Source organism: Allobrachymonas denitrificans DSM 15123 (assembly GCF_900110225.1).
Taxonomy (GTDB): domain Bacteria; phylum Pseudomonadota; class Gammaproteobacteria; order Burkholderiales; family Burkholderiaceae_C; genus Brachymonas; species Brachymonas denitrificans.
The window spans coordinates 55,459-111,033 of record NZ_FOCW01000006.1 but is presented as its reverse complement, the minus strand read 5'-3'; the positions used below and the strand labels follow the sequence as shown (position 1 = coordinate 111,033).

The following is a 55,575-nucleotide window of genomic DNA, read 5'->3' as shown; positions in this document are numbered from 1 at the left end:
TACAGTCCCTTGAGGTGGCCGGCGATGGAATGCCAGTCCAGCAACTCGTGCAGCTTCATGCTGGGACTGTCCTGCACCAGCGGCTTGGCACCCATCAAGAAGAAACTGTCCATCGCGATCATCCTCCTGCTGTCATTGGAACATGGTTTGTTGGGCTTCCGGGGGGTTATGCAACGGTCTTGTCATTGGAACATGGTTTGTTGGGCTTCCGGGGGGTTATGCAACGGTCTTGATATGAAACATTGACGGGGTGGAAGTCGCCGGCAGCAGGTGGACCGGGCACGGCTCAACTCGACCTATCACAGCGCCTGGCCGACCGACACGCCCGGCAGCAGATCAGTCATGAACTTGGGCACGAGCGGGTGAAGGTGACAGCGGTCTATCTGGGAAGCTAAGTCGCACGCTGCGCAAGTACCTGGGGCGATACAGCCAAGGCACGCTGCCACCACCAGACTCATCCAAGACGCGTGGGGCTACTTCTGCAGTAAGTCCTCCAGAAATTCCGACTCAGGTTTCACTGCTGACACATGCAGTTGGTCGCGGGCACGGGTGCAAGCCACGTACAGCAACTGGCGTTCGGTGTTATAGATTTCGGTCAGTTCGGCCTCGTCAGCAGCAGTGTCGATGCGCACCTGTGAAGGGATGATTTCATCATCGCAGGCCATGACCGCAACCACGCGGAATTCCATGCCCTTGGCCAAGTGCATGGTGGTGATACTGACGAAGCCCTCTTCCGTTGCCATGTCCTTGCCGAGCACGCGCCCCTGCAAACCTGCGGCCTTGACTGCCGTCTGCGCGCGTGACAATTCGCTGTCGGATCGGACGAAGACCCCGATTTCCTGCGGCAGCACACCGCTGGTATTGCATTGCTGCAACCATACGCCGACGGCCTGGCTTTCCGCCTCGGCATCGGCATAGCTACAGATGGTCGGCTCTGGCCCATTGAATACAGAAATCGTGCCTTTGCGGCTTTCGACATTTCCGTCCACATCGGAGACCTCGGGACCGAGAAGCCGGTCGGCCTGCGAGCGAATCTGGTGCGAGGTGCGATAGTTGATATTGAGCGTGCGCGAACGGCCACGCACATCCACACCAAGAGATTTCCACGAGAACGGCGTCTGGAAGATGCGCTGGCCCAGATCGCCGGCAAAGAACAGGGCATTGGCGCGGTTGCCGGCAATCGCCGCCAGGAAGCGCAATTGCTGCACGCCGATGTCCTGCGCCTCGTCCACCACGATGTAATCGAATACTGGATGCTTGCGCTTGGGCATGGCCTCAGCCAGCTTGGCGAACATCTCTGCCGCAGTGATCTTGCCGGCCTGCTTCAATTGCGCCTTCACCTTGGCGAACACCTGCCAATACAAGGCGCGCTGCGCCTCCGACAGACGTGTCTTGCGACCCAGCCGCTTGGCATCGCGGTAAGCCTCCCAGCTTTCCACTTGCCAAGTGTCCACCACATCTTCCCATTCGGACAGCAAAAATGCAGCGCTGGCCTTCAGGCCATCGACCTGCGTGGCGGCAGCCTTCAGTAGTGTGGAAATTTCATCACGGCTGGCGAATACCGGTTTACCGAATTCCGCCGCATACAAGCGGATGCCAAGAGCATCCATGGCGGCCACGTCGATACGTTCGCCGAGCCTAGGCGTGTTCCAGATCAACCGATACAGATTGCCGCGCAAGGCATTGGCCAGCGTGTCCGAAAACGTGGAAAGCAAAACGCGCGCATCTTCGTCCTGGTGCGCCAGATGCACGGCCCGGTGCAAGGCAACCACAGTCTTGCCAGTGCCCGCCGAGCCAGACACACGCGCCGCACCGTTGTAATGGCGCTCGACCAGTTGACGCTGTGCCGGATGGAGGAACACCGTCCACTTGTCCCACGGGTATTCCAGGGCGCGGGCCAACTCGTCCATATCGGACATGACGCGGAAGCGGCGTTGCGCGTCCGGGTGCAGGAATGGGTCCGCCCCCTTGCCTGCCACTTCCGGCAACGTCGGCGTGCCGCCGGTCGCCAGTTCGAGCAAGGCTTCGGCCGCCTCACCGGGCAGGTGGTCGGCCAGTTCCAGCAGAGAATCCTCATCGGCAGCCTTCACGTCGGCCAGCCAATCCTGCGGCACGCCATAGGCCAGCAGTTGGGCGTCGGCATACTTTGCGAACAGTTTCGGCTTCTGTTGCGTCGCCGGCCTGCTGTCCTCGACATACTTCGGAACGAGGATCTCCTCGACACGCTCGCGAACCTCGACAAGCTGCGCTGCGCCGGTGGTCGGGTGCACTTCCAGCTTGCGCCGCTCGGCCCATTGATAGGCCTTGTCGTGGTGATCGACGTAGCACAGCAGCAGGCTGCCGGCAGTCTTGTGGACGATCAGGCGAATGTCGCGGCTGACGCGCACCGACCAGAAGTTCGGATCCTTGGCGCGGTCGAGCTTGTGGAAGCTCATGCCCTTGCCGGCTGGGTCCATCTGCAAGTCGAAGGCGGTGGTCTTGGCGGCCTTTTGCTCATCGCCGGTCAGGCGGGCCAGGCTGGTGGTAAACGTGTCGGCGATGCGGAATTCCATCAGTTCCTCTCAACGATGGCAATTACGCTGCGCGATACTGACTACCGCGATCCACCGCGAACTTCTTCAGCTTCTTCGCCAACTTCCGGCATTCCTTTTCGGTGAACGCGCCGAAATTAATGATCGCGTGCGCTGGGTTCCCGGGGACGGGATCGGGCTGGTGCGTCAAACCAACCGATACGGTCTCCGCGCCACTGACAGCCCACACACCAACGGATTCCAAACCGAGCTCCACTGTGTAGTGCTGATGCGATGCCTCCGCAGTAGTCTGATCGCCATCGTAAACGGACAGTTTTCCGTCATCCTTCGGGAAAGGAAAGAAAGCTTGGCTGGAAACCTCGCCATCGGGAAAGAAATTCGGATGTACCTGGCGCAGCAGCAAAATCTGATCGTTCATGCCTGTTGCACCTTGATATTTTCATTCAAGAACGCGAACAGAGACTGCCAGCCAGCAGCATCAAGGTTGAAGTCTCTCTCCACGTCCTCCTCATCGGCTCCAAACGCATGGTAACTGGCTTGCAAATTGGTCAAATCAATGTCAAGCGATGGGTCGCCTTCGACTTTCCATTCGAGCAAAAGATTGCCATCTTGCTTAGAAACAATCAGGGGTATGGGTAATTTTTCCGGGTAATCAGCGATCAATTTCTCAGAGACAGGAGACAGCCTGTCGGCATTGGGCGCCAGCCCACCACCCTCGAACCATCCATTTTCGAGCTGGGAGATTTCGTCCAACCGCGCCGAGATGGCGTAGTTTTTGGTGACTTCCAGCGACTCGATGGATATTACTTTTTGCAGGCGTTCGTAAGAGTCATAGGCACCTACGCCCACCACGCTAATCTGATGGCGCTGGCGACCGCCATAGGCGCGAGCCATGTTGTGAAACGAATCTGGCATGGGAATAACAACGGCTGGACTATTGTCTGCCGGTTTCAGACGAAATGAGGATTTGGCGAAATCTACCTCTTCGATGTAGCCGTTAAGCGAAATTTCTCGCTCATAGACCTGGTCAGCGGCCAACACCAGTTGCTTGCGCTTTTCTTGTGTCAGCCGGGCCGGATTCCCATCCCCTTGAACCGGTAACTCCAAAGCCTCATCGGCACGCAAGGAACGACCGAACTGATTGAAGTGGCCCAACAACTCCTTCGGAAACGCTTCCGGCAATGCCACAATCGGCGCGGCGATGCACTCTGCCACCAAGTCACGGGCACGCTCGAAGTAATCCTTTTCGCCACCTTGCAGGGCTAGCGCGCCGGCCATGACTAGCGCTAGCATCGGCTTGGCGCTACCCGCATCAATGCGTTCGATGTCCAAACGGAAACCAGCCTCAAATCCCTTGGGCACTCGCTGCCTTTCCGGGTGCTCTAATAGATATAGGTGCTTGGCTAGCTCGACAATCAAGCGTTCATAAGCAGCAAGGTCACGGGCCACATCGACGGGCAGGGTGTGCTCGTCAAAACGTGCGCCAGTAAATCTGGGTTGGGAGAAGTCGATCTTCATATGTCCTCGCTCCCCTAGCTTACCCTGAAAACCTTCATCACCTCATCCCCGAGGTGATTGATGACCTTCACCGCAAACCGGCCGTTGCTCGGTTTCGGGAAAGGGCGGGAGGTATCGGAATTGAGTGTCGCCCAAGCGTCGGGGTCAACCTCAGATTTGAGGGTTGTCTTCAACGCCTTGTACGGATCGTTCGCGCCGAGGAAGTAGGCATGGCGGACGAAGAAGGATTCTTCGTTGTAGTCGGTGTCCAGGAACCAGCAGGCAATGCCGTCTGCGCCGTCGCTACGCACTTCGCCGGTGCTGGGGTGGAACACGTCCACGCCGTTGATCCTGACCACCAGTTGCCCGTCGGCAGGCACGTCGATGATGTCGCGCTTGCCGTCGTAGCGGCGGATGCTGCGGCCCTGGGTGTCCAGCACGTCCACATCCGGCTCGCCGAAGATCACGAACAGGTTGCCCTTGCCGGTGTTCTTCAGGTCTTCGGCCATGTGCAGGTCAGCGTTCATGCGAGCCTTGAGCACGTGGATGCGGCCGAGCTTGCTAAATTCGCTGGCCGGCGCGTCGTAGTTGAAGGCGCAGGCGATCAGCACGTCGAAGTTGGCATCGCCGGCTTCACGGGCGGCATCGACCAAATCAGCGCGGGTGACGGTGCCGAATTCCGGCCCAACCAAGATGCCGGCACGCTTCACCTGTCCGTTTTCCAGATAGCGACCTTCGGCGCAGACCAGTTCGCCCGGCCACGGTTCCAGTGAGGTGAATTCGATCTTGTCGGCTTTGTGCGCCTGCTGCACACCGGCGGTGCGCAGGTTGGCCAGGATCAGGCTGGCGAAGTCCTGGCCGTATTCGGCCTGGGTTTCGGCCACCTGGTCGATCAGCTCGTCTTCCTCGTCCACGCCCAGCACTCGGTGCGGGCTGAGCGATTCCACGGTGAAGGGGCCGGCTACGCGCACTTTCTTCTTGTCTTCGTAGGGTTTGTCGTAGAGGTACTCGAACTCGGCCTTGGCGGCGATGGAGGCGTCAATTTCCTTTTGGCGGGTGATGCGTTGCTGCCACCAGTCCGCATGCAGTTTTTTCGCGGCATCGTCCCACTTGGCTTCCGCTTCACGCGGAATCTCCCATTCCTGCCACTGTTTGCCGAGTGCCTTGTTCAGCGCTTCGCGCAGCGGCTCCAGCACGGTCTGGAATTTGTCCCAGATGACGTCGATTTCGGAGTTGTTGGCAATGGATTTGAGGGTGATATGTGGCACGCGCTCATAGACGAAGCCGTGGGCGATGTTGCCCCAGGTGGACTGGCTGGACGGCGCACTGCGGGTGATCTCGGCTTCCTTCAACTGGCCTTCGCGGGAATCGGCCAGCAGGTAGTACGGGTAGCGCGCGCCCATGATGCGGGCGCGGGCCAGCGCCAGCGCGACGCGGCTGGTGTCGACGGTGATCCAGCGGCGGCCCCATTGCTCGGCGACGTAGGCGGTGGTGCCGGAGCCGCAGGTGGGGTCGAGGACGAGGTCGCCAGGGTCGGTGGCCATCAAGATGCAGCGTTCGATGACCTTCGGATTCGTTTGCACGACGTACAACTTATCCGAAGCGAAACCCGCCGTTACCGTGTCGTCCCAAGAGTTGTTCAAGGGATAAACCGGAAAGTCGTCAACATAGCGAACGTAACGCAGAGTTTGACCTGCAAGCTCAAGGCGTTGGGACTGCCTCAACCTTGTCATTCCTGTCACGGTTGTTTTCCAGCCGCTTTTGCCAACGGGAATAACTCTTCCCCGGAACGGAACGTCAAAAAACTGCGGCCCGCCTGAGCTTTGGCTCGTCAAGTTATCTACGCAGTAAAGTCGCGCATCAGCCGGAATGCGCCCCCGTTCTTCTTCTGTTGCTGACCTGCGGTCTGCTTTGTCGAAGAAATCGAGTTTGTTATATGCAGCAGCGCCACCGCCCAAATCTCGTTTGGAGCGATACGGCTGCCGATACTTGATTGCAGCACCATTCTTCGCATACCAAAGAATGAAATTGTTTACTGACGCGAGCGTTTCGGTTCCGCCAGTCGGTGAACCCGCACCGCCCGTTGTCTTGAAATTGATTTGGCTGACGAAGTTCGCATCGCCAAAAACTTCATCCAATACGGTCCGGACGCGATGGACGTTTTCCTCGCCAATCTGCACGAAGAGCGACCCGGATTCGGTCAACAAATCCCGCGCCACCATCAGCCGGTCGCGCAGATAGGTCAGGTACGAATGAATTCCGTCGCGCCAGGTATCGCGGAACGCCTTCACCTGCTCCGGCTCTCGGGTGATGTGCTCGGCACTGCCGTCCTTCACGTCACGGCTGGTGGTGGACCACTGGAAGTTGCTGTTGAATCTGATGCCGTAGGGCGGATCGAAATAGATGCACTGCACCTTGCCGCGCAGCCCTTCGCGCTCGGCCAGGCTGGCCATCACCTGCAAGGAATCGCCCAGGATGAAGCGGTTCTGCCAGTGGCCTTCGTGCTGGTAGAACTCGGTGCGATCGGCGCCCTCGGGCAGGCCGTTGAAGTCGCTGAACAGGTCCAGCGTATCCTGCTGTGGAGCGACGGCCTCGCGGCGCTCCTCGGTCTGGCGGCGCAGGTCGTCGATCAGCGCCTTGGGCTTGACCTTTTCCTGGATGTAGAGCGGCGGCGCATTGACCACCAGATCGCTCCAATCCTGCTGGTCCTTGCCCCGCCAGATCAGTTGCGGGTCTAGGTCGCGGTTGAGCCGCTGCTGGAACTCCGAGGATGCCTTGCCCGTGTCATGCAGAGCGCACAGTTCCTCCAGCCATTGCCGGTTGGCGCGCGGGTAGGCCACCTTCACTGGCGCCTGCTCATGCTGCTGCATCACTGACTGGTGCTCGACGGTCGGGATGTTCTTGCGTTTGGCCTCGGTATGGGTGATCTGCTCGATGCTCTTGCCGGGCGTCTGGTTTTTCTTGGTTGCCATTTCAGTGTTCCTTGTTTCCCGGCGCGGGCACAGCCGCTTCAATCATTTGGTTGAACTTCGCCTCGACCTCTTTAGCGAAGTCATCCTGCATTTCGTACACGTCACCAAACTCGACGAAGGCCCAGCGGCCATGCGTGCCGAGGTGATTCACGCCGGGAATCCAGTAGGTGTCCATGGTGGACTTTTTCTCCTTGGCGTCTTCGCGCCGGTAGCCCTTGATCTCGACGATCAGGTTCAACGGATCGTCCTTGCCGCCACCGTCGTCCACTTGCACGATGAAGTCCGGGATGTAGATGCGGTTGGCCGAGCCGAAGCGGTAGGGCACTTCCAGGCCGAGGTTATGGTTCTTGGTATAGGCCAGCACCTTAGGGTGCGACTCGGCGACGCGGCAGAATTCGCCTTCCCAACCGCTGTCCAAGATGACCCAGTTGACGTGGTTCTTTGGCTGGTTGTCCACGCCGCGGGTTTCCCAGCGTTCGCTGCCCGGGCGAGAGGTGTTGAAGCGCACGTGCGCGGTGCTTCCGGTCGGGTTGAATGGGTCGAGGATGGCCTTGACCTGCCGGCCTTTCTCCAGTTCCTTCGCGGTAATGCCCTTGGTGATGCGCTGGCAGGCCATGTCCGCCAGTTCGCGGTACATCAACTGCGCCGGGTAGGTACCGCCCTTGCATTCCAGGCATTCGTCCAGCCACTGGCGCACGATGCGTTTGAGCTGACCGAACAAGGCAATCGGTGCATCCTGGCCTTGATCGCGCCAATGCTGGAACAGCAGGTGCTTGGTCAGCTCCATCAGCAGGGTGGACTGGCGCACGTCTCCCAAATGCTTGATGTCCAGCTCCACCGCCTCGCCGATGATGCCGGCGTTGTGGGTCTTGGTCGCACCGACCATATCAGGCGTCAGGCTGAGGTGGTGATCGTCATTGAATCCGGCTTCGAGTTGTTCTTCTGGCAACTCGACACGATAGCCCTGCACGCGCGGAAACCGGATTTCCAGATGGTCGCGCTCCGGGCGGAGTGCCTTGACTGTGACTGTTTCGCGGGGCTTGGGCGGCGTGACAACGACAGGCTTGGCTGTGAAGTCAAAGGGAATGCCGAATACGTCAGCGTACTCAACGTCGAACAGGCCCTGCTCGTTCAACTCATAGGATTGGCGACGCAGGGCTCGACCAATCACCTGTTCGCACAGCAGTTGGGTGCCGAACGCACGCACGCCGAGGATGTGGGTGACGGTGTTGGTATCCCAGCCTTCGGTGAGCATGGACACCGACACGACGCAACGGATTTGCTCACCCAGGCGGCCCTGCTTGCCAACGGTGTTCATCACTTCGCGCAGAAGTTCGCTGTCACTCAGGTTCTCAGCCTGGCGGCGGTCGCCGGTGCGCTCGATGATCTCGCGCTTGAAGCGTTCGATCTCGTCGGCAGCCATGCCTCGGAAATTGTCGTCCAGCGCCTCGCCGGATTCGAGCTGCTCGCTGTCGATCAACAAAGTGTTCGGGCGCGCCAGGGGCTCACCATGCTCATCGAAGTTGCGGAACAGTTCCAGCCGCCCCGGCACGCGCGTGATGGAGTCGTCGTCGTTGGTGCGCTCGAAACCTGAGATGTAATCGAACACCAGTTTGGAAGTAGCGGTGTTGTTGCACACTACGATGAAGCACGGAGGCACGTTGATGCCGGCCTGTTTCCAAGCCTCGTAGGTTTTGCGATAGTGGCCGTACAGGGCTTCCAACGCGGTCTGCAATTCCACCGGGATAGCCAGCGGATCGAGCTGGGCGTTCTTGCCCCGCCCCTTCTTCGGCATCTTTTTGCCGATGTGCTTCCAGAGCTCGCGGTAGATGGGCATTTCCGCGCCAGGGATGTTGTCGGCCACCGGCACGCGCGGCAATTTGACGATGCCGCACTCGATGGCGTCCATCAGCGAGAAGTCGCTCATCGTCCAGGGGAACAGCGTACCTTCCACATAGCCGGATCCGGCCAGGAAGAATGGCGTGGCCGACAGGTCGATCACCTGTTGCAAGCCCAGTTTGCGGTTGACGGCCTCCAAACCGGAAATCCACAGGCGCGCGGCTTCGTTCTCGTCCTTGCCGTGTTCCTTGGCCGCCTTGAGGTCATCGCCGGTCAGGGGGTTACCCTTGTCGTCGATGAAGTCGTCGTCGGAAGCGGGCTTCTCTCGATAGCAATGGTGCGCCTCGTCGTTGATGGCGAGAATGTTCTTCAGCCCCATCAATTCCGGCATGACTCGCTGGAGCATCTGGCCCTCAGTTTCCAGCGTGTCCAGCTCGCTGCCGATACGGCCTTGCAGCAAGCGACGGCCTCCCTTGGACAACTCCATGCGCTCGCGCAGTTTGAAGGCGTGGTAGTTGGTGATGACGATCTTGGCCTTGTCCAGATCCGCCAACATGTCGCGAGGCACGATCTCTCGGCTGGCGTAGTAGCTGTCCGCATCATTGGGCAGCAGCACGCGCAGACGATCCTTGATGGTCAGACCAGGGGCGACCAGCAGAAAGCCTCGGGTGAATTTCTTGCTCTGCGGATGGCGCACGGCATTGACCGTCTGCCATGCGATGAGCATGGCCATGACCGTGGTCTTGCCTGCCCCGGTGGCCAGCTTCAGCGCCAAACGCAGCAGGCCAGGATTGGCATCGTTGCTAGCCTTATCCAAGTGATCGAGGAAGCGCTCGCCGTTCTTGCCAAGCTGCGGGGCGACCTCGGTCAACCAGATGGCAGTCTCGGCCGCTTCGACCTGGCAGAAGAACGGACGCACACCAGCGAACTTGTGGTTGCGCCAATGTTCCAGTAGACGGGCTGTTTCGGGGGTGACGCGCCACTGCGACGGGGGCAGATTACGCCAGGCGTCCACTTCCTGCCGGACCGCATTGATGATGGCGGTGTGGTCATAAGCCTGCTTAGCAGTGGACAGGCCCTTACCTTCATCAAACAATAGACCCGCCTGCTCGTATTCACCTTTCTTCTTGCGCGGTTTGGGAATCGGTGTGATGAAGTCGGCGCGGCGACGGCTGGAGACGATTTTCTGGGTCGGTTGACCGCTGGCGTCCAGTTCCCAATGCCTGGCCGGATAATCATACGGCGAATTCAGAATGGGTTGGGCGAAGAACTGGTCACTCACTTTTTAAGTCCCTTATTGATGTTTTTTCGAGGCGATTCAAAGCACGCAGCCGCGATCTTTAGCCGTGTCCATGGCTGGATGATTTGCTGGAGGTTGCCCAGCAAGCGGATGATGTTGTCGATCAGCTCCATCACCACTCCCTTAACCTTTTTTCATCCATTTCGCCCCTCGTCCTTTGCCTGTTGACTCTATCAATCCCTCTGACTTCATCGCCCGCAGCACCAACCGCACCATATCCCGGCTCACGCCTGGGCAGGCTTCTTCAACCTCGGAAATCGAAAACGGCAGACTGCGACCCAAGACGTCTGCGCGTACCCGGTCGCCCTTGCTGCCACGGCCTCGCTCGATAGTTCCGACACGCTCCTCGAACTCGCGGTAGGCCCGTAGCAAGGCACCCCAGAAGTAGTCGAGCCAGGGTTTGACGTCGTGCTGCCCCTGGTGCCATCCCTGCGAGCTGGCTTCCAGCGTTTCGTAATAGCCTTCCTTGGTGTCCTCGAAGATGCGTTCCAGGCTGATGTAGCGGCCCACGGCATAGTCGAAGTGGTAGAGCAGCAGCAAGGTCAGCAAGCGGGACATGCGGCCGTTGCCGTCCGGGAAGGGGTGAATGCACAGGAAGTCGAGCATCGCCAGCGGCACCAGTACGAGGGGGTCGGCCAGGTGCTGATCCAGCGCGGTGGCGTAGCGCCCTGTCAGATCGGCCATGGCCATCGGCGTTAGATGCGAAGCCACCGGCTGGAAACGCAGCCGTGACGAGCCGTCCGGATGGCGTTCGATGATGTCGTTGTTGGTGGCTTTCCAGCGTCCGCCGGCCTGCGGCATGTAGCGATACAGCAGGGTATGTAATTGCAGCACAACACCCTCGCTGAAAGGCATGTGTGCGGCAGACTCGTGGATCAGTGCCAGGGCGTCACGGTAGCCGGCGATCTCCTGTTCGGAACGGCTCTTTGGCGTTGCGTTGCGGATGACCAGGGACTTCAGCCGCGAAGGCGCGACGACAACACCTTCCAGCCGGTTGGACGACTCGGTGGACTCCACCACCGCGATCTGGCGCAGGCCCTTGAGGGCTTCGGGCGACTGTGCAGCGTAGAGCTGCTGCTTGCCCTGATACTCGCCCAGTGTGCGCAACGTGGCGGCCTGGGTGCCATCGAAGCGAAGCGCGGCAAGGTACTCGAGTGTGAGCGAGTGCATGAAAATGTAAGCCCAGGCTATCTAAATGGGGTAATCATAGCCTTTAAATGGGGCAATGTCTCTAAAAATGCCTCATTTCTGATGTTTGACTACCCCATTTCCTGAGTTGGACCGGTCGTGAGGGACTGGCATGGCCGTCCAGTAAGGAAATCAGTGAGATGAGTTTCAAAAAAAGGGATCAATGTCAAAATTACCCTATTTAATTCATTGTTTACCCCATTCCTGGCGCCCAGCCTTGGGGCAAAGGCAAATGGCAAGGGAACGGCTCTCAAGGGACAACGGCCCTATCCAGAAAAGGAAAAGGCCACCCCTGTCCACTCCTTCTGCGACACCCAGCCAACTATTCCCTATACCGTGCCGCTGCCCTCCGCAGCGCTCAGATAGTCCGCCCAGTCCTGCAACAGCGTCCTTCTCTGATCCAGCAACAGCGCCTTGTTGTACGTCGCCCGAACCTTGTTGCTTTCCACATGGGCAAGCTGCCGCTCAATCGCATCGGGCCGGTATCCGTTCTCATTGGCCCAGGTCGAAAAGGTCGTCCGCCAGCAATGCGGCGTCGTACCTCGGCCCAGGTTCATGTCGCGCATGGCGTAGGTGAGCCGATTGGGCGTGGTGAAGCCTTTTCCGCTCCTGTGCGGGAACAGATAGCGTCCGCCACTCGTGATGTGCTGCAAATCTTTCAGCACCGCTATGGCCTGCGTTGACAACGGGCTGACATGGTCGCGCCGCGCTTTCATCTTCGCCGCAGGCCGACGCCACAGCGCATCCTCAAAGTCGAACTCATCCCACTCGGCATCCGCCGCTTCCCCTGGACGGCAGGCGGTCAGCGCAATCAGCCGCAGGCACAGCGAAGTTTCCGGATAGCCCCGGTAGCCACGCAACTTCTGATAGAACTTCTGGATTTGCTCTCGCGTCATCGCCGCCTTGCTCTCGCTGAACGGCACGCGCAGCAGCCCGCGCAGACTGGGGATCGGATTGGCCTCGACCAAACCCCGCACCACCGCGAACTCGAAGATGGCCGAAAGATCGCCTTTGACGTGAATCGCCGCCCACGCGCCATGAGCTTTGCACTCCTCCAGCAGTGGGCGAATCTGCTTCACGCCAATGTCGCTCATCGGCATTCCATCGAACTTGGGCGACAGGTACTTCCTGATGCGGGACTCTTTCGTGCGGTAGGAACTGAGCGCAAAGACAGGCTTGATCTCGGCCAGGTACGCCTGCGCCACCTTGGCAAACGAGCTTTCACGAGCGCGCTTACGTTCTTCCAGCGCTTCGAGGTTGCGCTGCTTGACCTGCTGCCGCTCATGGGCAGGATGGATGCCTTGCTTGACCAAGGCGCGAGCCTTCTCACGGGCAGCACGCGCCTCCGCAAGGCTTACTTGAGGAAAGCCGCCAATGGCAAAGAGGTTCTCCTTGCCTTGCAGGCGGTACTTTCACCGCCAGAGCTTGCCGCCGGTAGGCTTGACCAGCAGGAACAAGCCCCCGCCGTCTGAAAGTTTCCAGTCTCGATCAGTCGATTTGGCCGACCTGACCTTGAGGTCGGTGAGTAGGTTTTCGGGCATCGTTGGACTCCACTGCGGGGAGATGTACCCCCACGGTTGAACACGAGTACCCCCAACGCTACCCCCGAATTTTCCGAACTTCGATGAACAATAGGAACGCTCAGTAGACCGTATTGTTTACGCAACCCATTGATTTCAAATGGAGCAACCTGTCCACCAAGCGCTACTGAGCTCCACCGAGATCCAGCGAAATTCGTCAGACGTTGAACAAGAAGTTCATCACATCCCCATCCTTGACGATGTACTCCTTGCCTTCCGCGCGCATCTTGCCCGCTTCCTTGGCACCCTGCTCGCCCTTGTACTGGATGAAGTCGTCAAACGCGATGGTCTGCGCGCGGATGAAGCCGCGCTCGAAGTCGCCGTGGATCACACCCGCTGCCTGCGGCGCGGTGTCGCCCACGTGGATGGTCCAGGCGCGCACTTCCTTCACCCCAGCGGTGAAATAGGTCTGCAGGCCCAGCAGGCTGAAGCCGGCGCGGATCAGGCGGTTCAGGCCGGGTTCGTGCAGGCCCATTTCCTCCAGCATCATGTCGCGGTCCTCGTCGCTCATCTCGGAGAGTTCGGACTCGATCTTGGCGCAGATGGCCACCACCGGCGCATCGCCGTGCGCCTTGGCAAATTCCTTCAGACGGTCCAGCAGCGGGTTGCTCTCGAAGCCGTCCTCGGCCACGTTGCCCACAAACATGGCGGGCTTGCCTGTGATCAGGCACAGCGGCTTGAGCAGCGCCTTTTCCTGGTCGTTCAGGTCCAGGATGCGCGCGGGCTTGCCCTCCAGCAGGCCGGCCTGCACCTTTTCCAGCACCTTCACCATGGCAATCGCTTCCTTGTCGTTGCCGCTCTTGGCTGCCTTGCCGTAGCGCACCTGCGCCTTCTCCACCGTGCCCAGGTCGGCCAGGCACAGCTCGGTCTGGATCACCTCGATGTCAGAGATCGGATCGACCTTGCCCGCCACGTGGATCACGTTCGGATCCTCGAAGCAGCGCACCACGTTGACAATGGCATCGGTCTCGCGGATGTGCGCCAGGAACTGGTTGCCCAGGCCTTCGCCCTTGCTGGCACCAGCCACCAGGCCGGCAATGTCCACAAACTCCACTATCGCCGGCACCACGCGCTCGGGCTTGATGATCTCGGCCAGCTGCTTGAGGCGCGGATCGGGCACTTCCACCACGCCGGTGTTGGGCTCGATGGTGCAGAACGGATAGTTTTCGGCAGCGATGCCGGCCTTGGTCAGGGCGTTGAACAGGGTGGACTTGCCCACGTTGGGCAGGCCCACGATGCCGCATTTGAGGCTCATGGAAATTCCTTGGAAAAGCAGCCCCTGCCGCAGGCGCGCGTCAGGAAGGCAGAAAAGTAGGGGCAGGCTCCGGCCGTCAACAGCCGGAAATCAGACAAAACCCTGTCGCAACGCGCGCTTGCGTGGCACGCGCGGCAGGCACAGACAGGGATTGCTACAACCCTTCATTCTACCTTCGGCCGCCATTCTCCGGGCGAGGCATCCACCACCAGCACCCCGCTGGCCGGGAACTCCTCCAGCAGCACCGGCGTGCCGGCCGGATGCGCCCGTGCCTGCCCTTCGCGCGCCAGCGCCGTCTGCAGCGCGTGCTCGCCCTGGCACAGCACCACGCGCCAGCTGCGGCCGTCGCGATGTACAGTTACGCTGGTTTCCTGCCAGTGCGGCGGCAGGCAGGGCTCGATGTGCAGCACGTCCTGCTTGAGCACGATGCCGCACAACGACTCCAGCCCGGCCCGCATCAGCCAGCCCGAGCTGCCGGTGTACCAGCTCCAGCCGCCGCGGCCGGCGTAGGGCTCCACCGTATAGACGTCGGCCGCCACCACATAGGGCTCAAGCGCATAGGTTTCGCCCAGCCCGTTGTGCTGCCAGCGGTGCGCCGGGCTGATGCCCTGGAAGGCACGCCACGCTGCGCCCGCCTGTCCCAGTCGCGCAAAGGCCATCAGGCCCCACACGGCGCCATGGTTGTACTGCCCCGCGTTCTCGCGCACGCCGGGCGGATAGGCCTGGATGTAGCCGGCACTGGGCTGCGCATGTTGCAGCGGTGGCGTCAGCAGGCGCATCACCTGGTGCTTGTGGTCGAACAGGTGCTGGTCGGCCTGCTGCATGGCGGTACGCGCCCGCACCGGATTGGCCGCTGCCGACAGCACCGCCCAGGCCTGGGCAATCAGGTCGATGCGTCCTTCCACGTTGCTGGCGCTGCCCAGCACCGAGCCATCGTCGAAGAAGGCGCGGCGGTACCAGCTGCCGTCCCAGCCGTCGGATTCCAGCGCATCGATCCAGCCATTGCGCGCCTGCTCCCACGCGGCCACGCGGCCACCATCGCGCCGCGCCCGTGCCAGCGGCAGATACACACGCACCACCTCGCACAGGAACCAGGCCAGCCACACCGACTCGCCCCGTCCTTCATGGCCCACGCGGTTCATGCCGTCGTTCCAGTCGCCCGTTCCCATCAGCGGCAGGCCATGCGCCCCCGTGCGCAGGCTGCGGTCGATGGCCAGCGCGCCGTGCTCGTACAGGCTGTCCACATGGCCACTCACATGCGGCGATTCGTACACGTCCTCGCGCTCCGGCGGCACCTGGGAGCCCTGCAGGAATGGCACCTGCTCATCCAGCAGGGCATGATCGCCGGTGCGCTCCACATACAGCGCCAGCGCCAGCGGCAGCCAGAGCAGGTCATCGGTGAAGTGCGTGCGCACCCCAGCGCCACCGGGCTCGTGCCACCAGTGCTGCACATCGCCCTCGGAGAACTGGCGCCCGGCATGGCGGCGGATCTGGCGTGCCAGCAGCTCGGGCGCGTGGCCCACCATGCTCATCGCATCCTGCAACTGGTCGCGGAAACCGAAGGCACCGCCCGCCTGGTAGAAACCGGCGCGCGCCCACAGGCGGCACACCACGGTCTGATACGGCAGCCAGTGGTTGACCAGCGCATCGAACGCCGGATCGGGCGAACTCACCTGACGCGCTCCGCACAGCTCGCCCCAGAAGGCACGCACCTGCTCGAAACGCTCGACGATGGGCGTCTTGCGCACCTGCTCGGCCAGATGGCGGGCCTGCGGCAGGCTCCAGCCATGGCCCAGGATGGAAACGGCCGACACGGTCGCTCCCGGCTGCGCCGTCAGCACACAGGCCACGGCCGCGCAGGGATCCAGCCCCAGGCCGCTGCGCTGGCCGAGGCGCGTGGGCAGCACCGGGCAGCCTTCGCTGTTGAACAGTTCGCGGCGGTCGCAGGTCCAGTCGGCCTGCTGCGACTGGCCCGCAGGCCCGATCAGTGCCAGAAAGGCCGTGCTCTCGCCAAAGCCGCCGGCCCGGTCCAGTTGCGTGGCATACAGCACCGGCGCCGTCTGCGGCGGTGGCAGGCCCACGCCATGCGGCCCCACCACATGCTGCTCGGTGTGCGTGTAGATGCTCATGCGCTCGCGCCGCGAGGCACCCAGCACCCACTCGGCCAACGTCACGAGCCGCAGCCGGCGCGCCTGCACGCCGGTGTTGCGCAGCATCACCACGCACTGCTTCACCGGCAGGTCGCGATCCACGCACCAGGTCAGCGTCACGTCCAGCCCCGGCAGTTGCTGCTGCATGCGGGTGAAGCCAATGCCATGCGTCACATGCACAACATGGCTCTGGCAGACCTGGCCCAGCGTCCAGACTTCGCCACCGTCGATATCCTCCAGCAGCAGGCGTTCGCCCGCCGGATCGCCCAGCGGATCGTTCGACCAGGGCGTGAGCTGGTGCATGCGGCTGTTGCCGGCCCAGGTCATGCCGGCGCCCACTTCGGACACATGGCAGCCGAAATCCGGATTGGCCAGCACGTTGATCCAGGGGCGCGAGGGACGATGCCCGTCGTCCAGCGTGAAGCTGAAACTGCCGTCCGCCGGATCGAAGCGGCCCTGTGGCGATGCCGGAGCAGCGCCGCCAGCCGAACCCAGACGCGGCACCTGCAGCCTGCAGGGTACCGATTCAACGGCCGGCACCTCTGCCGCGCCCGCCGCCGGCCCGCTGCGCAGAACCTGCTGTGCCAGCGTGCGTCCGTCCGCCGCCAGGCGCACCGAGGCCAGCAGATACAGCGTGGTGCGCTCGTCGTCCGACAGGTCGCTATCGTGCAGGATGAACAGGGCCGCACGCAGATGCTCGGGCCAGCGGTCGTCCTTGCGCGCCAGCAGGCGCTCGCGCATCAGCTGCAACTGGCGCTGCACCGGCGTGAGGTAGGAGGCGGGTTCGCCGTTGAGCACCACCATGTCCACGCCCAGGCCACCGGCCGACCACAGGCGCAGCGAGCGGCGCAGTTGCTGCACCATGGGCAGGCCGGACTCTTCCGAGATCGACACCACCAGCAGCGGGCGGTCGCCCGAAATGCCGTGGCGCCAGAGCAGGCGGCGGTCGCAGGGCAGGCGTGCCGCGCGTTCCACATCGTTCTGCGCCAGATGCTGTTCGCGGTAGTGCTGGGCCGACAGCTGCGTCTGCACGCGCAGCAGCGCGCGCCAGGCTTCGGGATCGAGCTGGATCTCGTGCAGACGCACGCCGCTCATGGTGTTGGCCATGCTGCTGGAACGCTTCACATGGCCTTCCTGGCGGTAGCGGTCCACCAGCTGCTCCAGCGCCGCCGGATCGCGCGAGGCTGCCATGGCAAACACCAGACGCGCCTGCACCCCGGCCGGAATGCGCAGCCGTACACGCAGCACCGCCACCGGATCCAGTCCAGTATCGACGGCAATGCCGGGCAGTTCGGGCACGCTGTGGTCGTCGTGCAGCAAGGTGTAGCCGCCGTCGCCATGCACACGCGCCGAGCAGCCGTGACGCCCCACCCAGCGGCTGCGATCGGCGCAGGGCTCGACAGACACGATATCCGCCTCGCAATGCGCCAGGAAGGCGGCTGCATACATGGGCTGATAGTCCGCCAGCCGGGGCTTGCGGCACAGATAGAGGGCCCGGTCCGCCTTGTCCCAGTGCGTGCGCACGAACAGGTTGGAGAACGCCGGATGCGCCTCGTCATCGGCCTGCGCTGCCAGCGTGATTTCGGAGGCAAAGCTGATCGTAAGCTCGAGCGCATGGTCGCCCAGGTTTTCCAGCCGCACCTGGCGCAGTTCGCAGTCATCTTCGGCACTGACCCAGACATCGGTCAGCGCTTCCAGATCCTTCCAGCTCGCCTTCAGCAAGGCGCGGTCGGGCAGCAGTTCCGCGTGGTAGCGCGCCTGCGGGTCGCGCGCCGGCAGCAGCGTCAGCGAATGCCGTACCGCGGGCGTGCTTTCGTCACCGTGGCGCTCCACATAGAGGTAGCTGCCATAGGCATCACGCAGCGGGTCATCACGCCAGCGTGTCAGCGCCAGTCCCTGCCAGCGGCTCACGCCGGCGCCGCGGCTGTTGATCCAGACCGCGTGGCTGCCATTGCTGAGCAGTTGCAGCGTGGCCGGTTCGGCCAGCAGCGGCTCCTCCAGTTGCGCCATGTAGGTCGGGCCCGCGCTGCTGGAGATCGGCCGGCTGGACGGCGGCGGCAGCGGCTGCACCACGCGCGGTGTCGCCTCATGCAGCAAGGCCGCCACGGCACGCAGATAGGGGTCCGTCATGGCCCAGTGACGCGGCGCGTTGTCGCACAGCACGTCGGTGAAAGCCACCAGACTCATCGCCTGGTGGTGCGCCATGTAGGTATGTACCGGCGTGGACACGCGCCCGGCCAGCTGGCGCTGCGGCGTGTAGTCCAGCGACTCGATGAAACCCATGTCGCCGCGCATGCCCAGCTCCTGCAGGCGGCGCAGGTTGTCGATGGCTGCGCCCGGATACAGCATGGTGGCCATGGCCGTGGCATAGGGCGCCACCACGCGCACGTCGGTGGGCGTGCGGCGCAAGGCCAGCGCTGCCACGCCCTGCGGCCCGTACTGGTAAGCCAGCGTCTGGTCTTGCCCGGCAATGGCCGATTCGGAGATGCCCCAGGGCGTATCCAGCTCCTCGCCGTCGGCACGCTGCTCCAGAATGGCCTGGCGCGTCACATGGCCGAGGGCACTCGCCGGCGGCTCGTCCAGCACCAGCGTCGGCATCAGGTATTCGAACATCGAGCCCGACCATGACTTGATGCCCAGCCCGCGTTCGTTGAAGAAATACGGCCGCCCCAGCGCCGCCCAGTGCTCGGGCGGCACATCGCCCTTGGCGATCGCCACCAGACTGGTCAGGCGCGACTCGCTGGCCAGCAGGTCATAATGGTTGGCATCGAGCTCGCCGGTTTCGGTACGCAGGCCGATGTGCAGCAGGCGGCGGTCGTGGTCATACAGGATGCTGTAGTCCGGCTCCAATGCGAGAGTGCGGCAGCGTGCGCCCAGGTCCAGCAACTGCGCACGCAGTTGCAACGGCTGCGCCATCTGGTCATGCAGCAGCGAAGCCAGGATGGTGAGGTGGTCGGTCAGCTGGGCCAGGGCCGGCTCCAGCGTCGGGCTGGCACTCTGCCGCGTCAGCTCGGCCCGCTCGCGCGACGCCTCCACCCGCGCCAGCAGGGCCGCCAGCGGCGCACCGCCTGGGCTGGGCGGAGTCGCATGCACCAGATCAGCCACCGAAGCAAACCACTCCAGCGGCTGCAGCTGGGCCAGCAGCGGCTCCAGCCGCATGGCCGACCATTCCAGCGTGCATTCCAGTGCGGTATGCGGCTCGGCCTCCAGCGCTGCCGCCTCTTCGCAGGCACGCGCCACCACCAGCAGGTGGCCGGAACAGTTGCCGCTGTCCACCGTCGAGACATAGCCCGGCGGCAACACGGCCAGCGTGCGCGTGTCGTACCAGTTGTAGAAATGGCCGGCGTGGCGCGGCATGCGCTCCAGCGTCGCCAGGGTGGCCCGCAGCCGCGTCACCAGATCCGCACGGCCGATGAAGCCGATCTGGCGCGCGCAGGCCAGCACCAGCAGGTACATGCCGATGTTGGTCGGCGACGTGCGGTGCGCCACCATCTGGAAGGGCTGCATCTGCACGTTGTCCGGCGGCAGGAAGTTGTCTTCCTCGCCCACATGCCGGTCATAGAAGCGCCAGGTGTCGTGCGCCAGCTCGAACAGGTAGCTGCGCTGCTGCTGGGTGATGCGTTCGCGGCGCGGCCGCGGACGCAGGCGGCTGATCACCGCCACCCACACCGGCACCAGCGCCCACAGCAACAGCAAGGGCAGCAGCGCCAGCCAGTTCACCGGCCAGCCTGCCAGATGCGCGCCCACGGCTCCCACCAGCAGCACGCCTGCCATCAGCACGGTGGCCTTGTGCTTGCGCAGCAGCGAAGGCAGGTCGGTGCGCACCGAGGCCTGCGCGGCTGCCGCCGTCATCCATTCCAGCAGCAGCCGGCGCGATACCAGCTGCCGGTACAGCGCGCGCAGCACGGCATCGCCATACAGCACGGCCTGATCCAGCAACGTGGCCAGATGCCACAGCGGCGTCACCAGCGCCCGGCCCAGATCCTTGAAGCCTTCAGCAAAGAAGTGGCGCAAGGCAATGTCGTCGCGGTGTGGCGCGAGGCCGGCCAGCGCGCCGAGCAGCGGGCCGCCGCCATAGGCCGCCAGCACAGCGATCAGGGCCCAGTGGAAAGGCAACGTCTGCGTGAATGCCACCCACAGCAGCAGCAGCGCCGAGAACGGCGCCACCATGGAACGGCGCAGGTTGTCCGCCACCTTCCAGTAGTTGATCAGCGGCACGCGCTCGCGCCAGAGCAGGCCGATCAGCGGCAGCAACTGCCAGTCGCCGCGCGTCCAGCGGTGCAGGCGCGATGCGGCCACGTCGGCGTGCATGGGCGCATCCTCGACAAAGGTCACGTCGCTCACGCCGGCGCAGCGCAGCAGGGCACCTTCAAGCAGGTCATGGCTCAGCACATGCTCCGGCGGCAGCTGGCCACCCAGCACCGTGTGCGTGGCCTGCACGTTGAGCAGGCCCTTGCCGGTGAAGGTGCCCTGCCCGAACACGTCCTGGTAGATCTCGGAACTGGCCGCGCTGTACGGATCCACCCCGAGCCGGCCGGCAAAGAGACTGTGGAACCAGGTGCCGGCTTCGGTCGTCGGCATCGGCGTGGCAATGCGCGGCTGCAGGATGCCGTAACCGCGGCTGATGAAGCGCGTGCCCGGCTCGATGCGCGGCTGGTTCAGCGGATGCGCGGCAATCGCCACCAGCTCGCGCAGGCGGCCCGGCGGCATGTCGGTATCGCTGTCCAGTGTGACGAGGTGGCGCACGCCCGGCGCCACGCGCGAGAGTTCGCCCAGATCGATGAACGGGGCCGGCAGCGTCTCGGCGGATTCGGCCAGCGCCTGCACCAGCTGTTCCAGCTTGCCGCGCTTGCGCTCCCATCCAATGTAGCACTGCTGTGTATCGCTCCACTCGCGCGTGCGATGCAGCACCAGAAAGCGCAGCGGCCTCCCCGGTTCCACCGGATAGCGCTGGTTCAGCTCGGTGACACCGGCGTGGGCAAAGGCCAGCGCAGCATCATCGCCCTCCACCACCTGCGTTGCGGCATCGGCAAAATCGGACAGCAGGGCAAACTGCGCATGCGTTTCGGGGTTGGCCAGGTGGTGCTGCTCGAGCTGGATCAGCAGTTCGCGTGTGCCCTTCTCGCTGGTCAGCATGCTGGGAATCACCACCAGCGTCTGGTGCGCCTGCGGAATGCCCTGGCGCAAGGCCATGCGGTGCAGCACCGCGGGCGGCACCGACTCGCTGATCAGGCGGTTGACCAGCGCCACCACGGTTTCACCCAGCGGCGCCAGCAGCAGGTAGGCCGTCACGGCCCAGACCCAGCCATGGATCTCCGGCCCCTGGTAGCCCAGGTCCATCACGCGCAGCGTCAGCCAGCCCGTGATCAGCACCACCGTCAGCAGATAGGCCCAGGCGTTCCAGCGCCGTCGCATCGGGCTGGTACGTGCCGGGAAACGCCGCGGCGACAGGCCGAGGGCCTTGCGCAGCTGCGGTTCGCCCTCGCCGCGCCACCAGTAGGCCGGTGCCACCAGCGGGTCATCCGGCCCTTCGCCCTGCGCCGTCAGGTCCACCAGCGTCTGCGCCACCTCGGGCTCAGGCCGGCGCGACTTGCGCGCAAGCCGCTCGATGGCATGCAGGGTGCGGTCCTGCGTGGGCAGGCTCTCCGCCATGTGCTGCGGGCAGGTCGCCATGATGCGCATGACGGCGTTGTGGCGGGCAAACAGCTCGCGCCAGTTCACCTGGTCGATCTTGCGCAGCGTGGTGATCGCGTTGCGGATGCTCTGCTCGTCCTCGGTCAGGGCGGCCTGGTGGCGCGCTTCGGTCGCCGCCGGATCCTGCAGCCGCACCTTGAGCCAGGCATGCAGCTGCCGGCTGTAGTCGTACGAGAGATCTTCCTGGCGCTGCTCCACCTGCAACAGAAAGGCTTCTTCCACGCCGAGGCGGCGGAAGCGCTGTTCCAGCTGGTCGAGCTGGCGGATGGTGCGCTGCTGCTCCGGGCCATCGAACCAGCTGTGGGCCGCATCACGCGCCGCCTGCAGTGCCGCCGTGCGCAGCGCCAGCCGCGCCAGGTTTTCCAGCAGCACCACGCGCAGCGTGGTCGGAAATGACCACAGCTCCGCCAGCGAAAGATAGCGTTCGGCCAGATAGCCGCCGAGAAAGCCTTCCAGCAAATCGTTGTCCAGATGGCTGTCGGCATGCGCCACATAGGCCCAGACCACCCCATAGATGCGCGGCAGGCCAGCCAGCGGCTCGCTGCGCAGGCGCGGCAGCTTGCGGAAGAAGCTGGGCGGCAATCCCTCGCGGATGGCCAGTGCCTGAGCATCGATGACCGAGGCGTTGTCGAGCAGCCATTGCGCTGCCGGCCCCGGATGACGCCCGTCGGCGGTAAGCTGCTCCAGCACCTCGCGCGACTTGTGCAAATCGGCAATGTTCTGGCGCAGGCGCGGAAAGAAGGGCTTGCTGCGCAGCCAGTGCGGCGTGTGCGCATCATGGATGGCAGCCAGGTGCTCGCCGTGCAGGCGAAAGCGTGCCGGGCCGAACAACTCGGCCCGGATCGGTGCCTCAATCGGGGAACGGAACCCGGTCAGTCCATCCAGAACGGCGCGTAATGAAAATCCCTTGATGGCCGGCAAGTCGCATCACCCGCCGGTCAGAACCAGGACAGGCCGGCCTCGAACGCGAGTACCGCCACCAGCAGCGTAGTCACGAAGTGGGTGCCGGGATAGGCCACGGCGCGCTGCAGCAACTCGCCAGCCTGCATCCAGCGGCTGGTGGAAGTACGGCAGTGTTCAAACTGGCGGCCCAGCGCGGCCATGTCCGCCGACAGCAGGGCAGAGGCACGCGAGCGCTTGGCAGGCATGCGTGAAGATGGAAATGCGTGTTTCATGCCGGACTCTTCCTGGATCGTGTTGTCTCTTCGGGCAGCGGCGAGCTGGCGCCTGTGCTGCGCGCATCCGCTGTCCCGGTCGATGTATGTTCTGCGTGCCGCCAGATGCGGCCAGGTGCCACTGCCGCGCGGGCAGGCCCGCCCACAGCGGGACTCCGACTGTTCCACTCCAGGCGAGACTGGAAAAGCTAATGCGGGAACATGTCAGAAATATGACGATACCCCTGCACCCTGGTGGATACCATCGGTGCATGTTGGTACTCGTCGTAGGAATCCTCTTACACAAAACAGCGTAACACATCGGGGCGCGCCCTGTCCAACCCCGAGCCCACCGGGCTGCCTCCCGCGCAGCCGCCTACAATGCTGTTTTTGGCTCTCCGATTGCATTGCCATGGCCTATAGCTCTCACGACGTCTGCATTCGCGGCAGCGGCATCGTCGGCCGCACCCTTGCCCTGCTGCTGGCCCGCCACCGCCTGCGCGTGGGCCTGGTCGAATCTCCCGCGCCAGCCGGCAACCAGCCGGACATCCGCGCCTACGCCCTGAACCACCGCTCGCAACGCCTGCTGGCCGGCCTCAAGTGCTGGCCCGGTGCCGAGCGCGCCACGCCGGTGCTGCAGATGCGCGTGCTGGGCGACGGCCATGCCCAGACCGTGTTCGACGCCGGCCGCATGGACCAGGAAGCCATGACCTGGATCGTCGACGTGCCCACGCTGGAGCACATGCTGCAGCAGGCCTGCCAGTATCAGAGCGGCATCGACATCATCACCGCCGACAAGGCCGATGCCGCCCCCGCTCCGCTCACCGTGGTGTGCGAGGGCAAGCACAGCAGCACCCGCCAGCAGCTCGGCGTGGACTACGACGTCACCCCCTACGGCCAGACGGCCATCGCCACCCGTGCCACGCTCGATGCGCCGCACCTGCAGATCGCCTGGCAGTGGTTCAACCACACCGGCAGCGAGGGCGAAATTCTGGCCTTCCTGCCGCTGGACGGCCCCGAGGGCCGCGAAGTCGCCATCGTCTGGTCGGTGGACCGCAACCGCGTGGATGACCTGCTGGCGCTGGATGACGCCGCCTTCGCCGCCCATCTGCAAAATGCTGCCCACCTGCAACCCAGCGATGCCCCCAACGTGATCGGCGTGCAGCGCCGCGTGGCCTGGCCGTTGCAGCTGGGGCTGGCGCGCCGCTGGGCCGGCAGCCGCATCGGCGCCGACGGCGTCTCGCGCCACAACTGGGTGCTGGCGGGCGATGCCGCCCACAGCGTGCACCCGCTGGCCGGCCAGGGCCTGAACCTGGGCCTGGCCGACGTCGCCCTGCTGGACCAGATCATCGGCGCCCGCCCCTACTGGCGCAGCCCCGGTGACATGCGCCTGCTGCGCCAGTACGAGCGCGCGCGCAAGGCCGAAACCGCCCCGCTGATTGCCGGCATGGATGGCATCCAGCGCCTGTTCTCCCACAACGCCGCCGGCGTGCGCCAGCTGCGCAACCTCGGCATGAGCCTGTTCGAGCGCAGCGGCCCGGTCAAGGACTGGGTGGCACGCCGCGCCATGGACTGACCCCCAATCCGGAAAAACCACCGCATGACCAAGACCCTGTTCGCCCGCCCGCTACTCCTGACCTTTGCCGCCCTCGCCCTGTTCGGCTGCAAGGAGTCCGACGCGCAGGAAAGCACCATCCGCAAGAACCTGGCCGCGCGCCTGCCGCAACTCAGCAAGATCGACGAAGTGAGCAAGACGCCCATGCCCGGGCTGTACGAGGTGCGCATCGACGGCACCGAGATCTTCTACACCGATGCCAAGGGCGACTTCCTGCTGAACGGCTCGCTGCTGGACACGAAAACACGCCGCGACCTGACGCACGAGCGCACCCAGAAACTCACTGCCATCGACTTCAAGGCCCTGCCGCTGCAGGACGCCCTGGTCACCACGCGCGGCAACGGTGCGCGCAAGCTGGCCGTGTTTGCCGATCCCAACTGCCCCTACTGCCACCGCTTCGAGGCCGACCTGGCCAAGGTGAACAACGTCACCGTCTACACCTTCCTGCTGCCCATCCTGGGCGAGGACTCGGTCACCAAGTCGCGCAACATCTGGTGCGCCAAGGACAAGACCGGCACCTGGGCCAACTGGATGCTCAAGCGCGTGCCTCCGCCGGCTGCCAGCTGCGACACCGCCGCGCTGCGCCGCAACGTGGCCTTTGCCGAGAAGCACCGCATCACCGGCACACCGGCCATGGTGTTCAGCAACGGCAAGCGCGTGCCCGGCGCCATCCCCACGGCACAGATCGAGAAACTGTTGGCAGAAAGCAAATAAGCAGGCGCTTCCTGCTGCCAAAGTGTGCTTTTTGCCACGTGAAAACCCCAGCGACTCCCCCAGAGTCGCTTTTTTGTTTCACAATGGAGCGAGCACCCGGGATTCAGCTTTCTGTAAGCTGACAGAAAGGATTCCGGCACCACCAGAAACCTGCCTGCCCACCCCGCTTCTTGCCCAGTGGGGTGTTTCGATTCCTGACCGCATGCTTCCCGAACACAGCCGTACCTTCATCCGCGCCATCGCCTATCTGGGAACCATCCCGATGGTGATCATGGCCCTGCTGATGTGGCTGGTGCATGACGAGCTGCACGGCTTCGTGGCGGCGGCCCTGGCCAGCTACGGCGGTATCGTGGTGGCCTTTCTGGGCGGCATACACTGGGGCATCGGCCTGCGCTCCGGCGTCAACGCGCCCAAGCTGCACTTCATCTGGGGCGCCTTTGCCGCCTTCGCCGGCTGGTTCGGCGTGCTGATGCACCCGGCTGCCGGCATGCCTTTCCTCGCCCTCATGTTCGTCATCTGCTACGTGGTGGATGACCGCACCTGGGAGCGCGCCGGCCTGAGCGAGTGGCTCACCGTGCGTTTCCATGCCACCGTGCTGGCCGTGATGAGCTGCCTGGCCGGAGCCGCCGGCTCCATGTAAAGCGGCGCGCGGCTGCGCTATGCTAGCCGCATGTCCAAACACAAGCCCTCCCTCGCGGCTGGCGTGCCATTGCACTACCGCGTCAGCGCGCCCGAGCCCCACACCCACCTGTTTCACGTCACGCTGCTGGTCGCCGAGCCGACGATCCGCCAGGAAGTGACGCTGCCCGTCTGGATCCCCGGCAGCTATCTGGTGCGCGAGTTCAGCAAGCACCTGCAGTGTCTGGAAGCCAGCCAGAACGGCAAGCCCTGCGCCATCCGCCAGCTGGACAAGCAGCGCTGGCAGATCGCCTGCCTGCCCGGTGCCCCGCTGGAGCTGCGCTACCAGGTCTATGCCCACGACGACTCCGTGCGCACCGCCTGGCTCGACGCCGCACGCGGTTTCTTCAACCCCACCAGCCTGTGCCTGCAGGTGTGCGGGCAGACCCATGTGCCCCACCTGATCGAGGTCGCCTCGCCGAACAAGCAGTGGCGGCTCGCCACCGGCCTGAGCGCGCGCGACACCGGCAAGCGCGGCTTCGGCAGCTATCTGGCGCCCGACTACGACACCCTGGCCGACAGCCCGTTCGAGATGGGGGACTTCTGGAGTGCCGATTTCAACGTCTGCGGCGTGCCGCACCGCTTCGTCATCGCCAGCCCGCCGCCCGCGTTCGACGGAGAACGCCTGATTGCCGACACGCGCCGCATCTGCGAAGCCGCCATGCGCTTCTGGCATGGCGAGCGGCCGGCCAAGGCCGTGCCATTCCAGCGCTACGTGTTCATGCTGCGCACGGTGGACGAAGGCTATGGCGGCCTGGAACACCTGAACAGCACCGCGCTGATTGCCGGCCGCAAGGCACTGCCCCGCCCCGGCGAAACGCCCGGCGACGACTACATCACCCTGCTCGGCCTGATCAGCCACGAGTACTTCCACGCCTGGAACGTCAAGCGGCTGCGCCCGGCGGAACTGGTGCCCTACCACTACGGGCGCGAGAACTACACCGACCTGCTCTGGTTCTTCGAGGGTTTCACCAGCTATTACGACGACCTGCTGCTGCTGCGCGCCGGCTGTGTCGACGTGGCCGGCTACCTCAAGCAACTGAACAAGGCGGTGGACAGCGTGCAGGCCATGCCGGGCCGCGCCATCCACAGCCTGGCGCAGGCCAGCTTCGAGGCCTGGACCAAGTATTACCGTCAGGACGCCAACACCCCCAATGCCACCGTCAGCTACTACACCAAGGGCGCACTGCTCGGACTGTGCCTGGACCTGACGCTGCGCCAGGAAGGCCGCACCTCACTCGATGCGGTGATGCGTGCGCTCTACCAGCGCTGCTACGCAAAGCAGAAGCCGCTGCGCGGCATGAGCGAAGGCGACGTGGCGGCCGTGCTGCAGGAACTGGGCGGCCGCAGCTTTGCACGCGAACTGCGCGAGTGGGTGCACGGCACGGACGAACTGCCACTGGAAAAGCTGCTGCGCCGCGCCGGCGTGCGCATCGTGCAGTCACCCGCCCCGCTGGCTCGCCAGTGGGGACTGCGCTGCAAGGAGGGCGCCAGCATCAGTGTGCAGGGCGTTGCCCGCGGCGGAGCTGCCGAGCACGCAGGCATGGCCGCCGGCGACGAATGGCTGGGCATCGAACTGGCCGACGCCGATGTGGCCAAGGGCAGCCATGCGGCCTGGCGCGTGGGCAATCTGGCCGATGTGCAAGCCTACCTTCCGCCCGGCCGCAAACCGCAGGAGCGCCGCTGCACTGCCCTGGTGGCACGCGACCGCATGCTGCTGCGACTGCCCCTCACCCTGCCCGCCGAGGCCGTGCAGCAATGGAAGCTGGAGCCTGCTGCCAGTCAGCGCAAGAAGGCCGGAGAACGCCAGAAAGGCTGGCCATGGGCCTGACTCCCGCGCAGCCGCGCGTCAGCCATGTGCTGTACCTGCATGGCTTCCGTTCCTCGCCGCAATCGGCCAAGGCGCGCCATGTGCAAGCATGGATCCACGCGAACCGGGCCGACATCGTCTGGTGCTGCCCGCAACTGCCCCCCTCTCCGGCGGCTGCCATGGCGCTGATGGAGCAGCTGACCCGGGACTGGCCACAGGCCGGCACCCTGGTCATCGGCTCGTCGCTGGGCGGCTTCTACGCGGCCGCCATGGCGGCACGCAAGGGCTGGCGCAGCCTGCTGCTCAACCCTGCCGTGCACCCGGGGCGCGACCTCGCGCGCTACATCGGCGACAACACGGCCTGGCACGCACCCGAGGAGCATTTCCATTTCAAACCGGAGTACATCGACGAACTGAATGTGATCGAATCGGAGACATTGGCTCTGGAGCAGAAGCGTCAGGCCGACAGCACCCATGCCCCCGCCTGGGCCCTGATCTGCGAAGGCGACGAGGTGCTGGACTGGCACGAAATGACGGCCCGCCACGCGCATGCCACCCAGACGGTGCTTCCCGGAAACGATCACGCCATCAGCGACTTTCCCGTGCATTGGCCCCGACTGGCCCGACAAATCGGGCTGTTGGAAGGCGACAACAAGCCGCATCCCTGAAAACCGGTAATTTGGGGGTGATAACCCGCGAAACCCCAAAATTGGGGCATCCCTACTATTTACATTTCCGTGTAACAAGGTAATCTGAATTTACAAGGTGTATCTTTAATTACACCGTTTTCGGAAAACCCAGCAGGAATGTAACATGGAAGCATCAATCCTCGCGCTGGCGAACCGGGTACGCTTTGATGCCGTATTTGCCGGTCGCGGACATCGCGAGAATGGTCAGATCGTCGTTGACGAAATCATCTGGCTGCAGGGCCTGCCCCAGCAGTTCGTGGCAGACTATGCCGAAGTCGCGCCACACGACCGCGTGGCCCAGTTGTTCCTGGATTTTCCGTGGGAACCGCAGGCCGTCTCCGTCGCCGACCTGTTCGGCGACAGCACACAGGCGCCCCGGCGCCGCACAGCTACCCAGCGCTCGAACGAGATCATGGGCGAGTTCTTCCGGCGCTTCGGCATCAGGCATTTCGTGCTGTCCGGTGTGGAGAACTCCTACGGGCTGGCCTGGATGGGCTTTTTCCGGCTTGGCACCGACCAGCCCTTCACCTTCAACGACACCGAACGCATCAAGTTCGAGTTGCCCTCGCACCTGTATCGCTGGCAGGAAGAGCATGTGGAGCGGCTGCCGCAGCAAAGCTCGCGCACCTGCGTCACTCCGCTCACCCGGCGCGAGATGGAGGTGTGCGTGCGCAATGTGCGTGGCGAGGCGCCCAAGGCCATTGCCCGCGACCTGAACCTGAGCGTGCACTATGTGCGCGAACTGATCCAGCGCGCGCGCGGCAAGCTGGGCGTGGCCGGGCGCAAGCTCACCGAGGCCGATCTGATGCAGTTGCCGACACCCCAATAAAGGCCCTGCAACTCCCCGCCGAAAACTTTCGGCGGCAACGGCGCAGGCATGGGAAAATACCGCCCCATGTTTGCAATGTTCGAAGATTCCGGCAAGTTTCTCGCCGGCCGCATCCTGTCCCAGGCGGACAGTTCCTCCCAGATCGAGCTGGATTCCGGCAAGCGCGTGAAGGTCAAACACGCGCACATCGTGCTCACGTTCGAGAAGCCGGCACCGGCCGAGTTGCTGGCGCAGGCACTCGCGCTGAGCCAGGAGGTGGATGTGCAGCTGCTGTGGGAATTCGCCCCCGAGGACGAATTCACCTTCATCGACGTTGCGCGCGACTATTTCCAGGATCCGCCCACACTGGTGGAGCAGGCCGCCACGCTGCTGGCGCTGTTCCATGCGCCGCACTATTTCCGCCGTGCTGGCGGTGCCAAGGGGCGTTTCAAGAAGGCGCCCGCCGAGATCGTGCAGCAGGCGCTGGCCGCCATCGAGAAAAAGGCCCGCATCCAGGCGCAGATCGATGCCTGGGCGGCCGAGCTGGTGCAGGGCCAGTGCCCGGAGCCGATCCGCGAGCAGCTCTACAAGATCCTGTTCAAACCGGACAAGAACGCGCCCGAGTACAAGGCCGTGGTGCATGCCTCCAAGGAAGCGCAGATGGCGCCGCTGGACCTGCTGCAGCGCGCCGGTGCCATCCACTCGCCCTACGAGTTCCACTGGCAGCGCTTCCTGTTCGAGCACTTCCCCAAGGGCACGGGCTTTCCGGCGCTGCAGGCTGCGCGCATCGATGATTCCGAATTGCCGCTGGCCGAGGTGCAGGCCTTCTCCATCGACGATTCCAGCACCACCGAGATCGACGACGCGCTGTCCGTGAGCGGCCTCGGCAGTGGCACGGTCACACTGGGCATCCACATTGCGGCGCCGGGCCTGGCCGTGCAGCCGGGCGATGCCATCGACGCGGTGGCGCGCCAGCGCATGTCCACGGTCTACATGCCGGGCTACAAGATCACCATGCTGCCGCATGAGGTGGTGCAGCACTACACCCTGGGCGCCGGCCAGCCGCGCCCCGCCCTGTCCTTCTACGCCACCTTCGACGAGGCCACGCTGGAGCTGCAGGGTACGGAAAACCGCATCGAACGCGTGCCGGTCGTGGACAACCTGCGGCTGGACCAGCTGGAAACCGTGGCCACACCGGAATGGCTGGCAGCCCCCGCTGACACGCCTGAGCCGCAGGCACAGCTGCAGGCGCACCGCCCGGCACTGGGCTTTCTGTGGCGCCTGGCGCAGCATCTGAAGGCGCAGCGCGAAATCGTGCGCGGCAAGCCCGAAACCTTTACCCGCCCGGATTTCAACTTCCGCCTGCTGCGCGACGATGCGCTCAAGGAAACGCCGCCGGACGGCAGCGAAACCGTGCAGATCGAGATCCGTCAGCGCGGCGCGCCGCTGGACCTGATGGTGTCCGAGGCCATGATTCTGGTGAACCACCACTGGGGCCAGCTGCTGGCCAATGGCGGCATTCCCGGCATTTACCGCAGCCAGGCGGCGCTGGCACCCGGCGTCAAGGTGCGCATGGGCACCAAGGCGCTGCCGCATGCCGGCCTGGGCGTACCCTGCTACGCCTGGAGCACCTCGCCGCTGCGCCGCTATGTGGACCTGCTGAACCAGTGGCAGCTGATTGCCGCCATCCGCCATGGGGCCACCGCGGCGCTGGCCGCTCCGTTCAAGCCCAAGGATGCCGCCCTGTTCGGCATCATCTCCGGCTTCGACGCCGCATACTCCGGCTACAACGCCTATCAGGCCAGCATGGAACGCTTCTGGACGCTGCAGCATGTGCAGCGCAACAGCATCACCGAGCTGGACTGCAGCGTGATCAAGGACGGTCTGGTGCGTGCCAACACGCTGCCGCTGGTGATCAACGTGATCGGCGCCGACGGCCTGCCGCGCAATGCGCAGGTGCGCGTACGTCTGGGTGGCGTCAACCTGATGGCGCTGGACGTCAACGGCAGTGTCATCGCGCGCCTGGATGATGACGCCCAGGCCATCGTGCCGGCAGACGAGTCCGAGGACGATACCATGGAGCTTGACGCCGGTCCGCTGCATATCGCCGTGGACGTGAACGAGCCCGAAGCCGACGGCACACCGGGCCAGACGGTCTGAATCTGCCATGCCTGCCATTCCTGCCTCTCCCTCCGCTTCTTCTGCTGACACGCTTTCCGGCGCAACTCCGGCAACGGGAGCCCCTGCTGCACCTGCTGCCCCTGCTGCCCCTGCTGCCCCTGCTGCCCCTGCTGCACCTGCTGCACCTGCTGCACCTGCTGCACCTGCTGCACCTGCTGCACCTGCTGCACGCAGTATCCCGTCGGATGGAAGCACGGGCTCGCCCGCGCGCTACGGCGTGATCGGCCACCCGGTGAGCCACAGCCGCTCGCCGTGGATCCACGCACGCTTTGCGGAGCAGACCGGGCAGCACCTCCGCTACATCGCCATCGACAGCCCCGTGGACGGCTTTGCCGCCACGCTGGAGCGCCTGCGCGCCGAGGGCTACGGTGGTGCCAATGTGACGGTGCCGTTCAAGCTGGAAGCATTTGCCGCCGCCGATGTGCGCAGCACACGGGCAGAACTGGCGCAGGCCGCCAATACGCTGGTCTGGCGTCAGGAAGCCGAAGGCATGCGTCTGCACGCCGACAACACCGACGGCGCCGGCCTGATGCGCGACATCCGCCACAACGCCGGCGTGGCGCTGGCCGGACGCCACGTGCTGCTGCTGGGCGCCGGAGGCGCGTCTGCCGGCGTACTGGGCGCCCTGCTGGCGGAAACACCTGCCAGCGTGACGGTGGCCAACCGCAGCGTGGGCAAGGCCGAACAACTGGTGCAACAGCACGCCGCGGTCGCGGCGGAGCATGGCGTGCAGCTGCGCGCCTGTGCCCTGGCCGCCGTGCTGGAAGACGCACCCCTCCCGCTCACGCCCCAGATTGCTCTGGCGGCAAGCGCACAAGCTGCGGCATCGCCGCTGCCCTCCTCCGCTGCCACCCCTGCCCATGCGGCTACTGACAACCTGGACGCCTTCGACATCATCCTGAACGGCACCGCCAGCAGTCTGGGCGGCACACCGTTGCTACTGCCGGCACGCCGTTTCGCCTCGGGTGCGCTGGCCTATGACATGATGTATGGTGCAGCCGCCCTGCCCTTTCTGCAGCACGCCCAGGCCTGCGGCGCCACTTCGCGCGACGGCCTTGGCATGCTGGTGGAACAGGCCGCCCTGGCCTTCGCCCTGTGGCGCGGCGTGACGCCGGATACCACTCCGGTGCTGGCCGAACTGCGCGCCCTGGTGGATGCACCCGCAAACAAGACAGCGTGATGAACCCCGTGTCCCGCCCCCTTTCGTCGAGAGTGATGCCGCATGCACTGGCAGCACGAAAGGCGCCACGATGAAGCGTTTTTTCCGCCTGCTCGGCTGGATGCTGCTGGCCGGCATCCTGCTGCAGCTGTTCTTCTTCGTCCGCATCGCGCTCATGCGCGTGGTCGATCCGCAGTCCACCACCTTCCAGCGCTCCGAAATGGCGCGCGTGGTGGCCAGCGGCAAACTCTCCTGGGGCCAGCAGTGGGTGCCCTATGACGACATCTCGGACAACCTCAAGCGCGCCGTGATCGCGTCGGAGGACAGCGACTTCGTCAACCACCAGGGAGTGGAGTGGGAGGCCATCGAGCAGGCACGCGCCCGCAATGCAGCCGCCGAAGCGCGCAACCAGCAACGCCTGCAGCAGGCGCAAGCGCGCATCGAGCAGGCACGCGAACGCGCCCGCAAGAAGGTCGAACGCCTCGAAAAGCGCGGCAAACCGGTGGACCCGCAGCTGCGCGGCATTGCCGATGGCTCCATCACGCCTCCCGGCATCACGCTGCCGGCCCCCAAGATCTACGGCGGCTCCACCATCACCCAGCAACTCGCCAAGAACCTGCTGCTGTCGCCCGAGCGCAATCTGCTGCGCAAGGGGCAGGAACTGGTGTTCACGCAGTACCTGGAACTGCTGCTGGACAAGGAGCGCATCCTCGAGATCTACCTGAACAACGTGGAATGGGGCGAAGGCATCTTCGGCGCCGAAGCAGCTGCGCGCTACTACTTCCGCAAGTCTGCCGCGCAGCTCTCCGCCTACGAGGCAGCCAAGCTGGCCGTGATGCTGCCGCGCCCGCGCTACTACGAACAGAACTTCAACTCCGGCTACCTCAACAGCCGGGCCGGCACCATCGCCGCGCGCATGCGCGACGTGGAACTGCCCTGAGGCCGCCATGCGCATCCTCGGCATCGACCCCGGCCTGCGCACCACCGGCTTCGGCGTGATCGAAGCCGACGGCCCGCGCCTGCGCTACGTGGCCAGCGGCACCATCCGCACCGTCAACGAAAAGCGTCCGGACGACCCGACACTGCCGCATCAGGGCAACCTGCCGGCGCGCATCAAGCTGCTGTTCGAGGGCGTGTGCGAGGTGGCGCAGACCTACCAGCCCGACGTTGCCTCGCTGGAGATCGTGTTCGTCAACGTCGACCCGCAGGCCACGCTGATGCTGGGCCAGGCGCGCGGCGCCTGTCTGGCAGCACTCGTTTCCAGCGGCCTGCCGGTGGCCGAATACACCGCCCTGCAGATGAAGAAGGCCGTTGCCGGCCACGGCCGCGCCAACAAGGCACAGATCCAGGAGATGACGCGCCGCCTGCTCAACCTGAGCGGTCTGCCCGGCACCGATGCAGCCGACGCACTGGGTCTGGCCATCATGCACGCCCACGCCGGACAGGCCATGGCCCGGCTGGCCGAAGCCACGCCGCTGCAGCGCCGCACCCATGCCCTGTTCAAGGGCGGACGCAGCTACTGAGCCAGCATCCAGAAGCGCCTCTGCCGCTCTGAAAACTCTTTTAACTTTCCCGACCGCGCAAACGCGGAACTCCGCGCGCCGGGCAGGCATCTGTCAAATGGGCACGGTATAAGCAGTCCTGATGCCTGCCACTTTGCAGCCTGGCTGTTGTGACGGCCACGCCCCTCTTTTTTCATGCAATCAAGGAGCTCCCATGTCCCGCGCAATCCGTCTTGCCCCCATGGCCTTCGTGGCCGCCGCCCTGCTGGCCACCACCGCTGTTCATGCCGATGACCGTATCTGCCGCGGCACCCTCAGCGGGCAGAACATCGAGGGCAATGTGAAAGTGCCGCGCGGCGCCAGCTGTGTCGTTGCCAACAGCCGCATCGACGGCAACATCCAGTCCCAGGGCGCTGCCTCCGTCACCGTGCGTGGCAGCACCGTCAAGGGCAACATCCAGCTCGACAAGGGCAGCCGCATCGCCTTGCGCGGCAACCGCGTGGATGGCGACATCCAGCTCATGGGCAACCGCGGCAGCATCGTGGTGCAGGGCAACACCGTGGACGGCAACCTCCAGTGCAAGAGCAACACCCGACGCCCGACCGGCGGCAACAACCGCGTGGATGGCAACAAGGAAGACCAGTGCGCGCGCCTGTGAGCGACTGCGCCTGAAGCATCAGACTCCGAACCTAGTGCGTGGCGGATCGGCGTGCGGGAACATTCTGCGCGTACTCTCTGCCCCGCGCCCGGGCGGGCCTGCGGGGCTAGATGCGTTCGATCACCAGTACCGCAAAGAACAGGCACAGCACGATGATGGTCCACTTGAACAGGCGCAGGGCCTGCCGCTTGTAGCGCTCGTTGCCGGTGAACAGGTACAGACCCATGGTGCCGGCACTGACCAGCAGCATGAGGATGAAGAGAACGCGAACAATGGCCATGGCCGCTAGCGTAACAGGTTCAGGCGACGAACCCGCAACTCACCACTGCACCGCCAGTTCGCCAAAGCCCTTGGGCGCGTTGCGCTCGTTGTCGAAGCTGACGATTTCGTAGGCATCGGGCTGGTCCAGCAGCGCGCGCAGCAGCTGGTTGTTCATGGCGTGGCCGGAACGGTAGGCGCTGTAGGCGGCCAGCAGCGGATGGCCGATCAGGAACAGGTCGCCCATGGCGTCCAGGATCTTGTGCTTGGCAAACTCGTCGTCGTAGCGCAGGCCGTCCGCGTTGAGCACGCGGTAGTCGTCCAGCACGATGGCGTTCTCCAGGCTGCCGCCCATGGCGAGTCCGTGCGAACGCATGTATTCCACGTCCTTGGTGAAGCCGAAGGTGCGCGCGCGCGCAATGTCGCGCGTATAGACGCCGGTGGACATGTCGAATTCCACGCTCTGGCCGGTGGAGTCCACGGCCGGGTGGGCAAAGTCGATCTGGAAACGCAGCTTGTAGCCATGGTAGGGCTCCAGGCGGGCCCACTTGCCCTGGGCGCCTTCGCCCTCGCGCACTTCCACCGGCTTGAGCACGCGCACGAATTTCTTGGGCGCACGCTGCTTCACCACGCCGGCGCTTTGCAGCAGATAGACGAAGGACGAGGCAGATCCATCCAGGATCGGCACTTCCTCCGCCGTGATGTCGATATAGAGGTTGTCGATGCCCAGACCGGCGCAGGCCGACATCAGGTGCTCGACGGTGTTGACCTTGACGCCTCCATTGGAGATGGTCGAGGCCAGACGGGTATCGGTAACGGACTCAGCCGTGACCGGGATGTCCACCGGAACAGGCAGGTCGACGCGGCGGAACACGATACCGGTGTCCGCCGGTGCAGGACGCAGGGTGAGCTCGACACGCTGACCGCCATGCAGGCCCACGCCCACAGCCTTGGTCAGTGTCTTGATGGTTCTCTGTTCTAGCATGCGTCCATTGTAGAAGTTGCCCGCCTGCTGCGTGTTCGCTTGTCTCGATGTCCGCGATAGCCACAGGCCATCGGGCACCGCTGCCAGCCGCTTCTCCCGGGGAGAGTCAGCCACGGTTCTTCACGTACTTTCCAGCCAGTCGGCCGGCGCTTGAGCCGCGTGCGCACGGACAGGCAACCGTGCGCACGCTGGCAAGCAAGAAGAGTCACGCGTCCTTGCCCATGCCCTGCCCCTGCAGGTTCATGGGCGACGCTCCGGCTGCGTCAGGACGCAACCGGTGTCGGAGTGTCTCAGTCCGCCTGCTTGCGCAGGAAGGCCGGGATCTCGAAGTCGTCCATGCCGCTGGAGGACAGCTGGCTGACGCGCTCGGAAGCGTGCGTGCGGTCACGGCCGGTGCCCCAGACGCTGGCACCCACGGTGCCGGCGGGAGAGACGCTGGTCATGCTCGGCAGGCTGCTGCCCTGCGGCATGGCGGCAGAGTACGGCATGTCGTCGGTACCGGTGCGGCTGATGACCTGCATGGGAGGCGCCATGCGACGGGCATTCTGGCGGCTCAGGCCGGTGGCCACCACGGTCACGCGCAGCTCGTCACCCATCTGGGAGTCGTAGGCAGTACCGTAGATCACGTGCGCATCGGGAGACGCATAGGCACGGATGGTGTTCATGGCCAGCTGCGATTCCTTCAGCTTCAGGCTGCCCTGGGCTGCGGTGATCAGCACCAGCACGCCCTTGGCGCCGGACAGGTCGATGCCTTCCAGCAGCGGGCAGGCCACGGCCTGCTCGGCAGCAATGCGGGCGCGGTCCGGGCCGCTGGCCGTTGCCGTACCCATCATGGCCTTGCCGGGCTCGCCCATCACGGTTTTCACGTCTTCGAAGTCGACGTTCACATGGCCGGGCACATTGATGATCTCGGCAATACCGCCGACGGCGTTCTTCAGCACGTCGTTGGCGTGGGCGAAGGCTTCGTCCTGGGTCACGTCGTCACCCAGCACTTCCTGCAGCTTCTCGTTCAGCACCACGATCAGGGAATCGACGTTGGCTTCCAGTTCGGACACGCCGGAGTCGGCGTTGGTCATGCGGCGGCCACCTTCCCACTCGAAGGGCTTGGTCACCACGCCCACGGTCAGGATGCCCATTTCGCGCGCAATGCGGGCGATGACGGGCGCTGCACCGGTACCGGTACCACCGCCCATGCCGGCGGTCAGGAACAGCATGTGCGAGCCTTCGATGGCAGAGCGGATTTCCTGCTCGGCCACTTCGGCGCAGTCACGGCCCTTCTCGGGCTTGCTGCCGGCGCCCAGGCCGGTGGTGCCGAGCTGGATCACCCGGTCGGCAGTGCTGCGGGTCAGCGCCTGCGCGTCGGTGTTGGCGCAGATGAACTCCACGCCCTGGACCTTGCGGTCGATCATGTGTTGCACGGCGTTGCCGCCGCCGCCACCCACGCCCATGACCTTGATCTGGGTGCCTGCGTGGAATTCTTCGGTGTCAATCATTTCGATGGGCATCTTGCTCTCCTTGCTGTTTAACTCTTGCTGTCTCTGAAAAAATCACTGCCTGTGTTGGCGTTTTGGGCCTGCCGGGGCCATGGACGAGCTTGCAATCCCGTCCAATCCGGTTCATGCGGCGGGAAAGTGTTCCTTTCCATGCCGGCTGTCATGCCAGCGCGCCAGCAAAGGGGTTTCCTGCTGCATCGGCATCAGAAGTTCCCCACGATGAAATCCTTGATGCGGCCGAACACCCCGCGCACGGCGGAATCGCTCTTGCTGCGGGTGGCCACGTAGCCGCGCTGCTGTGCCTGACGGGCGTCTTCCAGCATGCCCATGACAACAGCGGCGCGCGATTGCGTCACCATGTCGGCCAGGGCGCCGTTGTAGATCGGGGTGCCGATGCGCACCGGCTTGAGGAAGATGTCCTCGCCGAGTTCGACCATGCCGGGCATCACGGCGCTGCCGCCGGTCAGCACCACGCCGGAAGACACCAGATGCTCGAAGCCCGAGCTCTGCACTTCCTTCTGCACCAGCGAGAAGATCTCCTCGATGCGCGGCTCGATCACGCCGGCCAGCACCTGCTTGCTCAGCAGGCGCGGCGGACGGCCGCTCAGGCCGGCCACTTCGATATGCGTTTCCGGATCGGCCAGCAGCTGCTTGGCGCAGCCGTTCTGCATCTTGATGTCCTCGGCGTCCTCGGTCGGGGTGCGCAGCGCCATGGCGATATCGCTGGTGATCAGCTCGCCGGCCACCGGCAGCACGGCCGTATGGCGGATGGCGCCACCGGCAAACACGGCAATGTCGGTCGTGCCGGCGCCGATGTCGACCAGCACCACGCCCAGCTCGCGCTCGTCCTCGGTCAGGCAGGACATGCTGCTGGCCAGCGGATTTAGCATCAGGTGGTCCACCTCCAGGCCGCAACGGCGCACGCACTTGAGGATGTTCTCGGCCGCGCTCTGGGCGCAGGTGACGATGTGCACCTTGGCCTCCAGGCGGATGCCGCTCATGCCGATCGGCTCCTTCACTTCCTGGCCGTCGATCACGAATTCCTGCGGCTCGATCAGCAGCGGACGCTGGTCGGTGCTGATGTTGATGGCGCGCGCCGTCTCCAGCACCTTGGCCACGTCGGTGGGCGACACGTCGCGGTCGCGCACAGCCACCATGCCGACCGAGTTGCGGCCTCGGATATGGCTGCCGGTGATGCCGGTGATGACGCGCGTGATCTTGCAGGCGGCCATCATCTCGGCCTCGCGCACGGCCTGCTGGATGCTCTGCACGCAAGCCTCGATGTTGACCACCACGCCGCGCTTCATGCCGTTGCTGGGCGCCACGCCCAAACCCAGCACCTTGAGCGCGCCGTCAGCCTGCACCTCCGCCACCACCACCATGATCTTGCTGGTGCCGATGTCGAGGCCTACGACCAGATCCTTGTATTCTTTTGCCATGGCTGTTTATGTCTTTGGTTTCGTTGGCTGGCCCTTGCCAGCGTTGCCATCCGGGGACTCCAGCGTCCCCACCCCCTTCAGGCGCAGCGCGTAGCCGGTCTTGTAGCGGAGATCCGCGTACTGCAGATCGGCGAAGCTGCGCCCATAGCGTGCGGTCACCGCACCGATCGTCTGCACGAACTGCCGGATACGCGCCGCCAGTTCCTGTTCGTTGCCGCTGCCCAGGTTGATCACCGTGTCGTTGTTCAGCGAGAGACTCCAGTAGCCGCGCGGATCCAGATCCAGCGCCGTGATGCGGGCCTCGAGCGGGTTGAACAGCGGGCCCAGGCGGCGGTACATCAGCAGCACGGAGGCCGACTGCTCGTCCGGGCCGGACAGGCGCGGCAGCTCGATATTGGCCACCTCTTCCGGATTGCCGTCGAACACCTCGCCCTGGCGGTTGAGCAGGCGCATGCCTTCCTCGTCATCGCCCCAGTAGGCCACTTCCTCGTGCTCTTCCAGACGCACGGCAAGCTGGTTCGGGAACACGCGGCTGACCACGGCCTGGCGCACCCAGGGCTGCTGCTCGAACACGTCACGCGCCTCCTCCAGCCTGATGGAGAAGAAATTGCCGGTGAGGCGCGGCAGCACCTGGCTGCGCAGCGCGAAGGGCGTGGTATGCGTGGCGTGGCCGCTCACCTGGATGCCCTTCAGCGAGAACTGGGGCAGGCGCGTGAACCACCAGGCAGCGCTGATCAGCGCGCCCAGCAACACCAGGCCGAACAGCAACGAGGCGGTTGCGTTCATCAGCCGGATGTCGGTGGTGGTGGTCACGGGTTGCGGCGCATTCATGGCGTGCGTTCCTTGTCCCTTCAGGCCTGTTTCGCCTTGCTGCCGTCCAGACTGGCGCTGGCCAGGATCTGCAGGCAGAGGTCGGGATAGCTGATGCCGTCGGCCTTGGCAGACATGGGCACCAGGGAATGGCTGGTCATGCCGGGGGAGGTGTTGATTTCCAGCAGGAAGGGCTGGCTGTCGCTGCTGCGCACCATCACGTCCACGCGGCTCCAGCCGCGGCAGCCCAGCACCAGATAGGCTTCCAGCGCCATCTGCTGGATGGCCTGCTCCTGCTCGCGCGGCAGGTCGCACGGGCACAGGTAGCGCACGTCGTCGGTGAAATACTTCTGTTCGTAGTTGTAGTCGCCATCGGGCGCCACGATGCGCACCAGCGGCAGGGCACGGGCGCTGTCTCCGGTGCCGATGACCGGGCAGGTCAGCTCCTCGCCCACGATCAGGTTCTCGCACAGCACCGCGCTGTCCATCGCAGCCACCTGGCGCACGGATTCCGCCAACTCTTCCGCGGTCTTGACCTTGAATACGCCGATGGAAGAGCCTTCATGCGGCGCCTTCACGATCATGGGCAGGCCAAGCTGCTGCACGGCATCGACAACGAAGGCGACCAGGGCACCCTCGTCCTGCAGCTTGCGCGAGGCCATCTGCAGGTAGCGCGGCGTGGAAATGCCTTCCGACAGCCAGATGCGCTTGGTCATCACCTTGTCCATGCCCACGCTCGAGGCCATCACGCCGGGGCCGGTATAGGGAATGCCGAGCAGTTCCAGTGCGCCCTGCACGGTGCCGTCTTCGCCATAACGGCCATGCAGCGCAATGAAGCAGCGCTCGAATCCGTCGCGCTTGAGTTCGGACAGGTCACGCTCGGCCGGATCAAAGGCATGGGCGTCGACGCCACGGCTGCGCAGCGCTTGCAGCACGCCCTCGCCGGACATCAGGGAAATGTTGCGCTCGGCGGAGCGGCCGCCCATCAGCACGGCGACCTTGCCCAGCGCTTGCACATCGATAGGGTTCAGGGTGTTCGTCATGACGTGTCAGGCCTTTTCGTGCAGTGCGGCCAGCTTGCCGGGAACGGCGCCGATGGAGCCGGCGCCCATGCTCAGCACCACGTCGCCATCGCGGGCGGTGTGCAGAATGGCTTCGGGCATGTCCTCGATCTTCTCGACGAACACCGGTTCGACCTTGCCGGCCACGCGCAGCGCGCGCATCAGGGCGCGGCCGTCGGCGGCAATGATGGGCTCCTCGCCGGCCGGATAGACTTCGGCCAGCAGTGCCAGATCGGCCTTGCCGACCACCTTGACGAAGTCCTCGAAGCAGTCGCGCGTGCGGCTGTATCGGTGCGGCTGGAACGCCAGCACCAAGCGGCGGTCGGGATAGGCACCACGCGCCGCAGCGATGGTGGCGGCCATCTCGACCGGATGGTGCCCGTAATCGTCGATCACCAGGAATTCACCGCCTTCGCGTGCCGGGAACGGGCCGTAGTGCTGGAAGCGGCGACCCACACCCTTGAACTCGGACAGGCCCTTGAGCAGCGCGGCATCGGGAATGTTCAGCGCCATGGCCACGCCGATCACCGACAGGGCATTGAGCACGTTGTGCACACCGGCCAGGTTCAGCTGCACCTCCAGCTCGGGGCCGTAGGGGTTGCCTTCGTCGTCCTTGCGCTGCACACGGAAGTGCATCTGGTTGCCGACGGCACGCACGTCCAGCGCACGGATCTGCGCATCCTCGGACATGCCGTAAGTCGTCACCGGGCAGGTCACTTCGGGCAGGATCTCGCGCGCGGCCGGGCTGTCGATGCAGAGCATGGCACGTCCGTAGAACGGCATGCGGTGCAGGAAGTCGACAAAGGCCTTCTTCAGGTTGGCGAAACTGTGACCATAGGTCTCCATGTGGTCGGCGTCGATGTTGGTGACGACAGCCATAATGGGCGACAGGTTCAGGAAGGAGGCGTCGGATTCGTCCGCCTCGGCCACGATGTATTCGCCCGTGCCCAGGCGCGCATTGGCGCCGGCGCTGTTCAGGCGGCCGCCGATGACGAAGGTCGGATCGAGGCCCGCTTCGGCCAGCACGCTGGCCACCAGGCTGGTGGTGGTGGTCTTGCCATGGGTGCCGGCAATGGCGATGCCCTTGCGCAGACGCATCAGCTCGGCCAGCATCAGCGCGCGCGGCACCACGGGGATGCGTTTTTCGCGGGCAGCGACCACCTCGGGGTTGTCGGCCTTGACGGCGGTGGACGTGACTACCACGTCCGTGCCCTGGATGTTCTCGGCAGCGTGGCCCACATGCGTCTGGATGCCCAGTGCAGCCAGGCGGCGCGTGGTGGCGTTGTCGGCCAGGTCGGAACCCGACACCACATAGCCCAGGTTGAGCAGCACTTCGGCAATGCCGCTCATGCCCGAGCCGCCCACGCCCACGAAATGAATGTGCTTGACGACGTGTTTCATGCGACGAGCTCCTCGCACACCGCCACGATCGCTCCCGTGGCTTGCAGTTTTTCCATCTTCTTGGCCTTTTGCGCGCGGTCCAGCAGTTCGGCGCGCGTCACGTTTTTCAGAAAATCGGCCAGCCACTCAGGAGTGAGCTGGGGTTGTGGCACCAGCCAGCCGCCACCGGCTTCAACCAGGAAGCGCGCGTTGGTGGTCTGGTGGTCATCCACGGCAAAGGGGAAGGGCACGAACACGGCCGGAGCGCCGACGGCGGCAATCTCGGTCACGGTGCTGGCACCGGCGCGGCAGACGATGATGTCGGCCTCGGCATAAGCCTGGGCGGTGTCCTCGATGAAGGGCAGCAGCGCGGCATCGACGCCGGCGGCATCGTAGGCCTGACGCAGGGCGTCGATCTGCTTTTCGCCGCTCTGGTGCGCCACCCACGGGCGGTGCGTGGCATCCAGCAGGGCCAGTGCCTTGGGTACGGTGTCGTTCAGGGCCTTGGCGCCCAGGCTGCCTCCTACCACCAGCAGCTTCAGCGGGCCGGCACGTTCGGCAAAGCGGTCGACAGGCGCCGGCTGACGCAGGAAAGGCTCGCGCAGCGGGTTGCCCACCCAGCTCACCTTGCCATCCGTGAAGGGCGACCGGGCGGTGTCGCCCAGCACGTTCGGGAAGGCGGTGAACACGCGCTTGGCCACCTTGGCCACCAGCTTGTTGGCCATGCCCGGCACCGAGTTCTGCTCATGCAGCAGCACCGGCTTGCCCAGCAGCTTGGCAGCGATGCCGGCCGGCGCCGTCAGGTAGCCGCCGAAACCGATCACCACATCCGGGTTGACGCGACGGATCACGTCCTTGCTCTGTTCCACGGCGCGGCTCAGGCGCATCGGCAGCTTGAGCAACGTGCTCAGACCCTTGCCGCGCACCCCGCTGAATTCGACCGGCTCGAATGCGAAGCCACGGGCCGGCACCTTGTCGGCTTCCATGCTGTTGGGCGCGCCCAGCCAGTGGACATTCCAGCCGCGCGCACGCAGCGCCTCGGCCACGGCCAGGCCGGGAAAGATATGGCCGCCGGTGCCACCGGCCATGATCAGTGCGGTCTTGCTGGGTTGGCTCACAGACTGCCCCCCTTCATCAATGTGCGGTTTTCATGGTCGATGCGCAGCACGATGGCCAGCGCGACGAGATTCATCAGGATGGCGGAGCCGCCGTAACTCATCAGCGGCAGCGTCAGGCCCTTGGTGGGCAGCGCACCCAGGTTCACGCCGATGTTGATCAGCGCCTGGAAACCCATCCACAGGCCCACGCCCTGCGCAGCCAGGCCGGCAAAGGTGCGGTCCAGCGCGATGGCCTGACGGCCGATTTCGATGATGCGGCGCGTGAGCCAGAAGAAGGCCACGATCAGTACGGCGATGCCGACGAAGCCGAATTCCTCGCCGATCACCGACAGCAGGAAGTCGGTATGCGCTTCGGGCAGCCAGTGCAGCTTTTCCACGCTGCCACCCAGACCGACGCCGAACAGCTCGCCACGGCCGATGGCGATCAGCGCGTGCGACAGCTGGTAGCCCTTGCCCAGCGCGTGCTCCATGCTCCACGGATCCAGATAGGCAAACACCCGCTCGCGACGCCAGGGCGAGGTGGCAATCATCAGCGCAAACACGGCCACCAGGATGATGGCGATCAGGAAGAACATGCGCGCATTGACGCCGCCCAGGAACAGGATGCCCATGGCGATCACGGCGATCACCAAGAAGGCGCCCATGTCGGGCTCGAGCAGCAGCAGCACGCCCACAACGCCGACGGCAAACGCCATCGGAGCCACGGCGCGGAAGAAGCGCTCCATGTCACCCATGTTGCGCTCGCGCTCCTGGATTTCCATCTTGCGGCGGATGTAGTTGGCGGCGTAGAGCAGCACGGCCAGCTTGGCCAGCTCGGAGGGCTGGAAGTTCATCACGCCCAGCGAAATCCAGCGGCGCGCGCCGTTCACGCCCTTGCCAATGCCGGGGATCAGCACCGCGATCAGCAGCACCAGGGCACCGAGGAACAGGACGGGCGCCCATTTTTCCCAGACGCTGATCGGAATCTGGAACACCAGCAAGGCCGCCACGCCGCCCATCACCAGAGAAAACAGGTGACGGGTGAGGAAGTGCGACTGGGCATAGTTGGCAAATCGCGGGTTGTCCGGCATGGCGATGGAGGCGGAGAACACCATCACCAGACCCCACAGCAGCAGCGCCACGATGACCCAGACCAGCGCCTGGTCCACGCTCACATTGGCCAGGGTCAGCTGCTGCGAGCGCGCGCGACCGTACGAGGCGGACGGCATGCGCATGGGGATGGCGTTGTCGTCCTTCTCGCGCTGCCACGGCAGGGCCGCGCCGGGACGGGCGAACCGGTCGCGCAGGCGTTGCCAGCGGTTGCCAGCGGGATTGCCGGGCAGTACAGCACTCATGCCGCTCCCTCCAGAGAAGCGCCGCGGTCCTCGGCCAGCTGCGCCACGGCGGCGCAGAACTGGTGGGCCCGGTCGGCATAGTCCTTGAACATGTCGAAACTGGCGCAGGCCGGCGACAGCAGCACGGCATCACCCGCCTGTGCCTGTTCGGTCGCGACGTTCACGGCGGTCTGCATGCTGTCGGCGTGCAGCAGCGGCACACCGGTGGCCTGCAGCGCGGCCTCGATCAGCGGCGCATCGCGCCCGATCAGCACCACGGCGCGGCAGCAGCGCTGCACGGCCGGTGCCAGCGGGGCAAAATCCTGGCCCTTGCCTTCACCGCCCAGGATGACCACCAGCTGGCGGTCGGCACCCAGGCCATTGAGGGCAGCCAGCGTGGCGCCCACATTGGTGCCCTTGCTGTCGTCGAAATACTCCACCTGCTCCACGATGCCCACCGGCTCCACGCGGTGCGGCTCGCCACGGTATTCGCGCAGGCCGTACAGCATGGGCGCCAGCGGCGCGCCCGTCTGCAGCGCCAGGGCCAGCGCCGCCAGCGCATTGCTGGCGTTGTGGCGGCCGCGGATGCGCAGCGCATCGGCCGGCATCAGGCGCTGGATATACAGCTCTTCCTCGGCGGCAGCACGGGCGCGCTTGCCCTTGAGCGTTTCATCCTGCTCGCCGGCGCGCACCAGCCAGACCATGCCGTTGACTTCTTCCAGACCGAAGTCGCCCGGACGGGAGGGCATGCCGAAGCCGAAGCTGATCCAGTCGCGCTGGAATTCGCCCTTGGCCGCCTTGTAGCCGGGCTGGCTCTGCGGTGCCAGTTGCGGCAGCAGCGCCATCACCACCGGATCGTCGCGGTTCAGCACTGCCACGCCCTGCTGGCCGAAGATGTTGGCTTTGGCCTGCACATAGGCGTCCATGTCGCCATGCCAGTCCAGATGGTCCTGCGACACGTTGAGGATGGTGGCTGCGGTCGGCTCGAAGCTGCTGCAGTCGTTGAGCTGGAAACTGGACAGTTCCAGCACCCAGGCCTGCGGCAGCGCTTCGGCATCGATGGCGGCAGACAGGGTATCGAGCAGCGTCGGGCCGATATTGCCGGCCATGGCCACGCTCAGGCCGGCGCGCTCCACCAGCTGCGTGGTGAGCGAGGTGACCGTCGTCTTGCCGTTGGTGCCGGTGATGCCCAGCACCTTGGGCGCATAGCCCTGCTGCTCCTGCAGCATGCGCAGCGCCTGGGCAAACAGATCCAGCTCGCCGCCGACCCACAGGCCTTGCGCACGGGCCGGCTCCAGCACGGCAGCCGTATCCTGCGGTGCCAGACCGGGGCTGACGAACACCGCACGCACGGTATTGCCGTCCAGCAAGCCAGCGCCGAACGCACCGCTGACAAAGCGCGCCTGCGGCACCTCGGCCTGCAGTTTTGCCAGATTGGGCGGTGCTTCGCGGCTGTCGGCCACGGTCACGTTCGCCCCCTGTCGGGCGCACCAGCGCGCCATCGCCAGGCCGGAAATACCCAGACCAAGGATCAGGACGGATTTTTGATCAAGCATGCCGGCCATCGTCTTACCTCAGCTTCAGGGTGGACAGGCCGGCCAGGCACAGCAGCATGGTGATGATCCAGAAACGGACCACAACCTGCGTCTCGCGCCAGCCGTTCTTTTCGAAGTGGTGGTGCAGCGGCGCCATCTTGAACAGGCGTTGCCCGGTGCCGGTTCGCTTCTTGGTGTACTTGAAGTAGGTCACCTGCAGCATCACCGACAGCGCTTCGACCACGAAGATGCCGCCCATGATGGCCAGCACGATTTCCTGGCGCACGATCACGGCGATGGTGCCCAGGGCGCCGCCCAGCGCCAGCGCGCCCACGTCGCCCATGAAGACCTGGGCCGGATGCGTGTTGAACCAGAGAAAAGCCAGGCCCGCGCCCAGCATGGCGGCGCAGAACACCATCAACTCGCCCGCGCCGGGAATGTGCGGCAGGAACAGGTAGCCGGAGAACACCTTGCTGCCGGTCACATAGGCGAAGATGCCGAGCGCCGAACCCACCATCACCACCGGCATGATGGCCAGGCCATCCAGACCGTCCGTCAGGTTGACGGCGTTGCTGCTGCCCACGATCACCACGAAGGTCAGCGCCACGAAGCCGAATACGCCCAGCGGATAGCTGATCTGCTTGAAGAAGGGCACCATCAGGCCGGCCTTGGGCGGCAGGTTGATATCGAAACCGGAGCGGATCCACTCGTACACCAGCATGATCACGCGGTAGTTGTCGCTTTCGGAGATGCTGAACATCAGGTAGAGCGCAGCTCCCAAGCCGATCAGCGTCTGCCACATGAACTTCTCGCGCGAGGGCATGCCCTCGGGATCCTTGCGCACCACCTTGCGCCAGTCATCGGCCCAGCCGATGGCGCCAAAGCCCAGCGTCACCACCAGCACGATCCAGACGAAGCGGTTGGTGAGGTCGGCCCAGAGGAAGGTGGAAATCGCGATCGAGAGCAGGATCAGGATGCCGCCCATGGTGGGGGTGCCGCTCTTGCTCAGGTGGGTTTCCATGGCGTAGCCACGCACCGGCTGGCCGATCTTCAGCTCGCGCAGCTTGCGGATCACCCAGGGGCCGGCCAGCAGCCCCAGAATCAGCGCCGTCATCGCCGTCATCACCGCACGGAAGGTGAGGTACTGGAAGACGCGCAGGAAGCCGTACTGCGGGTACAGCTCCATCAGCCATTGGGTCAGTGCGGGCAGCATGTTTTGTCCTTCTCTTGTTGTGCCTGCTGCAGCAGTTCCACCACGCGCTCCATCTGCATGAAGCGCGATCCCTTGACGAGTACGCTGGCCGTTTGTGCCAGCAGCGGCTGCACCGCCTCGAGCAAAGCCGGCATGTCGGCCGGTGCATCGCCGCAGTGCCGTGCGCCTGGGTGCTGGCCGGTCACATGGCGTGCCAGGCTGCCCAGCGTCAGCACCTGTTCGATCCCCTGTTCGCGGGCGTACTGGCCGATCTCCACATGGAAGGCCTCGCCCTGGTCGCCCACTTCCCCCATGTCGCCCAGCACCAGCAGGCGCGGGCCCGGCAGTTCGCGCAGCACGTCGATGGCGGCGCGCACGGAATCGGGGTTGGCGTTGTAGCTGTCGTCGACCAGCGTGAGCGCGCGGCCCTGCCAGTGCGCCTCGATGGCGCGCGAGCGGCCCTTGACCGGCACGAAGGCCGACAGGCCTTCGGCGATGGCGGCCAGCGGCACACCGGCAGCGATGGCGCAGGCGGCAGCTGCCAGCGCGTTCTTGACGTTGTGGCGGCCGGCCACCTGCAGCGTGAAGGCCAATGGGCCTTGCGGCGTTGCGGCATGCACGTCCCAGTGTGCGCCAATCCAGGCGATCTGCGTGGCATGCACTTCGGCGCCGGTGGCGGCATCCAGCGCAAAACGCAGGCTGCGGCGATTGCCGGCCAGCGTCTGCCACACGGAGGTATAGGTTTCGTCAGCGGGATACACGGCCACGCCATCGGCGGGCAATGCCGTGATCACGCTGCCGTTCTCGTGCGCCACGGCCTCGACCGTGCCCATGAACTCCTGGTGCTCGCGCTGGGCGTTGTTGACCAGCGCCACCGTGGGCGCAGCCATCTGCGCCAGTCCGGCAATCTCGCCCGGGTGGTTCATGCCCAGCTCGACTACGGCCAGACGGTGCGCATCGCGCAGACGCAGCAGCGTCAGCGGCACGCCAATGTCATTGTTCAGGTTGCCCTGCGTGGAGAAGGCGGCATCGCCTGCTGCGGCACGCAGGATGGACGCAATCATCTGCGTCACGGTCGTCTTGCCATTGCTGCCGGTGACGGCAATCAGCGGCAGCTTGAACTGCACGCGCCAGCCGGCGGCGAGCTGGCCCAGCGCCTGCTTGCTGTCGGCCACTTCCAGACCGTTCCAGCCCATTGCAGCCAGCTGGCCAGGCTGGCACACGGCCGCCACGGCGCCGGCTTCACGCGCCTGCGCGAGGAAGCTGTTGGCATCGAAGCGCTCGCCCTTGAGGGCCACGAACAGGTCACCGGCCTGCAACGTGCGCGTATCGGTATGCACGCGCTGCACGGAGGTTGTGCCATCGCCCACCAGAACGGCCTGCGGCAGCCACCGGGCTGCCTGATTCAATGTCATCATCGGGGCGCTCATGCTGTCGCCCCTTCCCGGGCCTGTTGCGCCCGTTTGTCCAGCGCCATCTGCACGTGTTCCTGATCCGAGAAATGGGTGCGTTGCCCGTTGATTTCCTGATAATCCTCGTGCCCCTTGCCGGCCACCAGCACCACGTCCTGCGGCGCAGCCTGCTGCACGGCGGCGGCAATCGCCAGCGCACGATCGGCCTGCACCAGCACGCCGTTGGTCTGTTCCAGACCGCACAGCACCTGCGCGATGATGGCCTTGGGGTCTTCGGTGCGCGGGTTGTCGCTGGTCACCACCACGCGGTCGGCACCGTTCTCCGCAGCCTGGGCCATCAGCGGGCGCTTGGCCGGATCGCGGTCGCCACCGCAGCCAAACACGCACCAGAGCTGGCCGCCACGCTGTTCGGCGAGCGGACGCAGCGCTTGCAGCGCCTTCTCGATGGCATCGGAGGTGTGGGCGTAGTCCACTGCCACCAGCGGCTGGCCGGCAGCCGTGAGGCATTCCATGCGTCCGGGCACCGGCAGCAGGCCGCTGCAGGCCTGCACCGCCTGCGCCAGCGGCACCTGCAGTGCGCGCAGCGTGGCCAGCACGCCCAGCATGTTGGCCACGTTGTACTGGCCGATCAGGGCCGTGCGCAGCTCGGTGCGCTCGCCCTCTTCCACCAGCGTGAAAACCAGGCCTTGCGCGTCGTAATGCACATCCAGCGCCTGCAGGCGGGCCGGCTTGCCTTCGCAGGACACCGTCCACACATCCAGCGGGCCGCCCTGCAGTTCCTGCGCCAGACGCGCACCCTGCGGATCATCAATATTGATGACGGCAGCCTCCAGCCCTTCCCAGTCGAACAGCTCGCGCTTGGCCTGCCAGTAGGCTTCCATGCTGCCGTGGTAGTCGAGGTGGTCCTGCGTGAAGTTGGTGAACAGCGCCACGCGGATGCGGGTGCCATCCAGGCGATGCTCGGCAATGCCGATGGAAGACGCCTCCATCACGCAGGCGCGCACGCCCCGCTCCACGAATTGGCGCAGCTGGCCTTGCAGCAGCACCGGATCCGGCGTGGTGAGGCCGGTGTAGTCCAGCGCCGCCTGCCCATTGACGAAGCGGCCCACGCCCAGCGTGCCGACCAGGCCGCAACCATGGGCGCGGCCATCGGCAGCCGCCACCTGCGACAGTGCCTGCGCCAGCCACCATGCCGTGCTGGTCTTGCCGTTGGTGCCGGTAGCGGCGATCACGGACAGCTGCTGCGAGGGATGGCCGTAGAACTCGGCACCCACCAACGCGGTGGCGCGCTTGAGGCCGGCATAGGCCGCCACACGGCCCGCCACCTGGGCTTGCGCCTGCGGCTGGGCAAAATCGAAGGCGCCTGCGCCGTCGGCTTCCACCAGGCAGGCGGCAGCGCCACGTTCCAGCGCAGCCAGCACATGGGCGCGCGCATCATGCGCAGCGCCCGGCCAGGCCACGAAGGCATCGCCGGGCTGGATCTTGCGGCTGTCGGTGCGCAGCACGGAGGCGTGCTGGCGCAGCCATTGCGCCGCTTCTTGCGGCATCGTCATCAGGGGCAGGAGATTCTTGTCTGTCATAGCGACTCCTGCGGAGCATCGGTAATCACACCCGGCTGCACCGACATGTCGGGCTGCACGCCGAGAATGCGCAGCGTCTGCTGCACCACCTCGCTGAACACCGGGGCAGCGACCACGCCGCCGTAGATGCTGCCGCGCGGCTCGTCGATCATCACGCCCACCACGATGCGGGGCGACTCGATCGGCGACACGCCGACAAACGAGGCACGGTATTTCTGCGCGGAATAGCCGCGGCCTTCCTGCTTGCGCGCGGTCCCGGTCTTGCCACCTACCGAGTAGCCCACGGTCTGCGCCTGCTGCGCCGTGCCGCCAGGCAAGGTGACGAGGTGCAGCATGTGCAGCACCTGCTTGGCCACTTTCGGGCTGTAGACGCGCTTGCCTTCGGATTTTTCCAGCGGCTTGAACTTGCCGGTGCTGTCCACCACGCCGTCACGCACCAGGGTGACCGGCATCATCACGCCGTCGCGCGCGAACACGGAGTAGGCACGCGCCAGCTGGAACAGGCTGGCAGACAGGCCGTAGCCGTAGCTCATGGTGGCCTTTTCCACTTCACGCCAGCTCTTGTACGGACGCAGGCGGCCAGCCGCCATGCCGGGGAACGGCAGGTCGGGCTTCTGGCCCAGGCCGATGTTGCTGAAGTTCTCCCACATGTCCTCGCCGGTGAGGCGCTGGGAGATCTTGACGGTGCCCACGTTGCTGGACTTCTGCACCACGCCATCGACCGTGAGCGTGCCGTAGGCGTGGGTGTCGCCGATATTGGCCGTGCCAATCTGCATCCGGCCGTTGCCGGTGGCAATCAGCGTGCCCGGGTTGACCTTGCCCTGCTGCAGTGCCAGAGCCACCGTGACCGGCTTCATGGTGGAGCCGGGCTCGTAGATATCGGTGAGGGCGCGGTTGCGCAACTGCTCGCCCGAAAGGTTCTTGCGGTTGTTGGGGTCGTAGCTGGGGTAGTTGGCCAGTGCCAGCACCTCGCCAGTCTGCACGTCGAGCACCACCACGCTGCCGCCCTTGGCCTTGTAGGCCTGCACGGCATCACGCAGCTTCTGCCACGCGAAGTACTGCACCTTGCTGTCGATGGTCAGGTGGATGTCCTGGCCATCCATCGGCGGCACCTGCTCGCCCACGCCCTCGATGACGCGGCCGAGGCGGTCCTTGATCACGCGGCGCGAGCCGGGCTTGCCGGCGAGCTGGGCGTTGAAGGTACGCTCCATGCCTTCCTGGCCCTTGTCCTCGACATCGGTGAAGCCGACGATGTGCGCCACGGCCTCGCCTTCGGGATACTGGCGGCGGTATTCCTTGCGCTGGTAGATGCCCTTGATGTGCAGCTCGGCAATCTGTTTGGCGATGGACTCGTCCACCTGACGCTTGATGTAGACGAAGTTCTTGTTGTCGATGTCCAGACGTTTCTGGATGTCCTTGAGCGGCATGCCCAGCAGCTTGGCCATCTTCTGCAGCTTGGCGGCATCTTCTTCCTGATCCACCTCTTCGGGGAAGGCCCAGATGCTTTCGGCCGGCACGCTGGAAGCGAGGATCAGGCCGTTGCGGTCCAGGATGCGGCCGCGGTTGGCCGGCATCTCGAGCGTGCGCGCAAAGCGCACTTCACCCTGACGCAGGAAGAAGTCATTGCCGAAGATCTGCACATAGGCCGCACGGCCCGCCATGATGGCGAAGCCGAGCGCCAGGCCGCCCACCAGCAGGCGGCTGCGCCACACCGGCGTGCGGCTGGTGAGCAGCGGGTTGGCGCCGAGCGACACATTCTTCACGCCCTTGACGCTGGTGACGCCCTTCAGGCTTTTCTGCAGCGCGCGGTCCTCGCGGTCCTGGCGATCCTGGCGGCCGAAACGGATCATGGCTTCCTCCCGGAAGCAGCGATCTGCCCTGCTTCTGCCACCGGCGTGCTCACGGTGACCTGCCCGTTGCGGATGGTGACGTACTGGGTGATGGAGGGCGTGGCTTCGCGCATGGCCAGCTGTTCGCGGGCAATGCTCTGCACGCGCAGGGCGGCGGTCTGGGCGCGCTTCTGCACTTCCAGCGTTTCACGCTCGGTCGTCAGCTTGCGTGCGGCGGCCTGGGTCTTGTCCATGGCGGTGTACACGGTGCGCGACTCGTACTGCAGCTGCACCAGATAGAAGGCACTGCCCAGCACGGCGGCCAGCAGGATCATGTTGAGGCGCATCATGCGGGCACCTCGGTACGGGTGGCGTAGCGCAGCACGGCACTGCGCGAACGCGGGTTGTCGCGCACTTCCTCGCTGGTCGGGCGCAGGCGCGTCACGTCCGTCAGGCGCATGGGGGCAGGCGCGCGTGCGAAAGCCGCCGGCATGCGGCGGTCGAACACCTCGCGCGAGTGCTGCACCATGAACTGCTTGACGATGCGGTCTTCCAGCGAGTGGAAGCTGATCACCACCAGGCGCCCGCCCGGCTTGAGCAGGCGCAGCGAAGCCTTCAGCGTCTGCTGCAGCTCTTCAAGCTCTGCGTTGATGAAAATCCTAAGAGCCTGAAATGTCCGCGTTGCAGGGTCCTGACCCGGCTCGCGGGTTTTGACCGTACCAGCCACGAGCTGGGCCAGTTCTGCGGTGCTTGCAACAGGGCGCCGCTCCTGTCGGCGAGCAACAATCGCCTTTGCAATCTGTTGAGCAAACCGTTCTTCGCCGTAATCACGTATCACCTCCGCAATCTGGTCCGTCTCTGCGTGGGCAAGCCATTCGGCCACGCTCTCGCCCCGCGTCGGATCCATGCGCATGTCCAGCGGGCCTTCGAAGCGGAACGAGAAGCCGCGCGCCGGGTTGTCAATCTGTGGGGAGCTCACGCCCAGGTCAAGCAGCACGCCATCCACACTGTGCGCCGGCAGCTCTTCCATGCCGGTGAAGCTGTCGTGGCGGATGGAGAAGCGGCTGTCGTCGATGGCATTGGCATGCGCCACGGCCTCCGGGTCCTTGTCGAAGGCGATGACACGGCCCTGCTCGTTGAGCTGCTGCAGGATGGCGCGTGTGTGACCACCGCGGCCGAAGGTGCCGTCAACGTAGCAGCCGGCAGGGTCGTGCACCAATGCCTCGACCGCCTCACCCAGCATGACTGTGGTGTGTTTCCAGTTGGCTTCCATGCCAGCCCCTTCAGAAAACGAGATCCTGCAGGGCTGCAGGGAGAGGCTGCTGACGTGCCAGGGCTTCCTTGGCGGTGTAAACGCCCTTGTCCCACAGCTCGAAGTGGCTGCCGTTGCCGAGCAGCAGGGCTTCCTTGCCCATCATGGCGGCCTCGCGCAGTTCGGGCGAGAGCAGCACGCGACCGGTGCTCTCGTCCATGTCGAGACCCAGCGCATTGCTCAGCACGATGCGCTTCTGCCAGGCAGCCGACATCGGCCAGGCCGCCACACGTTCACGGAACTGCACCCACTCGTTCTCGGGGAACAGCAGCAGGCAGTCTTCCTGGAAGTGGCGGGTGATGTGCAGCTTGCCCTGGGCGGCCTCAACCAGGGCGGCACGATACTTGGTCGGTATCGCAATCCGTCCTTTGGCATCCACCGAGAGGGAAGAAGCACCTTCAAACACGCCTGATTTCCTGAAACAGCCCCGAAAATGGGTGGCAAGCGGCAATATTCACCACTTAAATCCACTTTTCGACACTGTAGCAGGAAATGGAAACACCAACAACCGCGAGGGCCGTGATTTTTTTAATGAAATCAACCACTTAGAACGAATTTTGCAGCCATTCAAATGAAAAATGGCTGCAAAATTAACGACTTGGGGCAAGCTCTACAAGTATTGCTTGAGACAGAAAAACTGATTACAGAATGTATCTGCTCAGATCCTCGTCGCGGGACAGTTCGCCCAGCTTGCCATCCACGTAGGCGGCATCGATCAGCAGGGTCTGTCCGGACAGCTTGACGGCGTCGAAACTGACCTCGTCCAGCAGGCGCTCCATGACCGTGGAGAGGCGGCGCGCGCCGATGTTTTCGGTGCGCTCGTTGACGTCGGCGGCGATCTGCGCCAGACGCGTGATGCCATCGGGGGCGAACTCCAGTGTAACGCCTTCGGTGGCCAGCAGGGCCTGGTATTGCTTGATCAGCGAAGCCTGCGTCTGCGTCAGGATGGCCTCGAAATCCTGCACCGACAGGCTCTGCAGTTCGACGCGGATCGGAAAGCGCCCCTGCAGCTCGGGGATCAGGTCGCTCGGCTTGCTCAGATGGAAGGCACCGGAGGCCACGAACAGGATGTGATCGGTCTTGATCATGCCGTACTTGGTGCTGACCGTGGTGCCCTCCACCAGCGGCAGCAGGTCGCGCTGAACGCCCTGGCGCGACACGTCGGCGCCACTGCGTTCGGCGCTGCCGGCCACCTTGTCGATCTCGTCGATGAAGACGATGCCGTTCTGCTCGGCATTTTCCATGGCCTGGGTGCGGATCTCGTCCTCGTTCACCAGCTTGCCGGCTTCCTCGTCGATCAGCTGGCGCATGGCTTCCGCCACTTTCACGCGACGCGTCTTGCGCTTGTCCTGGCCCATGGCGCTGAACATGCCCTTGAGTTGCTCGGCCATCTCCTCCATGCCGGCCGGGCCCATGATCTGCATGGCCGGCGCCGCATCGAGCAGGTCGATCTCGATCTCCTTGTCGTCCAACTGGCCCTCGCGCAGCTTCTTGCGGAAGGCCTGGCGCGTGGCGTTGTCGGTGGAACTGGCCGCCACGGGGAACTCGCCCACCGGACGGGCCGGCGGCAGCAGCACGTCGAGGATGCGCTCCTCCGCCGCATCCTCGGCCTTGGCGCGCATGCGGCGCATGGCCTGCTCGCGCGTCTGCTTGACGGACACCTCGACCAGATCACGCACGATGGAGTCCACGTCCTTGCCTACATAGCCCACTTCGGTGAACTTGGTGGCCTCCACCTTGATAAAGGGCGCATCGGCCAGGCGCGCCAGGCGGCGCGCGATCTCGGTCTTGCCGACGCCGGTAGGGCCGATCATCAGAATGTTCTTGGGCGTGATTTCGGGACGCAGCTTCTCGTCGACCTGCTGGCGGCGCCAGCGGTTGCGC

At 64.8% G+C, this 55,575-nt stretch carries 40 protein-coding genes and 3 pseudogenes (1 of these 43 only partly in view); 12 read left to right on the top strand and 31 right to left on the bottom strand.

The features are described from left to right. Positions 1 to 113: pseudogene (locus BMW28_RS13300) on the bottom strand (IS5 family transposase); the annotation flags it as partial. Between the two features lie 120 nt (positions 114 to 233). On the opposite strand from BMW28_RS13300, the pseudogene BMW28_RS13280 reads away from it, so the two are divergent. After that, positions 234 to 395: pseudogene (locus tag BMW28_RS13280) on the top strand (integrase domain-containing protein); the annotation flags it as partial. A gap of 78 nt (positions 396 to 473) precedes the next feature. On the opposite strand, the gene BMW28_RS10220 reads toward BMW28_RS13280, so the two are convergent. From BMW28_RS10220 to BMW28_RS10170, 12 genes and pseudogenes are all read right to left on the bottom strand, one after another. After that, entirely contained in the window at positions 474 to 2,552 is a 2,079-nt protein-coding gene (locus BMW28_RS10220; protein ID WP_091817480.1) for a UvrD-helicase domain-containing protein, read from the bottom strand. 22 nt (positions 2,553 to 2,574) lie between these two features. Continuing rightward, complete coding sequence (locus BMW28_RS10215) at positions 2,575 to 2,949, bottom strand: hypothetical protein (RefSeq protein WP_091817477.1); 375 nt, start codon at positions 2,947 to 2,949, stop codon at positions 2,575 to 2,577. Then, complete coding sequence (locus BMW28_RS10210; RefSeq protein ID WP_091817474.1) at positions 2,946 to 4,049, bottom strand: hypothetical protein; 1,104 nt, start codon at positions 4,047 to 4,049, stop codon at positions 2,946 to 2,948. The genes BMW28_RS10215 and BMW28_RS10210 overlap by 4 nt, the downstream gene beginning before the upstream one ends. 14 nt (positions 4,050 to 4,063) lie before the next feature. Beyond that, positions 4,064 to 7,000: a DNA methyltransferase gene (locus BMW28_RS10205; RefSeq protein WP_091817470.1), complete on the bottom strand. Its 2,937-nt coding sequence runs from the start codon at positions 6,998 to 7,000 to the stop codon at positions 4,064 to 4,066. A 1-nt stretch (position 7,001) separates the two neighbouring features. Beyond that, entirely contained in the window at positions 7,002 to 10,121 is a 3,120-nt protein-coding gene (locus BMW28_RS10200) for a BPTD_3080 family restriction endonuclease (protein ID WP_091817467.1), read from the bottom strand. After that, positions 10,118 to 10,252, bottom strand: coding sequence for a hypothetical protein (locus BMW28_RS13235; RefSeq protein ID WP_268751087.1), 135 nt, complete (start codon positions 10,250 to 10,252; stop codon positions 10,118 to 10,120). Before BMW28_RS13235 ends, BMW28_RS10200 begins: the two co-directional genes overlap by 4 nt. Before the next feature lie 10 nt (positions 10,253 to 10,262). Beyond that, a complete protein-coding gene (locus tag BMW28_RS10190; RefSeq protein ID WP_091817465.1) occupies positions 10,263 to 11,309 on the bottom strand; it encodes a Fic family protein in 1,047 nt (348 codons plus the stop codon). A 347-nt stretch (positions 11,310 to 11,656) separates the two neighbouring features. Beyond that, a complete protein-coding gene (locus BMW28_RS13275; RefSeq protein ID WP_407640951.1) occupies positions 11,657 to 12,532 on the bottom strand; it encodes a tyrosine-type recombinase/integrase in 876 nt (291 codons plus the stop codon). A 78-nt stretch (positions 12,533 to 12,610) separates the two neighbouring features. After that, positions 12,611 to 12,868: pseudogene (locus BMW28_RS13270) on the bottom strand (Arm DNA-binding domain-containing protein); the annotation flags it as partial. A 196-nt stretch (positions 12,869 to 13,064) separates the two neighbouring features. Continuing rightward, positions 13,065 to 14,162, bottom strand: coding sequence for a redox-regulated ATPase YchF (gene ychF / locus BMW28_RS10180; protein ID WP_091817462.1), 1,098 nt, complete (start codon positions 14,160 to 14,162; stop codon positions 13,065 to 13,067). 164 nt (positions 14,163 to 14,326) lie between these two features. Next, the gene (locus BMW28_RS10175; protein WP_143280587.1) at positions 14,327 to 22,927 is read right to left on the bottom strand and encodes a GH36-type glycosyl hydrolase domain-containing protein; all 8,601 of its coding nucleotides are present in this window, start codon (positions 22,925 to 22,927) and stop codon (positions 14,327 to 14,329) included. Between the two features lie 17 nt (positions 22,928 to 22,944). Then, positions 22,945 to 23,181 (bottom strand): hypothetical protein, encoded by a 237-nt coding sequence (locus BMW28_RS10170; RefSeq protein ID WP_143280586.1) that lies wholly within the window; start codon positions 23,179 to 23,181, stop codon positions 22,945 to 22,947. A 391-nt stretch (positions 23,182 to 23,572) separates the two neighbouring features. On the opposite strand from BMW28_RS10170, the gene BMW28_RS10165 reads away from it, so the two are divergent. From BMW28_RS10165 to BMW28_RS10115, 11 genes are all read left to right on the top strand, one after another. Beyond that, on the top strand, positions 23,573 to 24,736 hold the full coding sequence (locus tag BMW28_RS10165; protein WP_091817452.1) for an FAD-dependent monooxygenase: 1,164 nt from the start codon (positions 23,573 to 23,575) through the stop codon (positions 24,734 to 24,736). 24 nt (positions 24,737 to 24,760) lie between these two features. Further along, positions 24,761 to 25,489, top strand: coding sequence for a DsbC family protein (locus tag BMW28_RS10160; protein ID WP_091817449.1), 729 nt, complete (start codon positions 24,761 to 24,763; stop codon positions 25,487 to 25,489). A 202-nt stretch (positions 25,490 to 25,691) separates the two neighbouring features. Continuing rightward, positions 25,692 to 26,129 (top strand): DUF3429 domain-containing protein, encoded by a 438-nt coding sequence (locus BMW28_RS10155; protein ID WP_091817446.1) that lies wholly within the window; start codon positions 25,692 to 25,694, stop codon positions 26,127 to 26,129. 30 nt (positions 26,130 to 26,159) lie between these two features. Then, entirely contained in the window at positions 26,160 to 27,998 is a 1,839-nt protein-coding gene (locus tag BMW28_RS10150) for a M61 family metallopeptidase (protein WP_091817444.1), read from the top strand. After that, on the top strand, positions 27,989 to 28,645 hold the full coding sequence (locus BMW28_RS10145) for a YqiA/YcfP family alpha/beta fold hydrolase (RefSeq protein ID WP_091817442.1): 657 nt from the start codon (positions 27,989 to 27,991) through the stop codon (positions 28,643 to 28,645). Before BMW28_RS10150 ends, BMW28_RS10145 begins: the two co-directional genes overlap by 10 nt. 145 nt (positions 28,646 to 28,790) lie before the next feature. Then, positions 28,791 to 29,495: a helix-turn-helix transcriptional regulator gene (locus BMW28_RS10140; RefSeq protein ID WP_091817440.1), complete on the top strand. Its 705-nt coding sequence runs from the start codon at positions 28,791 to 28,793 to the stop codon at positions 29,493 to 29,495. Positions 29,496 to 29,561: 66 nt separating this feature from the next. Further along, complete coding sequence (locus BMW28_RS10135; protein WP_091817504.1) at positions 29,562 to 31,634, top strand: ribonuclease catalytic domain-containing protein; 2,073 nt, start codon at positions 29,562 to 29,564, stop codon at positions 31,632 to 31,634. A gap of 7 nt (positions 31,635 to 31,641) precedes the next feature. Next, positions 31,642 to 32,835, top strand: a complete 1,194-nt coding sequence (locus BMW28_RS10130) for a shikimate dehydrogenase (RefSeq protein WP_200785782.1) — start codon at positions 31,642 to 31,644, stop codon at positions 32,833 to 32,835. A 70-nt stretch (positions 32,836 to 32,905) separates the two neighbouring features. Further along, on the top strand, positions 32,906 to 33,754 hold the full coding sequence (locus BMW28_RS10125) for a transglycosylase domain-containing protein (protein ID WP_091817437.1): 849 nt from the start codon (positions 32,906 to 32,908) through the stop codon (positions 33,752 to 33,754). A 7-nt stretch (positions 33,755 to 33,761) separates the two neighbouring features. Then, positions 33,762 to 34,337 carry a crossover junction endodeoxyribonuclease RuvC gene (gene ruvC, locus BMW28_RS10120; RefSeq protein WP_091817434.1) on the top strand — a complete coding sequence of 192 codons (576 nt, stop codon included), beginning with the start codon at positions 33,762 to 33,764 and terminating at the stop codon, positions 34,335 to 34,337. 193 nt (positions 34,338 to 34,530) lie between these two features. Continuing rightward, on the top strand, positions 34,531 to 34,974 hold the full coding sequence (locus BMW28_RS10115; protein ID WP_091817431.1) for a bactofilin family protein: 444 nt from the start codon (positions 34,531 to 34,533) through the stop codon (positions 34,972 to 34,974). Between the two features lie 106 nt (positions 34,975 to 35,080). Here the strand turns inward: BMW28_RS10115 and BMW28_RS12930 are convergent, their stop codons facing one another. The 18 genes from BMW28_RS12930 to hslU all read right to left on the bottom strand — a co-directional run. Continuing rightward, entirely contained in the window at positions 35,081 to 35,254 is a 174-nt protein-coding gene (locus BMW28_RS12930) for a hypothetical protein (RefSeq protein ID WP_159430747.1), read from the bottom strand. Positions 35,255 to 35,293: 39 nt separating this feature from the next. Continuing rightward, the gene (gene lpxC, locus BMW28_RS10110) at positions 35,294 to 36,217 is read right to left on the bottom strand and encodes a UDP-3-O-acyl-N-acetylglucosamine deacetylase (protein ID WP_091817429.1); all 924 of its coding nucleotides are present in this window, start codon (positions 36,215 to 36,217) and stop codon (positions 35,294 to 35,296) included. A 290-nt stretch (positions 36,218 to 36,507) separates the two neighbouring features. Beyond that, complete coding sequence (ftsZ, locus tag BMW28_RS10105; protein WP_091817426.1) at positions 36,508 to 37,722, bottom strand: cell division protein FtsZ; 1,215 nt, start codon at positions 37,720 to 37,722, stop codon at positions 36,508 to 36,510. Between the two features lie 191 nt (positions 37,723 to 37,913). Further along, positions 37,914 to 39,149 (bottom strand): cell division protein FtsA, encoded by a 1,236-nt coding sequence (ftsA, locus tag BMW28_RS10100; protein ID WP_091817423.1) that lies wholly within the window; start codon positions 39,147 to 39,149, stop codon positions 37,914 to 37,916. A 6-nt stretch (positions 39,150 to 39,155) separates the two neighbouring features. Then, positions 39,156 to 39,980, bottom strand: a complete 825-nt coding sequence (locus BMW28_RS10095; RefSeq protein WP_091817420.1) for a cell division protein FtsQ/DivIB — start codon at positions 39,978 to 39,980, stop codon at positions 39,156 to 39,158. A 20-nt stretch (positions 39,981 to 40,000) separates the two neighbouring features. Beyond that, positions 40,001 to 41,002, bottom strand: coding sequence for a D-alanine--D-alanine ligase (locus tag BMW28_RS10090; protein WP_091817417.1), 1,002 nt, complete (start codon positions 41,000 to 41,002; stop codon positions 40,001 to 40,003). Between the two features lie 6 nt (positions 41,003 to 41,008). Continuing rightward, positions 41,009 to 42,421: a UDP-N-acetylmuramate--L-alanine ligase gene (murC, locus tag BMW28_RS10085; protein ID WP_091817415.1), complete on the bottom strand. Its 1,413-nt coding sequence runs from the start codon at positions 42,419 to 42,421 to the stop codon at positions 41,009 to 41,011. Then, on the bottom strand, positions 42,418 to 43,539 hold the full coding sequence (gene murG / locus BMW28_RS10080; RefSeq protein ID WP_407640950.1) for an undecaprenyldiphospho-muramoylpentapeptide beta-N-acetylglucosaminyltransferase: 1,122 nt from the start codon (positions 43,537 to 43,539) through the stop codon (positions 42,418 to 42,420). Before murG ends, murC begins: the two co-directional genes overlap by 4 nt. Further along, positions 43,515 to 44,726 carry a putative lipid II flippase FtsW gene (ftsW, locus tag BMW28_RS10075; RefSeq protein ID WP_407640949.1) on the bottom strand — a complete coding sequence of 404 codons (1,212 nt, stop codon included), beginning with the start codon at positions 44,724 to 44,726 and terminating at the stop codon, positions 43,515 to 43,517. The genes murG and ftsW overlap by 25 nt, the downstream gene beginning before the upstream one ends. Positions 44,727 to 44,848: 122 nt before the next feature. Next, positions 44,849 to 46,396 carry a UDP-N-acetylmuramoyl-L-alanine--D-glutamate ligase gene (gene murD / locus BMW28_RS10070; protein ID WP_091817406.1) on the bottom strand — a complete coding sequence of 516 codons (1,548 nt, stop codon included), beginning with the start codon at positions 46,394 to 46,396 and terminating at the stop codon, positions 44,849 to 44,851. Between the two features lie 4 nt (positions 46,397 to 46,400). Then, complete coding sequence (gene mraY / locus BMW28_RS10065) at positions 46,401 to 47,579, bottom strand: phospho-N-acetylmuramoyl-pentapeptide-transferase (protein ID WP_091817404.1); 1,179 nt, start codon at positions 47,577 to 47,579, stop codon at positions 46,401 to 46,403. Then, a complete protein-coding gene (locus BMW28_RS10060; RefSeq protein WP_091817401.1) occupies positions 47,564 to 48,976 on the bottom strand; it encodes a UDP-N-acetylmuramoyl-tripeptide--D-alanyl-D-alanine ligase in 1,413 nt (470 codons plus the stop codon). Before BMW28_RS10060 ends, mraY begins: the two co-directional genes overlap by 16 nt. 8 nt (positions 48,977 to 48,984) lie before the next feature. Continuing rightward, positions 48,985 to 50,550, bottom strand: a complete 1,566-nt coding sequence (locus BMW28_RS10055; protein WP_091817398.1) for a UDP-N-acetylmuramoyl-L-alanyl-D-glutamate--2,6-diaminopimelate ligase — start codon at positions 50,548 to 50,550, stop codon at positions 48,985 to 48,987. Further along, a complete protein-coding gene (locus tag BMW28_RS10050; protein WP_091817394.1) occupies positions 50,547 to 52,400 on the bottom strand; it encodes a peptidoglycan D,D-transpeptidase FtsI family protein in 1,854 nt (617 codons plus the stop codon). Before BMW28_RS10050 ends, BMW28_RS10055 begins: the two co-directional genes overlap by 4 nt. Continuing rightward, positions 52,397 to 52,729: a cell division protein FtsL gene (gene ftsL / locus BMW28_RS10045; protein WP_091817391.1), complete on the bottom strand. Its 333-nt coding sequence runs from the start codon at positions 52,727 to 52,729 to the stop codon at positions 52,397 to 52,399. The genes BMW28_RS10050 and ftsL overlap by 4 nt, the downstream gene beginning before the upstream one ends. Then, positions 52,726 to 53,652, bottom strand: coding sequence for a 16S rRNA (cytosine(1402)-N(4))-methyltransferase RsmH (gene rsmH / locus BMW28_RS10040; protein ID WP_091817387.1), 927 nt, complete (start codon positions 53,650 to 53,652; stop codon positions 52,726 to 52,728). Before rsmH ends, ftsL begins: the two co-directional genes overlap by 4 nt. 10 nt (positions 53,653 to 53,662) lie before the next feature. Continuing rightward, the gene (locus tag BMW28_RS10035; protein ID WP_091817384.1) at positions 53,663 to 54,097 is read right to left on the bottom strand and encodes a division/cell wall cluster transcriptional repressor MraZ; all 435 of its coding nucleotides are present in this window, start codon (positions 54,095 to 54,097) and stop codon (positions 53,663 to 53,665) included. 235 nt (positions 54,098 to 54,332) lie between these two features. After that, positions 54,333 to 55,575, bottom strand: the 3' portion of a protein-coding gene (gene hslU, locus BMW28_RS10030) for an ATP-dependent protease ATPase subunit HslU (protein WP_091817380.1). 92 nt of this gene lie beyond the right edge of the window; 1,243 of the gene's 1,335 nt are visible here — the last part of the coding sequence; its start codon lies off the right edge, out of view; it ends in the stop codon at positions 54,333 to 54,335.

What these genes read in the sequence shown, in the direction of transcription:
- BMW28_RS10220 (WP_091817480.1), bottom strand. Translation starts at nt 2,552, where the DNA reads ATGGAATTCCGCATCGCCGACACGTTTACCACCAGCCTGGCCCGCCTG.
- BMW28_RS10215 (WP_091817477.1), bottom strand. Translation starts at nt 2,949, where the DNA reads ATGAACGATCAGATTTTGCTGCTGCGCCAGGTACATCCGAATTTCTTT.
- BMW28_RS10210 (WP_091817474.1), bottom strand. Translation starts at nt 4,049, where the DNA reads ATGAAGATCGACTTCTCCCAACCCAGATTTACTGGCGCACGTTTTGAC.
- BMW28_RS10205 (WP_091817470.1), bottom strand. Translation starts at nt 7,000, where the DNA reads ATGGCAACCAAGAAAAACCAGACGCCCGGCAAGAGCATCGAGCAGATC.
- BMW28_RS13235 (WP_268751087.1), bottom strand. Translation starts at nt 10,252, where the DNA reads ATGGAGCTGATCGACAACATCATCCGCTTGCTGGGCAACCTCCAGCAA.
- BMW28_RS10190 (WP_091817465.1), bottom strand. Translation starts at nt 11,309, where the DNA reads ATGCACTCGCTCACACTCGAGTACCTTGCCGCGCTTCGCTTCGATGGC.
- ychF (WP_091817462.1), bottom strand. Translation starts at nt 14,162, where the DNA reads ATGAGCCTCAAATGCGGCATCGTGGGCCTGCCCAACGTGGGCAAGTCC.
- BMW28_RS10170 (WP_143280586.1), bottom strand. Translation starts at nt 23,181, where the DNA reads ATGAAACACGCATTTCCATCTTCACGCATGCCTGCCAAGCGCTCGCGT.
- BMW28_RS10165 (WP_091817452.1), top strand. Translation starts at nt 23,573, where the DNA reads ATGGCCTATAGCTCTCACGACGTCTGCATTCGCGGCAGCGGCATCGTC.
- BMW28_RS10160 (WP_091817449.1), top strand. Translation starts at nt 24,761, where the DNA reads ATGACCAAGACCCTGTTCGCCCGCCCGCTACTCCTGACCTTTGCCGCC.
- BMW28_RS10155 (WP_091817446.1), top strand. Translation starts at nt 25,692, where the DNA reads ATGCTTCCCGAACACAGCCGTACCTTCATCCGCGCCATCGCCTATCTG.
- BMW28_RS10150 (WP_091817444.1), top strand. Translation starts at nt 26,160, where the DNA reads ATGTCCAAACACAAGCCCTCCCTCGCGGCTGGCGTGCCATTGCACTAC.
- BMW28_RS10145 (WP_091817442.1), top strand. Translation starts at nt 27,989, where the DNA reads ATGGGCCTGACTCCCGCGCAGCCGCGCGTCAGCCATGTGCTGTACCTG.
- BMW28_RS10140 (WP_091817440.1), top strand. Translation starts at nt 28,791, where the DNA reads ATGGAAGCATCAATCCTCGCGCTGGCGAACCGGGTACGCTTTGATGCC.
- BMW28_RS10135 (WP_091817504.1), top strand. Translation starts at nt 29,562, where the DNA reads ATGTTTGCAATGTTCGAAGATTCCGGCAAGTTTCTCGCCGGCCGCATC.
- BMW28_RS10130 (WP_200785782.1), top strand. Translation starts at nt 31,642, where the DNA reads ATGCCTGCCATTCCTGCCTCTCCCTCCGCTTCTTCTGCTGACACGCTT.
- BMW28_RS10125 (WP_091817437.1), top strand. Translation starts at nt 32,906, where the DNA reads ATGAAGCGTTTTTTCCGCCTGCTCGGCTGGATGCTGCTGGCCGGCATC.
- ruvC (WP_091817434.1), top strand. Translation starts at nt 33,762, where the DNA reads ATGCGCATCCTCGGCATCGACCCCGGCCTGCGCACCACCGGCTTCGGC.
- BMW28_RS10115 (WP_091817431.1), top strand. Translation starts at nt 34,531, where the DNA reads ATGTCCCGCGCAATCCGTCTTGCCCCCATGGCCTTCGTGGCCGCCGCC.
- BMW28_RS12930 (WP_159430747.1), bottom strand. Translation starts at nt 35,254, where the DNA reads ATGGCCATTGTTCGCGTTCTCTTCATCCTCATGCTGCTGGTCAGTGCC.
- lpxC (WP_091817429.1), bottom strand. Translation starts at nt 36,217, where the DNA reads ATGCTAGAACAGAGAACCATCAAGACACTGACCAAGGCTGTGGGCGTG.
- ftsZ (WP_091817426.1), bottom strand. Translation starts at nt 37,722, where the DNA reads ATGCCCATCGAAATGATTGACACCGAAGAATTCCACGCAGGCACCCAG.
- ftsA (WP_091817423.1), bottom strand. Translation starts at nt 39,149, where the DNA reads ATGGCAAAAGAATACAAGGATCTGGTCGTAGGCCTCGACATCGGCACC.
- BMW28_RS10095 (WP_091817420.1), bottom strand. Translation starts at nt 39,980, where the DNA reads ATGAATGCGCCGCAACCCGTGACCACCACCACCGACATCCGGCTGATG.
- BMW28_RS10090 (WP_091817417.1), bottom strand. Translation starts at nt 41,002, where the DNA reads ATGACGAACACCCTGAACCCTATCGATGTGCAAGCGCTGGGCAAGGTC.
- murC (WP_091817415.1), bottom strand. Translation starts at nt 42,421, where the DNA reads ATGAAACACGTCGTCAAGCACATTCATTTCGTGGGCGTGGGCGGCTCG.
- ftsW (WP_407640949.1), bottom strand. Translation starts at nt 44,726, where the DNA reads ATGCCGTCCGCCTCGTACGGTCGCGCGCGCTCGCAGCAGCTGACCCTG.
- murD (WP_091817406.1), bottom strand. Translation starts at nt 46,396, where the DNA reads ATGGCCGGCATGCTTGATCAAAAATCCGTCCTGATCCTTGGTCTGGGT.
- mraY (WP_091817404.1), bottom strand. Translation starts at nt 47,579, where the DNA reads ATGCTGCCCGCACTGACCCAATGGCTGATGGAGCTGTACCCGCAGTAC.
- BMW28_RS10060 (WP_091817401.1), bottom strand. Translation starts at nt 48,976, where the DNA reads ATGATGACATTGAATCAGGCAGCCCGGTGGCTGCCGCAGGCCGTTCTG.
- BMW28_RS10055 (WP_091817398.1), bottom strand. Translation starts at nt 50,550, where the DNA reads ATGACAGACAAGAATCTCCTGCCCCTGATGACGATGCCGCAAGAAGCG.
- BMW28_RS10050 (WP_091817394.1), bottom strand. Translation starts at nt 52,400, where the DNA reads ATGATCCGTTTCGGCCGCCAGGATCGCCAGGACCGCGAGGACCGCGCG.
- ftsL (WP_091817391.1), bottom strand. Translation starts at nt 52,729, where the DNA reads ATGATGCGCCTCAACATGATCCTGCTGGCCGCCGTGCTGGGCAGTGCC.
- rsmH (WP_091817387.1), bottom strand. Translation starts at nt 53,652, where the DNA reads ATGGAAGCCAACTGGAAACACACCACAGTCATGCTGGGTGAGGCGGTC.